Origin of the sequence: Amycolatopsis samaneae (genome assembly GCF_039541975.1) — a bacterium.
Classification (GTDB): domain Bacteria; phylum Actinomycetota; class Actinomycetes; order Mycobacteriales; family Pseudonocardiaceae; genus Amycolatopsis; species Amycolatopsis samaneae.
The window spans coordinates 1-55,981 of sequence record NZ_BAABHG010000012.1 but is presented as its reverse complement, the minus strand read 5'-3'; the positions used below and the strand labels follow the sequence as shown (position 1 = coordinate 55,981).

Annotated in this window: 53 protein-coding genes (1 of these 53 cut by a window edge); 20 read left to right on the top strand and 33 right to left on the bottom strand. The window is 70.5% G+C overall.

Features of this window, described 5'->3' with window-relative positions; genetic code table 11:
* Both ABD987_RS29235 and ABD987_RS29230 read right to left on the bottom strand, forming a co-directional pair.
* A protein-coding gene (locus ABD987_RS29235; protein WP_345400922.1) for a hypothetical protein crosses the window boundary here: on the bottom strand, positions 1-846 show its 5' portion. It extends 234 nt beyond the left edge of the window; the window shows 846 of its 1,080 coding nt (coding positions 1-846); the start codon lies at positions 844-846; the stop codon falls past the left edge of the window.
* A gap of 83 nt (positions 847-929) precedes the next feature.
* Positions 930-1,433 carry a winged helix-turn-helix transcriptional regulator gene (locus tag ABD987_RS29230; protein WP_345400919.1) on the bottom strand — a complete coding sequence of 168 codons (504 nt, stop codon included), beginning with the start codon at positions 1,431-1,433 and terminating at the stop codon, positions 930-932.
* Between the two features lie 79 nt (positions 1,434-1,512).
* Between ABD987_RS29230 and ABD987_RS29225 the strand changes: the two genes are divergently transcribed.
* Positions 1,513-1,935, top strand: coding sequence for a nuclear transport factor 2 family protein (locus ABD987_RS29225; protein ID WP_345400917.1), 423 nt, complete (start codon positions 1,513-1,515; stop codon positions 1,933-1,935).
* 13 nt (positions 1,936-1,948) lie between these two features.
* On the opposite strand, the gene ABD987_RS29220 is transcribed toward ABD987_RS29225, so the two are convergent.
* Complete coding sequence (locus ABD987_RS29220) at positions 1,949-3,058, bottom strand: NADH:flavin oxidoreductase (protein ID WP_345400914.1); 1,110 nt, start codon at positions 3,056-3,058, stop codon at positions 1,949-1,951.
* A gap of 97 nt (positions 3,059-3,155) precedes the next feature.
* On the opposite strand from ABD987_RS29220, the gene ABD987_RS29215 reads away from it, so the two are divergent.
* Entirely contained in the window at positions 3,156-3,530 is a 375-nt protein-coding gene (locus tag ABD987_RS29215) for a MerR family transcriptional regulator (RefSeq protein ID WP_345400911.1), read from the top strand.
* 38 nt (positions 3,531-3,568) lie between these two features.
* Here ABD987_RS29215 and ABD987_RS29210 read toward each other — a convergent pair whose 3' ends face one another.
* The 5 genes from ABD987_RS29210 to ABD987_RS29190 form a co-directional block, all read right to left on the bottom strand.
* Complete coding sequence (locus tag ABD987_RS29210; protein WP_345400908.1) at positions 3,569-4,699, bottom strand: methyltransferase domain-containing protein; 1,131 nt, start codon at positions 4,697-4,699, stop codon at positions 3,569-3,571.
* The gene (locus ABD987_RS29205) at positions 4,696-4,821 is read right to left on the bottom strand and encodes a hypothetical protein (RefSeq protein WP_345400905.1); all 126 of its coding nucleotides are present in this window, start codon (positions 4,819-4,821) and stop codon (positions 4,696-4,698) included. Before ABD987_RS29205 ends, ABD987_RS29210 begins: the two co-directional genes overlap by 4 nt.
* Before the next feature lie 69 nt (positions 4,822-4,890).
* Positions 4,891-5,904 carry a MerR family transcriptional regulator gene (locus ABD987_RS29200; RefSeq protein ID WP_345400902.1) on the bottom strand — a complete coding sequence of 338 codons (1,014 nt, stop codon included), beginning with the start codon at positions 5,902-5,904 and terminating at the stop codon, positions 4,891-4,893.
* Entirely contained in the window at positions 5,898-6,560 is a 663-nt protein-coding gene (locus ABD987_RS29195) for a HEAT repeat domain-containing protein (RefSeq protein WP_345400899.1), read from the bottom strand. The genes ABD987_RS29200 and ABD987_RS29195 overlap by 7 nt, the downstream gene beginning before the upstream one ends.
* A 181-nt stretch (positions 6,561-6,741) precedes the next feature.
* The gene (locus tag ABD987_RS29190) at positions 6,742-10,563 is read right to left on the bottom strand and encodes an nSTAND1 domain-containing NTPase (RefSeq protein WP_345400896.1); all 3,822 of its coding nucleotides are present in this window, start codon (positions 10,561-10,563) and stop codon (positions 6,742-6,744) included.
* 491 nt (positions 10,564-11,054) lie between these two features.
* Between ABD987_RS29190 and ABD987_RS29185 the strand changes: the two genes are divergently transcribed.
* The gene (locus ABD987_RS29185) at positions 11,055-11,999 is read left to right on the top strand and encodes an ArsR/SmtB family transcription factor (RefSeq protein WP_345400893.1); all 945 of its coding nucleotides are present in this window, start codon (positions 11,055-11,057) and stop codon (positions 11,997-11,999) included.
* Positions 12,000-12,039: 40 nt separating this feature from the next.
* Here ABD987_RS29185 and ABD987_RS29180 read toward each other — a convergent pair whose 3' ends face one another.
* Both ABD987_RS29180 and ABD987_RS29175 read right to left on the bottom strand, forming a co-directional pair.
* On the bottom strand, positions 12,040-12,423 hold the full coding sequence (locus ABD987_RS29180; protein WP_345400890.1) for a hypothetical protein: 384 nt from the start codon (positions 12,421-12,423) through the stop codon (positions 12,040-12,042).
* Between the two features lie 91 nt (positions 12,424-12,514).
* Positions 12,515-13,579 carry an LLM class flavin-dependent oxidoreductase gene (locus ABD987_RS29175; protein WP_345400887.1) on the bottom strand — a complete coding sequence of 355 codons (1,065 nt, stop codon included), beginning with the start codon at positions 13,577-13,579 and terminating at the stop codon, positions 12,515-12,517.
* Positions 13,580-13,874: 295 nt separating this feature from the next.
* Between ABD987_RS29175 and ABD987_RS29170 the strand changes: the two genes are divergently transcribed.
* Both ABD987_RS29170 and ABD987_RS29165 read left to right on the top strand, forming a co-directional pair.
* A complete protein-coding gene (locus tag ABD987_RS29170; RefSeq protein WP_345400884.1) occupies positions 13,875-14,501 on the top strand; it encodes a TetR/AcrR family transcriptional regulator in 627 nt (208 codons plus the stop codon).
* Positions 14,502-14,542: 41 nt separating this feature from the next.
* Positions 14,543-15,382, top strand: a complete 840-nt coding sequence (locus ABD987_RS29165; RefSeq protein ID WP_345400881.1) for an imine reductase family protein — start codon at positions 14,543-14,545, stop codon at positions 15,380-15,382.
* Positions 15,383-15,406: 24 nt separating this feature from the next.
* Here the strand turns inward: ABD987_RS29165 and ABD987_RS29160 are convergent, their stop codons facing one another.
* Positions 15,407-17,089 carry a hypothetical protein gene (locus ABD987_RS29160; RefSeq protein ID WP_345400878.1) on the bottom strand — a complete coding sequence of 561 codons (1,683 nt, stop codon included), beginning with the start codon at positions 17,087-17,089 and terminating at the stop codon, positions 15,407-15,409.
* A gap of 164 nt (positions 17,090-17,253) precedes the next feature.
* On the bottom strand, positions 17,254-17,691 hold the full coding sequence (locus ABD987_RS29155; RefSeq protein ID WP_345400875.1) for a hypothetical protein: 438 nt from the start codon (positions 17,689-17,691) through the stop codon (positions 17,254-17,256).
* 202 nt (positions 17,692-17,893) lie between these two features.
* Between ABD987_RS29155 and ABD987_RS29150 the strand changes: the two genes are divergently transcribed.
* Entirely contained in the window at positions 17,894-19,963 is a 2,070-nt protein-coding gene (locus ABD987_RS29150) for a glycoside hydrolase family 31 protein (protein WP_345400872.1), read from the top strand.
* 40 nt (positions 19,964-20,003) lie between these two features.
* On the opposite strand, the gene ABD987_RS29145 is transcribed toward ABD987_RS29150, so the two are convergent.
* From ABD987_RS29145 to ABD987_RS29125, 5 genes are all read right to left on the bottom strand, one after another.
* Entirely contained in the window at positions 20,004-21,149 is a 1,146-nt protein-coding gene (locus ABD987_RS29145) for a 4-hydroxybenzoate 3-monooxygenase (protein WP_345400869.1), read from the bottom strand.
* A 235-nt stretch (positions 21,150-21,384) separates the two neighbouring features.
* The gene (locus ABD987_RS29140) at positions 21,385-22,170 is read right to left on the bottom strand and encodes an AraC family transcriptional regulator (protein ID WP_345400866.1); all 786 of its coding nucleotides are present in this window, start codon (positions 22,168-22,170) and stop codon (positions 21,385-21,387) included.
* A gap of 11 nt (positions 22,171-22,181) precedes the next feature.
* A complete protein-coding gene (locus tag ABD987_RS29135; protein WP_345400863.1) occupies positions 22,182-24,395 on the bottom strand; it encodes an alpha-N-acetylglucosaminidase in 2,214 nt (737 codons plus the stop codon).
* 112 nt (positions 24,396-24,507) lie between these two features.
* Positions 24,508-25,251 (bottom strand): SDR family NAD(P)-dependent oxidoreductase, encoded by a 744-nt coding sequence (locus ABD987_RS29130; protein ID WP_345400860.1) that lies wholly within the window; start codon positions 25,249-25,251, stop codon positions 24,508-24,510.
* Between the two features lie 16 nt (positions 25,252-25,267).
* Positions 25,268-25,621: a hypothetical protein gene (locus tag ABD987_RS29125; RefSeq protein WP_345400857.1), complete on the bottom strand. Its 354-nt coding sequence runs from the start codon at positions 25,619-25,621 to the stop codon at positions 25,268-25,270.
* Between the two features lie 99 nt (positions 25,622-25,720).
* Between ABD987_RS29125 and ABD987_RS29120 the strand changes: the two genes are divergently transcribed.
* Entirely contained in the window at positions 25,721-26,077 is a 357-nt protein-coding gene (locus tag ABD987_RS29120; RefSeq protein ID WP_345400854.1) for an ArsR/SmtB family transcription factor, read from the top strand.
* Between the two features lie 19 nt (positions 26,078-26,096).
* Here ABD987_RS29120 and ABD987_RS29115 read toward each other — a convergent pair whose 3' ends face one another.
* The 3 genes from ABD987_RS29115 to ABD987_RS29105 all read right to left on the bottom strand — a co-directional run bounded on the left by ABD987_RS29115 (position 26,097) and on the right by ABD987_RS29105 (position 28,849).
* The gene (locus tag ABD987_RS29115; RefSeq protein WP_345400851.1) at positions 26,097-26,963 is read right to left on the bottom strand and encodes a hypothetical protein; all 867 of its coding nucleotides are present in this window, start codon (positions 26,961-26,963) and stop codon (positions 26,097-26,099) included.
* Positions 26,964-26,966: 3 nt separating this feature from the next.
* Complete coding sequence (locus ABD987_RS29110; RefSeq protein ID WP_345400844.1) at positions 26,967-28,361, bottom strand: amino acid permease; 1,395 nt, start codon at positions 28,359-28,361, stop codon at positions 26,967-26,969.
* 95 nt (positions 28,362-28,456) lie between these two features.
* The gene (locus tag ABD987_RS29105) at positions 28,457-28,849 is read right to left on the bottom strand and encodes a VOC family protein (RefSeq protein WP_345400841.1); all 393 of its coding nucleotides are present in this window, start codon (positions 28,847-28,849) and stop codon (positions 28,457-28,459) included.
* A 111-nt stretch (positions 28,850-28,960) separates the two neighbouring features.
* Between ABD987_RS29105 and ku the strand changes: the two genes are divergently transcribed.
* Positions 28,961-29,905 (top strand): non-homologous end joining protein Ku, encoded by a 945-nt coding sequence (gene ku / locus ABD987_RS29100; protein WP_345400838.1) that lies wholly within the window; start codon positions 28,961-28,963, stop codon positions 29,903-29,905.
* Here ku and ABD987_RS29095 read toward each other — a convergent pair.
* Genes ABD987_RS29095 through ABD987_RS29085 form a run of 3 tightly spaced genes read right to left on the bottom strand, consistent with a single transcriptional unit; the run spans position 29,892 to position 31,272 of the window.
* The gene (locus ABD987_RS29095; RefSeq protein ID WP_345400835.1) at positions 29,892-30,491 is read right to left on the bottom strand and encodes a DinB family protein; all 600 of its coding nucleotides are present in this window, start codon (positions 30,489-30,491) and stop codon (positions 29,892-29,894) included. The genes ku and ABD987_RS29095 overlap by 14 nt on opposite strands.
* Positions 30,492-30,529: 38 nt before the next feature.
* The gene (gene trxA, locus ABD987_RS29090; RefSeq protein ID WP_345400832.1) at positions 30,530-30,871 is read right to left on the bottom strand and encodes a thioredoxin; all 342 of its coding nucleotides are present in this window, start codon (positions 30,869-30,871) and stop codon (positions 30,530-30,532) included.
* Positions 30,871-31,272, bottom strand: coding sequence for a MerR family transcriptional regulator (locus ABD987_RS29085; protein WP_345400829.1), 402 nt, complete (start codon positions 31,270-31,272; stop codon positions 30,871-30,873). The genes trxA and ABD987_RS29085 overlap by 1 nt, the downstream gene beginning before the upstream one ends.
* Positions 31,273-31,378: 106 nt before the next feature.
* On the opposite strand from ABD987_RS29085, the gene fgd reads away from it, so the two are divergent.
* The 4 genes from fgd to ABD987_RS29065 all read left to right on the top strand — a co-directional run bounded on the left by fgd (position 31,379) and on the right by ABD987_RS29065 (position 35,400).
* Positions 31,379-32,383, top strand: coding sequence for a glucose-6-phosphate dehydrogenase (coenzyme-F420) (fgd, locus tag ABD987_RS29080; RefSeq protein WP_345400826.1), 1,005 nt, complete (start codon positions 31,379-31,381; stop codon positions 32,381-32,383).
* 369 nt (positions 32,384-32,752) lie between these two features.
* Positions 32,753-33,232: a hypothetical protein gene (locus ABD987_RS29075; protein WP_345400823.1), complete on the top strand. Its 480-nt coding sequence runs from the start codon at positions 32,753-32,755 to the stop codon at positions 33,230-33,232.
* Between the two features lie 107 nt (positions 33,233-33,339).
* Positions 33,340-34,206 (top strand): hypothetical protein, encoded by an 867-nt coding sequence (locus ABD987_RS29070; protein WP_345400820.1) that lies wholly within the window; start codon positions 33,340-33,342, stop codon positions 34,204-34,206.
* Positions 34,207-34,524: 318 nt separating this feature from the next.
* Positions 34,525-35,400 (top strand): serine hydrolase, encoded by an 876-nt coding sequence (locus ABD987_RS29065; protein WP_345400817.1) that lies wholly within the window; start codon positions 34,525-34,527, stop codon positions 35,398-35,400.
* On the opposite strand, the gene ABD987_RS29060 is transcribed toward ABD987_RS29065, so the two are convergent.
* The gene (locus ABD987_RS29060; RefSeq protein WP_345400814.1) at positions 35,397-36,752 is read right to left on the bottom strand and encodes a pyridoxal phosphate-dependent decarboxylase family protein; all 1,356 of its coding nucleotides are present in this window, start codon (positions 36,750-36,752) and stop codon (positions 35,397-35,399) included. The genes ABD987_RS29065 and ABD987_RS29060 overlap by 4 nt on opposite strands.
* Before the next feature lie 66 nt (positions 36,753-36,818).
* On the bottom strand, positions 36,819-38,027 hold the full coding sequence (locus ABD987_RS29055; RefSeq protein WP_345400811.1) for an FAD-dependent monooxygenase: 1,209 nt from the start codon (positions 38,025-38,027) through the stop codon (positions 36,819-36,821).
* A 74-nt stretch (positions 38,028-38,101) separates the two neighbouring features.
* Between ABD987_RS29055 and ABD987_RS29050 the strand changes: the two genes are divergently transcribed.
* Complete coding sequence (locus ABD987_RS29050; protein WP_345400808.1) at positions 38,102-38,635, top strand: TetR/AcrR family transcriptional regulator; 534 nt, start codon at positions 38,102-38,104, stop codon at positions 38,633-38,635.
* 1 nt (position 38,636) lies between these two features.
* Here the strand turns inward: ABD987_RS29050 and ABD987_RS29045 are convergent, their stop codons facing one another.
* The 6 genes from ABD987_RS29045 to ABD987_RS29020 form a co-directional block, all read right to left on the bottom strand.
* On the bottom strand, positions 38,637-40,463 hold the full coding sequence (locus ABD987_RS29045; RefSeq protein ID WP_345400805.1) for a glycoside hydrolase family 97 protein: 1,827 nt from the start codon (positions 40,461-40,463) through the stop codon (positions 38,637-38,639).
* A 216-nt stretch (positions 40,464-40,679) separates the two neighbouring features.
* The gene (locus ABD987_RS29040; protein WP_345400802.1) at positions 40,680-41,912 is read right to left on the bottom strand and encodes an RNA polymerase sigma factor; all 1,233 of its coding nucleotides are present in this window, start codon (positions 41,910-41,912) and stop codon (positions 40,680-40,682) included.
* Positions 41,909-42,271 carry a YciI family protein gene (locus ABD987_RS29035; protein ID WP_345400799.1) on the bottom strand — a complete coding sequence of 121 codons (363 nt, stop codon included), beginning with the start codon at positions 42,269-42,271 and terminating at the stop codon, positions 41,909-41,911. The genes ABD987_RS29040 and ABD987_RS29035 overlap by 4 nt, the downstream gene beginning before the upstream one ends.
* Positions 42,272-42,380: 109 nt before the next feature.
* Complete coding sequence (locus ABD987_RS29030) at positions 42,381-43,352, bottom strand: LLM class flavin-dependent oxidoreductase (RefSeq protein WP_378214370.1); 972 nt, start codon at positions 43,350-43,352, stop codon at positions 42,381-42,383.
* The gene (locus tag ABD987_RS29025) at positions 43,349-43,753 is read right to left on the bottom strand and encodes a hypothetical protein (protein ID WP_345400794.1); all 405 of its coding nucleotides are present in this window, start codon (positions 43,751-43,753) and stop codon (positions 43,349-43,351) included. The genes ABD987_RS29030 and ABD987_RS29025 overlap by 4 nt, the downstream gene beginning before the upstream one ends.
* Before the next feature lie 60 nt (positions 43,754-43,813).
* Complete coding sequence (locus tag ABD987_RS29020) at positions 43,814-44,377, bottom strand: ArsR/SmtB family transcription factor (protein WP_345400791.1); 564 nt, start codon at positions 44,375-44,377, stop codon at positions 43,814-43,816.
* A gap of 76 nt (positions 44,378-44,453) precedes the next feature.
* On the opposite strand from ABD987_RS29020, the gene ABD987_RS29015 reads away from it, so the two are divergent.
* Positions 44,454-45,674: an MFS transporter gene (locus tag ABD987_RS29015; RefSeq protein ID WP_345400788.1), complete on the top strand. Its 1,221-nt coding sequence runs from the start codon at positions 44,454-44,456 to the stop codon at positions 45,672-45,674.
* A gap of 17 nt (positions 45,675-45,691) precedes the next feature.
* Here the strand turns inward: ABD987_RS29015 and ABD987_RS29010 are convergent, their stop codons facing one another.
* On the bottom strand, positions 45,692-47,068 hold the full coding sequence (locus ABD987_RS29010; protein WP_345400785.1) for a serine hydrolase domain-containing protein: 1,377 nt from the start codon (positions 47,066-47,068) through the stop codon (positions 45,692-45,694).
* Between the two features lie 116 nt (positions 47,069-47,184).
* Between ABD987_RS29010 and ABD987_RS29005 the strand changes: the two genes are divergently transcribed.
* The 6 genes from ABD987_RS29005 (at position 47,185) to ABD987_RS28980 (ending at position 54,966) form a co-directional block, all read left to right on the top strand.
* Positions 47,185-47,910 (top strand): TetR/AcrR family transcriptional regulator, encoded by a 726-nt coding sequence (locus tag ABD987_RS29005; protein WP_345400782.1) that lies wholly within the window; start codon positions 47,185-47,187, stop codon positions 47,908-47,910.
* 62 nt (positions 47,911-47,972) lie between these two features.
* Positions 47,973-48,269, top strand: coding sequence for an ArsR/SmtB family transcription factor (locus ABD987_RS29000; protein ID WP_345400779.1), 297 nt, complete (start codon positions 47,973-47,975; stop codon positions 48,267-48,269).
* Complete coding sequence (locus tag ABD987_RS28995) at positions 48,266-48,655, top strand: VOC family protein (RefSeq protein WP_345400776.1); 390 nt, start codon at positions 48,266-48,268, stop codon at positions 48,653-48,655. The genes ABD987_RS29000 and ABD987_RS28995 overlap by 4 nt, the downstream gene beginning before the upstream one ends.
* A 216-nt stretch (positions 48,656-48,871) precedes the next feature.
* Positions 48,872-50,647: a serine/threonine-protein kinase gene (locus ABD987_RS28990; RefSeq protein WP_345400773.1), complete on the top strand. Its 1,776-nt coding sequence runs from the start codon at positions 48,872-48,874 to the stop codon at positions 50,645-50,647.
* An 87-nt stretch (positions 50,648-50,734) separates the two neighbouring features.
* The gene (locus tag ABD987_RS28985; RefSeq protein WP_345400770.1) at positions 50,735-52,699 is read left to right on the top strand and encodes a bifunctional copper resistance protein CopD/cytochrome c oxidase assembly protein; all 1,965 of its coding nucleotides are present in this window, start codon (positions 50,735-50,737) and stop codon (positions 52,697-52,699) included.
* 23 nt (positions 52,700-52,722) lie between these two features.
* Entirely contained in the window at positions 52,723-54,966 is a 2,244-nt protein-coding gene (locus ABD987_RS28980; protein ID WP_345400767.1) for a heavy metal translocating P-type ATPase, read from the top strand.
* Positions 54,967-55,227: 261 nt separating this feature from the next.
* Here the strand turns inward: ABD987_RS28980 and ABD987_RS28975 are convergent, their stop codons facing one another.
* Complete coding sequence (locus ABD987_RS28975) at positions 55,228-55,782, bottom strand: hypothetical protein (protein WP_345400764.1); 555 nt, start codon at positions 55,780-55,782, stop codon at positions 55,228-55,230.
* Positions 55,783-55,981: the final 199 nt, after the last annotated feature.

The following is a 55,981-nucleotide window of genomic DNA, read 5'->3' as shown; positions in this document are numbered from 1 at the left end:
GCCCGCGTCCATGTCGCGCGCTTCGACGACGTAGGCGATCACCCCGTTGCCGTGCCCGATGTCCTGGCCGGGACCGGTGGTTTCGCCCCACACGTCGCTCCACCAGTACGCGTCCGGGTCGGGGTGGCCGGGACCGAGCTGGGCGCGCAGGGAAGAGGGGTAGTTCGGCAGATGGTCGTCGATGTTGCGGGTGATCTCGGCGCAGGCGGCGGCGCGGTCCTGATCGGCGGTGAGCACCGAGACGTCCAGCGCGATCATCGCCCAGTGCGCGGCCATGTGCGTGCGTTCGCGGTAGACGTAGCTGTCGGCGCCACGGTTACGCCACTTGTCGACGATGTGGTTTTCGGTGAACTCCAACGTCCTGGCATAGGCGTCGCGCAGTTCGGCGGGCGCGGAGTCGAGGACGGGCCGCACCAGCCGCAGCACGCGCGTGACGTACCGCCAGGCATAGCTTTCGTAGAGCGGAGTCTCGTCACCGTCGTTGCCCGGCGACACCCAGCCGAGGTAGTCGTCGTGGAAAGTGCTGGTCCCCAACGAAGACGACGGCCGCGCCGAGGCGATCATGTTCTCCGTGAAGTGCAAAGCCTTGGCGGCGTAGGCCAGTTCGCCCGTCGCCTCGTACATGCTGCCCAGCTCGTCGATCGAGTACGCCAGCGGATAGAAGTCGGCGCTGTCCTCCGAACGGCTCAGCCGCTCGGACTCGATGTCGTTGTGGTCGGAATCGGCGTCGAACAGCTCGCGCCAGTGCGCCACCGGCCACACCGGGGGATCGGCAGCACCCCGCGCGACGCCGGGCGTCACGCACATCAGCACGAGGATCGCGGCCGTCAGTGCTCTCCATGCCACGGCGCCACGGTAGCGGCCCGGCCGAGATCATCGGGCTGGTAAAGGGAAATCCACTCGAACAGCCCTGCTCGGCCGGGTCCGGTTCAGCCCGCTTCGGTCGCGCGCAACGGCCGGGAGGCGACGACCGCGGTGCCGCGGACCGCGCGGGCGCCGGGGCCCGGCACGGGGGCGAGCGTTTCGGCGGTGACCGGTCGCGCACAGGTGGAGCACGCGACAGTGGGAACGCACTCGTGCCCGTCGTGCCGGAACAGCAGCGGTGGCCCGCCTTCCGGCGTGCGCCACCGATCGCCCCAGGCGGCCAGCGCGGCGAGCACCGGGATCAGGTCGTGGCCCGCGGGTTCCAGCCGGTAGCGGAAGCGATCGCCGCGGTCGCTGTAGGTCTCGCGGCGGATCAGGCCGTCCTCGACCAGCCCGGTCAGCCGCCGGGTGAGCAGGCTGCGGGAGATGCCGAGGTCGGCGACGAGCTCGTCGAAGGTGTCCACGCCCAGGTAGAGGTCACGCAGGATCAGCGGCGTCCACCACTGGCCCATGGCCTCCAGGCTGCGCGCGACCGAACAGGCGAAATTGGAGTAGTCGGTCCTGGGCACGGCTTCAGCGTACCAGGTGGGTTCTGTACGTGAACTCAGCTAGCATCTGAGTTCACGTACAGAACCCAAGGAGGCCGTGATGCCCTATCACTACGTCGTGACCCGGATCGTCCGCCGGACCTGGGACAGGGTGAACGCGGGCGACGTGGACGCGCCCGCGCGCCTGGCCGCCCCGGACGTGCGGTTCGCCGTCGCGGGCGACACCGTGCTGGGCGGGAGTTGGCGGGGACGCGACGCCCTGCGGGACTGGCTGCGGGCCTTCGCCGGGCGGTTCACGCGGTTGCACACCCGCGTCGAGGACGTCGCGGTCAGCGGCTGGCCGTGGCGCACCCGGGTCGCCGTCCGGCTGACGGTCGAGGGAACGCTGACCACCGGCGCCGGCTACCGCAACGACGCCACCCAGTGGCTGACCCTGCGCTGGGGCCGCCTGACCGACGACTGGGTCCTGGAGGACACCAAGGTCGTCGACGCGGGGCTGGGCGCCGGGCAACCGGCGTCGTGACCGGGCCCGGATCTCAGTGCAGGACGCCCAGTGCCGCCGGGGTGAAGGCCGTGATCTCCTCCTCGCGGCCGGAGAGGATCTTGGCGGCCCACGCGGGATCGGCGAGCAGGGAGCGGCCGACGGCGACCATGTCGAACTCGTCGGCCTCCATCCGGTCCAGGAGCGCGTCGATGCCGGTGCGGGCGGCGCCCGCGCCCGCCATGCTGGCGGTGAACTCGGTGTCGAGGCCGACCGATCCGACGGTGATGGCGGGTTTGCCGGACAGTTTCCGTGCCCAGCCCGCCAGGTTCAGCTCGGCGCCGTCGAAGGCGGGCTGCCAGTAGCGGCGGGTGGAGGCGTGGAACGCGTCCGCGCCCGCGTCGACGAGTTCGCCCAGCAGGACACCGAATTCCTCGGGGCTCTCGGCGATCCGGGCGGAGTAGTCGTTCATCTTCCACTGGGACAACCGCACGATGATCGGGAATCCGGGGGAGACCGCTTCGCGGACCGCGGCGACGACCTCGGCGGCGAACCGCGCGCGGGAGCGGAGGTCGCCGCCGTAGGCATCGGTCCGGCGGTTGGTGACCGGCCAGAGGAACTGGTCGATGAGGTAACCGTGGGCGCCGTGCAGTTCGACGCCGTCGAAGCCGAGACGTTCGGCGGTGGCGGCGGCCCCGGCGAACGCGCGGACGACGTCGTCGATGTCCTGGAGTGTCATCGGGTGTCCCGCCTTCGCGTCCTCGGCCAGCGGTATCCCGGACGGGCCGATGGCGGGCGCGTCGGGGTGGGGCGGATCCCCCGGCAGGCGGGCCATGCCCACGTGCTGGAGCTGCGGGACGATCAGGCCACCGGCCGCGTGGACGGCGGACACGACCCGGGCCCACGCCGCCGTCGCGGTCTCGCCGTACAGGTGGGAGACCAGCTCGTGCTGGCCCGCCGAGGGATGGCCGACGTAGGTGCCTTCGGTGGTGATCAGCCCGACACCGCCCGCCGCGCGCCGGGCGTAGTACGCGGCGACGTCCTCGCCGGGCACGCCGCCGGGCGAGTGGCCACGGGTCATCGGTGCCATCGCGATGCGGTTCGGGACGGTGAGCCCGCCGATCGTGAGCGGGCGGGACAGGATCTGGGCGGCGCGGGTGGTCATGGAATCGCTCTCCTTCGCAGGTTCTCCCGCCACGCTAGAATCTCACGTGAACGTCAGATTCAACGAAGTGTGGGCCGGGTCACCCTCGGGAGGTGCGATGCGGATCGGGGAACTCGCCGCGGCGGCGGGCGTGAGCGTGCGGGCGCTGCGGTACTACGAGGAGCAGGGGCTGCTGGCTTCGCGGCGCAGCGCGGGCGGGCACCGGCACTACCCGGAAAGCGCGGCGGACCAGGTCTGGCTGATCCAGCAGTTCTACGCCGCGGGCCTGTCCAGCAAGGCCATTCTCGCCATCATGCCGTGCATCGAGACGGGGGAGGTGACCCCGGAGGCGCTCGCGTTGCTCGTGGCCGAGCGCGATCGCATCGACCGGCAGGTCGAGGGCCTGGCGAGCGCCCGCGACCGGCTCGACACGATCATCACCACCGCCGGGACGCCCTCGTGCACCGGTCACCCCTACCGCCCGGCCGGATAAACCGTCGCGGCGCTCCGGGTGAGGTGCGGACAGTCCCGCTACTCCGTGGCCAGCTGAATCGACTGCCTTTCTGCTGAAACAGTCCATTCCCACGACTCGATGGCGGGCTTTCCTTTTCGTACCCACCATCGATATGCTGACTCTGTCTCATTCCATAACCGCCGAGGCCCGAACTGGCGGACAGTATGGGAATCCTCGTCCTCGGGTGCGACCGTGGCCCAGGAGCCGGATATCGGGTCGACCAGCCAGGCCACCCCGTGATCCCGTTCCTCGGTGGGCTTTTCCAGGTCGTAGCGGCACATGGGTACGGCGACACTGGCCGCCCATCGGGATGATTCATTCAGTAGCACAACAAACGGGTTTACGTCCGTTGTGGAACGATCTGCTTGCTCGTCGTCCCAGCGAAGTTTTCGATGGGACATCGATCGCACTCGTTGCGATCGCATTTCCATGAAGCCGACGCGCATTCCGACGGCTCGACCGCGCGCGACTCCGTCGTCGATCTCGAATTTCACCAGCGGGCCGGAGGAGAGGTCGGCCCGCATCGGCGCGAGGATGACGTTCGCGGATTTGACCCACCAAAACGGTAGTTGTCCGAGGTGGACACCGGCGGTCGCTATTATGCGGTCGAATCTCCGGCCGATCGGAAAGGTCGCGTCCTGAATTTCAACATCGACCCGAGAGTATCCGGCAGTTTCCAGGTTTCGTTTTGCTTCCTTGCCGATGTTTTCATCGATTTCGATACTGGTGACGTTGCCTTCCGGGCCGACCAGTTCTGAGATGAGCGCGGCATTGAAGCCGGTGCCGGTACCGATCTCCAGGACGGATTCCCCCGGTTGCGCGTCGAGTGCTCCGAGCATTCCGGCTACGGCGGACGGCATCGAGGCGGAGGAAGTGGGCCGGAAACCCACGTCGGGCCACGTGGGATCGCCGTCGTCGAACTGGGTCACGATCACTCGGTCGGAATAGACGAGCGATGACCATCTCTCGGGTTCCGTGGCCCGGTCCACCGGCTCGTAGCGACTGTCGTCGGTCTCTTGTGTCCAGACTCGATTCGGGACGAAGTACTCTCGTTTCACCGTCTCGAAGGCAGAGTAGCACTCGGCTGGGAGGTTTCCGGCCGAGCGCAACTCCGCGACCAGGTCACCAGGCCCGCTGGTGGAGTTCATTTGCGCTTACCGTACTCCGAAGGATCAATATCGTCGCTGCTCTTTCCCGGGTTCTTGTCGTCCTCTACGGAATGTTTGTTCGGCTTGTCCTCGGACTCGCTTTCGTCCCTGTCCTTGTCCATTTGCGCTCCTCCCGAGCCGGTCCATCTTACCGTGCATCGATGGTCGAAAACCCCACTGTGGCTGGGAATTCAGCCGGACGAGCGCTCGTCGAGCATTGCCGCGAGAGCCGAGGCGACGAGGGCGACGGCGTGGTCGTCGTCGCGGGCCAGCCGCCGCAGGGCGTCCCGCGCGAGCGTCCCCGGCAGCTCGGCGAGTGCCTGTGCCAGCCGGATCCGTACCGCGGCGTCGGCGGTGGGCGCGGTGAGTTCGCCGGTCAGCGCGCGCAGGATCCGATCCGCGTTTTCGGTGCGCTGTGCCAGCGTTCCCAGGGTTTCGGCCGCCTCGACGTCGCTCGTGCCCTCGACCACCATGCGCACGAGCGTGGGCACGGCCGCGGTCACGCCCCGCGCGCCCAGCGCCAGCGCGGCGTGCCGCCGCACCGTGGCGTCCGCGTCCCCGAGCGCGTCCGCGAGCAGCGCGGTCGCCTCCTCGCCGGGCATCCCGGCGAGCGCGAGCACCGCGCGCCGCCGGATTTCGGTGTCCGCCGAATCCAGACCGGACGCCACGCTCGCCACCCCTTCACCGCCCGCCCGCGCGAGGGCCCACCGCAGGGCACCGGCGACGTTCGGGTCGGCTTCGGCGAGGATCGCCCCGGCCAGCAGTTCGGCGGGCACCGGCACGTCCTCGGCCGGGGCCAGGACGGCCTGCTGACGCCGCGCGGCGTCGGGTGAGCCGAGCCCGTGCAGGAGCTCCACGATGCGCAGGACGTCCTCCCACGCCGAGGGCTCCGAGGCGTCGACGGTGCGGAGCCGGGCGAGGAGTTCCTGTTCCCGCTTCACCCGTTCCTCGGTCCGCCGGATGAGGTCAGTGACCAAAGTGGATGGTGCGAAGGCGGGATCCGCCAGCGCGCGCCCGATCTCGCGCAGCGACAGTCCCAGCGACCGCAGGCTTTCCACGTGGAAGATCCGGCGAATGTCCTCAGTGGAGTATTCGCGGTAGCCGCCGACCGTGCGGCCGGTGGGGCGCACCAGCCCGAGGGAGTCGTAGTGCCGGAGCATCCGGGTACTCACCCCCGAGCGGCGCGCCACCTCACCGATCAGCACGCGGTTTCCTCGGCCTGGTGCGAATCGAGCGCGGCGATCCGGTTCACCTCGTCGACCGCCGCGTCGAACCCGGACTCCGGGTCGCGGAGGAGCCGCAGCGTGGCGTGGGCGTGCGTACGCACCGCCGGGTCGGTGCTCGCCAGCCCGTGCCGCAGGGCGGCCTCGGTCACCTCGCCGAGCGCGACGAGTGCCCGGCTCAGGCTCCGCCGCACGGTCCGGTCGCCGCGCCCGAGCTGCCCGGCCAGCTCGGTGGCCAGCGCCGCGCGCTCCCCGGCGGGCACCAGGATCACGGCCGCCCGCCAGGCGCTGCGCGCGACCTCGTCGTCGGCGTCCCGCAGCAACGACCGGGTGATGGCGGGCCAGACGTCCCCGTCCCCGATCTTGGACAGGGTGTGCAGTGCCTGGCTCCTGGCCTGCGCGTGCTCGGACGTCAGCTCCGCGCGGAGCCGGGGCACCGTGACCGCCGCCGGGAGCCGGGTCAGCGCCCAGGTGAGCATGTCGCGCACGAAGAAGTCCGGCTCGATCGCGCACCGTGCCACGAGCTCCTCGGCGAAGCCGGGGTCGGCGCGCGTGCCCGCCGCCAGCGCCGCCTGGAGCCGCGTCGAGGAGTTTCCGCTGCCCAGCGCGTCGAGCAGGCGTGTGTCTGTCGGGTTCATGGTGACCACCTCCTGCGCCAAGGAAAGACCTTGTCACAGTGTCAAGGTCAAGCGCTGTCCGGATCGGTCTCCGCGCGATCACCGGGAGTGAGCTCGCCCCAGTCCAGGCGATCGGCGTCGACAACGCGGCCCGCCGCCGCGCGTCGGCCGGCGCCGCGGGCCGGGTGTCCACAACGGACGGTCAGCCCTCGATGTCCTGGCAGGGCGGCTGGTACGGGAGCTGCGGCAGGTGCTGGGCCCACTGTTGCGGGGTCAGCACGTCGTGTGTCGCGTCGCAGACGCGCCGGATGGCGTGGTCGACGTCGAGGTCGAGCAGGTGGACGAGGCCCTGCCCGTCCGCCGCGGTCAGCCGGCGGCCGTCGGGACTGAACGCGATGCCGTACCCGTTGGCGTCGAGCCCGGCCAGCGGTTGTCCCCGTGGTCCGGGTTTCGCGGGGTCTTCGACGTTCCACAGCCGGATGGTGTGATCCTTGCCCGCCGTGACGAGCGTGTGGCCGTCCGGGCTGAACGTCACCGAGGTGACCGCTTCGGTGTGCCCGGTGAGCGGGGCGCCCAGTACCTTCGGCGCGGCGGGATCGGTGACGTTCCACAGCCGGACGGTCCGGTCGTTGCCCCCGGCCGCGAGGGTGCGCCCGTCCGGGCTGAACGCGACGGCCCCGACCGCGCCGGTCCCGGCGGCCAGCCGGCTCCGCTCCCGAGGCCGGACCGGATCGGTGACGTCCCACAACCGGATGCTCTGATCGTCGGCCGCGGTGGCGAGCGTGCGCCCGTCGGGGCTGAACGTGATCGATTCCAGTCCCTTGCTGTGGCCCGCCACCCGCCCCAGCGCGCGTGGCCTGCCGGGATCGGTGACGTCCCACAGGCGGACGCTGGTGTCGTCGTCCCCGGTGGCCAGGAGGTGCCCGTCCGGGCTGAACGCCAGCACCGACTGGTACTTCGTGTCCAGGCCGAGAACGGGCCCGAGCGGTGCGGGGCGGCGCGGATCGGTGACGTTCCACAGCTGGACGATCTTCGCGTAACTGGAAGCGGCCAGCGTGTTCCCGTCGGGGCCGAACCGCACCGGGTTCGCGCAGTCACTACAGGCCTGGAGGTACCCCGGCGGCCCGGGGACCCGGCTCGACTGCACGGGACGCGCCGGATCGCGGGGATCCCAGAGCCGGATCGTGTCGTCACTGGTTTGCGTGGCGAGTTTGGTCCCGTCGCGGCTGAACGCCGCCGACCGCACGTCACTGGGATGGCCGATCAGCACCGAAGAGGGCAGCGACCACAACCGGACGACGCTGTCGTGGCTTCCGGTGGCGAGCGTGTTGCCGTCCGGGCTGAAACCGACGGCGAACAGCCCGCCGCCGCTGCCGGCGAGGACGCGGCTGGGCTGGGTCGCTTCGGCCGGGTCGGTGACGTTCCACAGCCGTGCCGTGCCGTCCGCGCTGCCGGTGGCCAGTAGCTGACCACCGGGCCGGAACGCCACCGACAGGATGGCCCCGCTGTGCCCGGTCAGGGGCGCGCTGAGCAGGGTGGGCGCGCCGGGGTCCGAGACGTTCCACAACCGCGCGGTCTTGTCCGAACTCCCGGAGGCGAGCGTGCGCCCGTCCGGGCTGAACGCCACCGAGTTCACCGAGCCCGTGTGGCCGGTGAGTGGCTGCCCGGTCCGGACCGGGGCGGCCGCGTCGCTGACGTTCCACAGCAGGATCGTGGTGTCGTCGCCGCCGGCGGCGAGCAGGTGGCTGTCCGGGCTGAACGCCAGCGAGCGGACCGGGCCGCTGTGCCCGGTGAGGGGAGGGGCGACGGGGGTGGCGTGCGCGGGGTCCGTGACGTTCCACATCCGCACGGTCCGGTCGTCGTTCGCGGTCGCCAGCAGGTTCCCGTCCGGGCTGAACGCCGCCAGGTGGACACTCCCGCCGTGGCTCTCGATCGGGGGACCGAGGAGGGTGGGGTGCCCGGGGTCGGTGACGTTCCACAGGCGGACGGTCCCGTCGTCCCCGGCGGTGGCCAGAGTGCGGCCGCCGGGACCGAACACCGCCGTGCTCACCCCGGCGGTGTGCCCGGTGAGGGGTGGCCCGAGCGGTCGCGGGCGCGCGAGGTCGTGGACGTCCCAGAGCCGGACGGTCCGGTCCTCGCCCGCGGTGGCCAGTGTGCGGCCGTCCGGGCTGAACGAGGTCCGGTACACGTTGCCGGTGTGCCCGGCCAGCGGCGCGGCCAGCGGAGCCTGCCCGATGGTGAGCAGCCGGGTGTAGAGGTCCTGGTCGTCCGGGCGCAGCCGGTGCGCCACCAGCACCAACTGCGCGGACAGCGACGGGTCGCTGTCCTGGAGCCGGTCCGCGACGGCCACCACCTGCCGGAACACCGCGTCGTCCCGTTGCCGGTAGGCCACGATCGCCGCGACCAGCGCGAACACCACGACCCCCGCGATCACGGAACGGCTGAGCCAGCGCCCACGCCGATGGTGCCGGAGGGAGGCGGCGAGGAAGTCACGGGCGAGCAGGGTCGGGGCCACCGGGTCCGGGGGATCGGCCAGCCGGCGCGCCGTTTCCAGCCGTGTTCCCCGGTACAACAGCGAGGAGTCCCGCTTTTCCCGGTGCCAGGCGCGGGCGTCGGATTCCAGTTGCTGACGCGCCAGGTTCGCGGCCCGGTCCTGGGTCAGCCAGTCGTGCAGCCGGGGCCAGCACCGGATGAGTGCCTCGTGCGCGATCTCGACGCTGTCGCCGTCGCGGATGACCAGGCGGGCCCGCACCAGGTGCTCCAGCACTTCGGGCACGTTCGGATCGTCGGTCTCCAGTTCGCCGCGGGCCACCCGGCGTTTGGTGTCTTCGGTGTCCTCGCCGAGCGCCGTCAACCGCAGCAGGAGCGCCTTGGCCACCTGGCGTTGCCGGTAGTCGAAGGCGAGGTAGGTGGATTCGGCGGTCTGCGCGAGCGCGTGCTGTATTCCCCCGGCGGCCTGGTATCCCGCGAGCGTGAGCCGGTTGCCGCGCCGCCGTCGCCAGGTTTCGACCATGGCGTGCGACACCAGCGGCAGCGCGCCGGTCTGGCCGGTGGCGTCGGCCATGACCGCGGCGACCAACGCTCCTTCGACCTGACAGGACGCGTTGGCCGCGGGCTGGACGATCGCCCGCCGAAGCTCGTCGGTCTTCATCGGGCCCACCAGGAACTGCGCGTCGGCCAGCGCGGCCGCCAGGTCCGGATGCCGGGCGCAGTGGGTGTAGAAGTCGGTCCGCACGCCGAGTACCACGCGCGTCCGGCTGGCCTTGGCCTTCGCGGCGTACAGCAGCATGGCGATGAACCGGTCTCGCTCCTCGCCGCCGCGGCACAGGGTGAAGACCTCCTCGAACTGGTCGACCACCAGCAGCAGGTCGACCTGGTCGTCGGCGTCGGCGAGATGCTGCCGCACCCGCAGGTGCAGACCCGCCGGATCGTTCTCCAGTTCGGAGTGCAGCGTGGCGACGGGTTCCCCGGTCAGCGCCGCGAGCTGAACGGCACATTCCTCGACCGGATGATCGCCGGGAGCCATCAGCACCGTCGGCGATCCGGGCGCCCGTCCGGCGGCCCGGTCACGGAACTCCGGTATCAACCCCGCTCGCAGCAGCGAGGACTTTCCGACACCGGACGCGCCGAACACCGCGAGGAAGCGGTGCCCGCGCACGCTCCTGGCCAGGTCGTCACCGAGCGATTCCCGGCCGAAGAACCGGTCGGCATCCCCGGGCTGGAACGCGGCGAGCCCCACATACGGTGACTCCTCGTGGTCGTCGTCCGCGTCCCCGGAGCGCTGGCCGGGTTCCGCGGCGAGGGCCGCCGCGATGTGGTGCCAGCGTCGCTCCCACACCGCGTCGTCGCCACCGCACGCGCGGACATATCCCAGGGTGACCGAAAGGGAGGGAAGCTTTTTTCCGCCGGCGGCGTCGGACAACGTACTGGCCGAATAGTGCGCCCGCTGCCCCAGTTCGCGATAGGTCGGGCTGCCCGCTTCCTTGCGCAGCAACCGCAAATCGGCCGCGAACTGCGACAACACCCCGCCATCGTGATCAAGTGGTTGTTCCTGGCGTGGCAGAGCCACCACCTCCCCCATCCGTCCCTCATTGTCCGAAGGCTGTTGTTCGCTGTCGAGGCCCCGGCGCCGAACAACACCGACGGACTACACAAGGTGGGGATTTCCGCGCCACGCAGGCCGTGCGGTACCACCATGTGCGAGAGAGGTGAGCTGTCATGTAGCCCAGCTGCCAAGGAACTACCACGCGTAGCGGAGCCGTCGGCCACGTCGGTGTGACGTCACCAAGGGGGTGGTGCGTCCGTTCGCCACGGACGCGCGAGGCGCGCCGTCGGATGGCCGCCGCTCGGCTACGCGAAGGAACATCGAATCGGGTCTGGCCGCGCACTCGGCGGATCATGCGGGAACGCGGGCAGGTTTGGTCATCGAAAAGGGTTACGGGGCCGGAACGGTTCCTGCCAATGGGGGAATGTGTGGTTTTACGTATCCATTTCACGGCCGAAGATCTTTGCCGGGTGCGCGTGGCGCGAACGGCGCATCCCACCTGGGAAGCCGCACTGAGCATCAACAGCCTGCAGGCTCCTGGCACCCCGGCACATCTGTGGCACTGGCGTGGCGGGCTGCGGGAGGCCGTCCGCCGGAGCCCTGACGGCTCTCGCAGGCTGAGTGCGGCTGCGGCCCTCGTGCCCGCCGCGGGGCGCTTCCCGGACTTCCTGACGCCGCCGGTCGGCGACTCGGACGTCGAGGCGCATTTCGCGGCCATTCTGTCGTTGCCCGCGGCGGACCTGCGCGACGATCTGCGCCGGACGTTCGCCCACCGCGGCGCCGTGCCGCGGTGGGCACGCCGGCTCTTCGCCGACGGCCGCACGGACGAAATCGTCGAACTGCTCCGCTGGTACCACGAACTGGCGGTCGGCCCGAGCTGGCCGGTCGTGCAGCGCCGGGTCGACGCCGAGCGGGCCCGGTACACCCAGCGACTGCTCGACGACGGCGTCGAGGGACTGTTCCGCCACCTCCACCCCTCGATCCGCTGGCGGAATCCGGTGCTGGAAGCCCGCTATCCGGTCGACCGCACCATCGTGCTGGCCGGTCGCGGCCTGACCGTGGTCCCGGCCCACTTCTGCTGGGGCGGGCCGGTCACCTTCCTGCACACCGAGCAGCCGACCCTGGTCTGCCCGGCCGGTGGCCTGACCTCCGTCATGGCCACCGAACCGGGCGAGTCCGTCCGGCGGCTGGCCGCGCTGATCGGGCGCACCAGGGCCCGGCTACTGGCCCAGGTGGTCGCCGCGGCGACCACCGGCGGCCTTGCCGCCGATCTGGGCATCAGCGCGGCCTCGGTCAGCCAGCACACCAAAGCCCTTCGGGAAGCCGGTCTGCTCACCACGACGCGGTCCGGTCCGGCGGTCCGGCACGTGCTCACCCCGCTCGGCCGCGCGGTGCTGGACGCGGGCCAGGGCTGACCACGACCGGCTTCCCTTCGGGGAAAGGAAAATCCGTTCGCTACGGCCGGTTCAGCGGGGAGACGTTGAAACTGAAGAACTCCTTGTGCGACACCGAGTGGGTGTTCGGGTCGTCGTTCGGCGGGAAGATCGCGTCGATGAACAGCCCGCCGCCGCAGTTGGGCTGGGAGAACAGGTTCAGCACCGAGTCCTTGGTGTGATTGGCCAGGTAGTTGGCCTTCTCACCGAGCACGCCGTGCACGGTGTAGCACTGCCGCGGCACCAGGTCGTGCACGGTGACCGGGACCGGCACGGACGGTGCCGACCACACGGCGCTGTCCCCGGACGGGCAGGCGCCCGCCACTCCGGCGGTGGCGGCCACCAGCGCGACGGACGCGCCCAAGGTGGACAGAACGCGGTAGGTGTTTCTGCGGTACGTGCTCATGTCGTGCTACCCCTCGTCTTTCGTCTTGATCCGCATACTTCCAGACCCCTGCCCCGTCCGCACCCAAAATGACTCAGCCCGATGGCGGCGCTCAGGTGAGGAGTTCGGCGAGCCGGGCCATCTCGGCGGGCGGGTCCACCACCGGCTGGACGAGGAGTTCGTCGATGCCCGCCCGTTCCAGGGTGGCGAGACGGGCGCGGAGGTCGTCGCGGGTGCCGATCATGGCGAGGGTGTGCATCAGCGAGGGCAGGACCAGATCCCGGTCTCGTGGTGCGATGCGGCCGAGATAGCCCGGGTAGAGCTTGGTGTGCCGGTCCGGTGCGGTGGCGGTGGTGCCACGCCGGTCGAGGAGCCGCCGCACCGCTTCGCGTTCCTCGGGGCCGAGCCGGTCGGCGAAGGCGGGTGTGTCGGCGGCCGTGTCGGCCGCGAAGGCCAGCAGCGAAAGGACGAGGTGGCCCGTCGCGTCCCGGGCCGCGTCGCCGTCGGGGTCCTCGCCCTCGGCGAGGACGTGCAGCGCGGTGACCAGGTAGGAGTCCGTGCGGGCGCCGGGGTCGTGGGGCGTGCCCGGGGCGGCGTGGCGGCGGGCGTGGTGCAGCGCCTGCCAGGCGGTGGGGTCCAGCAGGCCGAAGGAGACGAGACCGGTGCCGCGACGGCCGGCGACGGCGGCGGCCTTCGGGCCGAGCGCGGCCACGACGAACTCGATCGGGTCGGTCGTGTTCACGTGTGCCCCGGCGTGCAGGAACCGGATGTCGCGGACCCGATCGCCTTCGCGGTGTTCGGTCGATCCTCCGGCGCACAGATCCTGTAGCGCGGCGGTGAACCTCTCCAGCGTGGCCGCCGTGGTGGGCGGCATGCCCAGAGCGCGCCGGGCGGTGTTCCCGGTACCGACCCCGCAGACGATCCGGCCCGGTGCCAGTGCGTTGAGACTGGCGAACCCGCTCGCGGCGGCCGGGGCCGAGCGCAGTGCCGGGGAGGTCACGCCGATACCGAGCTTGATGCGCCGGGTGGCCTTCGCGCACAGGGCCAGTGCGACGAAGGGGTCGCCGTGGACCATCGGGGTGTCGTTGAGCCAAAAACTGTGCAGTCCCAGTTCCTCGGCCCGTGCGGCGAGGTCCTCCACACCCGGCTGCGCGGTGACCACGACGCCTGCGCGCATCCCCACCTCCACGGCAGTCGTCCGAGAGCGGACGACTTCGTCTTTGAGATTACGACATGAGCCGCGAAGGCTTACTTCTGTGGCGTCCGGCCGTCGGTGCCGGGCAGACCCATGTGCAGGGTCTCAATGAGGTCTTCTCGCGAGGGGTGTGTCGTGTCCTGAAGGGGCCTTTCGGGACGTTGAGCGTCTTCAAGGGAGCCTTCGGGACGCCCATGTGGGGTGAACGGGTTGCTACCCGCTGCCCGGCCGGTGAGGGGAAGCGTTGACGGGATGCGTTGGGCCGTAGCCTGGGGTGATGGGCGGCGAGATGGTGCCGGAGCGGCCGAGGACCGGCAGGATGAGCAGGTCGGAGCGGCGGACGCAGTTGGTGCGGACCGCCTTCGAGATTGTCCGGTTCGAGGGTGCCAACGCGCTGACGCTGGTCCGGCTGGCTGAGCGCGCAGGGGTGTCCCGGCCGGTCGTCTACGACCATTTCAGCAGCCGCGAGGGGCTGCTGATGGCGTTGTACCGGGACTACGACGAGCAGATCGTGCGGACTGTTCGTCAGGTGTCACAGGAGCAAGCCCGGTCGCTGGACGAATTGGTCTCGGCATTCGCCGCGGCGTATGTCGAAGGTGTGCTGGCCGCGGGTAGGGAGTGTGGCGAGGTGCAGGCCGCACTGCTTGGCAGTCCGGAGACCGGGCAGTTCCTGCGGCAGTCGCGGCGGTTCTACGTTGAGGAGTTCCGCACCGCGCTGGAGCCGTTCGTGTCGCTGTCCGCGGAGGCTGACCTGGCGCTGTTGACGGCGATCCTCGGGATAGTGGAATCGCTTGCCCGAGCGGCCGCCGAGGAGGAGTTCTCCGCCGCCCACGCGGTGGCAACGGCGACCAGCGCGGTTGTGGGTGTGCTGCGCGGAAACTCCCGACAGACGTTACCTACATAATGTAGCCTACATTGTGTAGGTAACGCTGAGAGGGAGTGCCGATGACATCGCAACTGCCCGCCATGCCGACGGTCGTGATCGGTGGGAACGTCCGAGCGCTCGCGCTGGCCGAGGTGCTGGACCCGGCCCTCGTGTGGTCCCCGACCGCGGCGGAAGCGATGATGTCCCTTCAAGAGACACTGGCCGAGCCGGCCCTCGTGGTGTTGTGCCTGGACGACTACGACGGCCTGACGGACATGCTCGACCGGCACGAAAAGCTCCTGGCCGGACAGGACATCGTCAACCTCACCTCCGGGACGAGCGCGGAGGCGCAGGAGGCGGCGGCCCGGTTCGCCGCGATGAGCGCGAAGTACCTCGACGGCGCGCTGATGGCCCACCCCGAACACGTCGGCAACGCGGAGACCGTGGTGGTCTACAGCGGCTCGGCCGAGGTCTTCCAGCGCAACGAAGGCGTGCTTGCCCGGTTGGGTGCGGCGACCTACCTCGGCCCGGACGCGGGCACCGCGGCGCTCTACGACGTGGCGATGCTGAATTTCGCCTGGGCGACGCTTGCCGGGTACCTGCAGACGGCCACAATCCTCAGCACCGCCGAGGTCCAAGCGGAATCGTTCACACCGATGCTCACCCGGTGGTTGAGCGGCACCGTCGTGGACGTCATCAAGGGCTACGCCACCCAGCTCGACCGCGGCGACTACCCGGGCGACGAGGAGTGGCTCGAACTGGACTATCCGCTGATGCGCCACCTCGTCCAGGTCAGCGAGGAGCGCGGATTGGACACGAGGTTGCCGCGACTGATCGAGTCCCTGACGGCAGAGGGAATCGCGGCCGGCTACGGCAAGAAAAGCTTCGCAAGCCTGACCAAGGTCATGCGCCACGGGTAGGCTTCTTGCGCCTTCCAATTGTGCTCAGTTGGTTTTCGAGGTGGGTAGATGCGCCCCGAGGTAGCCGACGTAGACGTGTCCGGTGTGGTCGGTGTCGTCGAGGAAGTGCAGCCGGGGCGCCGGGGGTTTGAAGCGCTCCAACGCGATGTGCGCGCCGAAGTACTCCCGTCCGGTGGGGTTGGTGTCCGGGCTGACGCGGAACGTGCGGGCCTGGCGGAGCCGTTCGTTGGTGGTCACGGTTTCCGATTCGGTCAGCGCGATGATGTTGGCGCTGATCAGCGAACCCGGCTGGCCGGTGCGGGCGAAGGCGAGCACGTCGCACAGTTCCGGGCCCGGCTCGCGGCCCGAGCGCCGGATCGTGGTGCGGGCGCGGGCGTACGCGTCGAGGGTGCGCAGCGCGTCCCAGGTCTTGCGTCGCCAGGCCGCCGCCTTCGGATGGTGGTCGAGAATCGTGGTCGGGCCGAGTTCGGCGGTGATGTCGAGGTTGGGCAGTGCCTGGGACGCGGTCGCGAACAGGTCCGCGAAACTGGGGAATTCGGCGGGTTCCTGGCTTTCGTGGCCGGCGTCCTCGATGACGGCGACCTCGCCGGTGGCCTGCGCGAGCGCGCCGGCGAGCAGGCCGTTGGCGCGGCGGAGGTCGTCCCGTTCGTGCTCGGCCTGTTCGAGCGCCTTCGCGTATCCGTCCACTGTGGACTGTAGCTGGGTGATCTGGTCGTGCAGCGCGTCGGGGTCGACGGCGGAGAGCTCGTCGAGGCGGCACCGCAGGCGCTTCGACTCGCTGGCGATGCGGGCGCGGTGGGCCTCCTCAGCGGCCGATCGCCTGCGCAGGATGGAAATGACGCCGCGGGCCTCGGCGAGTTCGCGTTCCACGCGGTGCAGTTTTTCGGCGAGCGCCGCGTCCGGCGGCGGGTCCGCCGGGGCGAACGGATCCGAGGACCACCATTCCCGCACCGAGGGCACCGCCGCCCAGTCCGCCGGGAGCGGACTCCGGCTCCTGGCCTGGATCTGCTGGGTGATGGCGAGGTCGAGCGCCTCCGGCGGGGGAGTCTCGGTCCTGATCATGTCGGCCAGCTCGTCGCAGGGCGGGACGTAGAGCCGGGCGCCGGTCGGCACGGCGCAGCCGAGCGGGAGGCAGCCGTTGAGCGAACGGCGGAACCGGTCGTCGACGTCGAAGACGTTCACCAGCCCCGGCCAGCCGTCCACCGGGATCGCGTTGTCGTCGCTGATGATCAGCAACGCCGTGGTCCGCGACGGCGAGACCATCGCCTCGGCGAGCAGGCAGGCGACGCGTTCGCAGTCCTCGCGCGGCCAGCCCCGCAGGCTCAGCGAAGGCCCGTCGATGGGGATCTCGTCGCGGCCGCTCGCGCCGAGTTCCTCCAGGCCGATCCGGTGCGCCGGTGCCTCGACGCCGGTGCGCCACGGCCGGGTGCAGGCGGCGGTGAGCAGCCAGGCGATCCGGTCCTCGCCGGCGGTGTAGCGCATCGAAAGTAATACCTGGACGGAGTAGCGCTTTTCGGTCTCTTCCCAAGAGAACCGCAGATCACAGCGCCGTTCACCGCCGTCGTCGGAACAGCCGGGGCCGACGATTTCGTACCCGGGCGATTCCCGTTCGCGCTGGCGGGAAACCAGCCTGTTGCGCAGGGAGTCGAGCGGGCGTTTCCCCTCGACGGGGATGAGGCCGTCGTGCCAGATCCGGTGCACCCCCACTGGGCAACTCCGTTCGCCGCGGTGCGTGGATGAACGGCACAGTATCGGATGTGAGTGGTGCGTGGAGTCCTTGACAGGGCGGCGAAATACCGGGAAACGCAGTCTTCACCCACGTAGGCGACGCGGGCGGGTGAAAATGTTACGCACCGAAGTGCGACGCGTTGTCAGCGGTGGAAATAGGAATCGTAGGTTCCCGCGGGGAGAAGTGCGTCCGGTCCGGTCCACGCCGACGGTGTCAGGGTGAACACCGCCGCGCCCGCGAGTGCGATCGCGACGGTGAGCAGGCCGAGGTAGAGCCCGAGCCGCGCCGCGTTCGACCCGTTCTGGAGCCGGGCGCCGGCGAAATACCCGAAAACGGTCGAGAGGACACCCGCCGGGATCATCGCGAACCACAGCGCGCCGAGCACGAGCACGAACACCTGGCTGATCCACGAGTAGGGCGGGACGGCCTGCATCTGGGCGCGGATGACCAGCCAGGCCACCCAGGTCGCCACCGTGAGGACCATCGCGACCGCACTGACGGAGACGGACGCGATCGCCAGTCCGTGGCGCGGCCGCGCGGTCGCAGGGGCGTCGTCGTGGTCGAGTTCCGGTGTGGACATCGGCTTGCGGTCCCCGTCCGTTCGTCGGCTGATCCACAGTGCACATCGTCGGCCGGGTCGTCGTCCGTTACCGGCGGGTCGGCGGAGCGGGCACTCGGCTGTCCGGCGGTCTGGACACCACGCAGGTCGTGAGCAATACTGTTCAGAAATTGAGGCTTTCGAACAGTATTGCTCATCCAGTCTGTGTGTAGCGGAGGCTCGAATGCGCTCACCCCGTCCCTGGATCAGCTGGTGCACCGCGGTGTCCACCGGTGCGCTGATGCTGGCCGTCCCGACCACCGCCGAGGCGGGGCCCGCCCCGGCCGTCACCGAAGCCGCGCACGCGGTCGAAGTGCACGTTCCGCGCAGTGCCACCGCACCCGGGTACACCGTGTCCGTTGCGAAGGACGATCTGCGGATCACGACCTCCCGCGCGGGCCGGACCGTGCTGCGCGGCAGCGGCGGCGACACCGGGACGCTCCGGTTCGCCGCCGGGGGCACCTGGCAGCACGCGACGAAGGTGACCGGCTGGTCGTGGCGCGAGGGCACGTTGCGGATCACTGCGGCCACCACCGCGCCGGGGACCACCGCCGAACTGCGGCTCACCCCGGACGCGGACCGGTACGCGCTGGCCTGGGACGTGCGCGGCGCGACCGCCGAACGGCTCGGGCTCACCTACGACCTCGGTTCCGCCGGGCACTGGTACGGCCACGGCGAGACGGCCACACCGCAGGGCGGCCCCGGGGTGGACCAGCCGTGGCCGTTGGAGCGCGGCACCGTGCGGGACAAGGCCTTCGGCCCCGCGTCGTACGCGATGATCGATCCGTTCTGGTACACCTCCTCCGCCGTCGGCCTGTGGGTCGACACCGGCGAGGTGATGGACGTCGGCCTCAACGACGGCGGCGACGGGCTGGGCCGGTTCGTCGTCCAGCACGGCGGTACCTACCGGGCGACGGTGTTCGTCGAGGACACCCCGCTGGAGGTGTACCGCGACTACGTCGGGATCGTCGGCAAGCCGGCGAAGAGCGACAGCACCTACCGTCAGTTCAGCGAACCGCTGTGGAATTCGTGGGCGCAGTTCTACACCAAGGTCGATCAGGCGAAACTGCTCGACTACGCGGAAAAGCTGCGCGCGAACGGCGAGCCGGGGCACACCATCCAGCTGGACGACAAATGGGAATCCCACTACGGGAACCTCACCTTCGACGCGAAGACGTTCCCCGATCCGAAGGCGATGTCGGACCGGATCCACGACCTCGGCTTCGACTTCGGGGTGTGGGTGACGTTGTGGGTCAACCTGGATTCGGCGAACTACCAGTACGCCGTCGACCACGGTTACCTGCTCGCCGACCGCGCCGATCCGGCGAAACCGTGCCGGGTGACCTGGTGGAACGGGGAGGCCGGGATCATCGACCTCGCCAATCCGGCCGCGAAGTCGTGGTACGAGAACAATCTCCGCCAGCTGATGGCGAAGTACCGGATCGACGGGTTCAAGTTCGACACCCGCTTCTTCGACGACCGGTGCGCGCCGAGCGGCGGGAAGCAGCGTTCGGACTACCAGCGCCTCGGCGCCGAGATGGCCGACCAGTTCGACCTGCAGGGCGCCGGGATCCGGGTGCACTGGACCCCGGAGGCGCACCGGAGCGGGATGACGATCCGCCAGGAGGACAAGGGGACCGGCTGGAACTCGGTCAAGGCCTCGGTGACCCAGAACCTCGCGATCTCCACCGTGGGCTACCCGTTCGTCGAGACCGACATGATCGGCGGCTCGCTCAGCGATCCGCCGCCGTCGAAGGAGGTGCTGATCCGCTGGGCGCAGTCGGCCGCGCTGATGCCGCTGATGTACTCCTCGACCTCACCGGTGGACACCTGGGACGTCACCACCGGCAAGCACGTGGTCTACGACCAGGAAACCATCGACCGTTACCGCGCGGCGGTGAAGACGCACCAGCGGCTGGCGCCCTACCTCTGGGACCAGGTCCAGTCCACGTTGAAGACCGGCGACCCGATCATGCGGCCGTTGTTCTTCGACTTCCCCGAGGACCAGCGAACCTACACCGTGGACGACGAGTGGATGCTGGGCCCCGCCGTGCTCGCGGCGCCCCAGCTCACCGCGGGCACCAGCCGGGACGTCGTCCTGCCGCGCGGGCTCTGGTTCGACGTCACGAAGAAGCGGATCGTCGGCGGTGGCACGACGTTGACCGGGTACGCGACGCCGCTGGGTGTCACGCCGGCCTTCGTCAACCTGCTCGCCCCCGGTGCGGACAAGGCGCTGCGCGCACTGTCCACATGAGAATGATCGCCCGCGCGGCCCGGCCGCGCGGGCGATCGGCCTACTCGATCATGCGGGCCAGCCGGGCGAGGGCGAGCTGCCTGCGGAACTCCCCGGTGCGGGAGGAATCCCCGGCGTCGTGCATGGCGTCGGTCATCTCGACCGCGTAGACCTGCGTGTTCCAGACGTGGCGCAGGCAGGTCTCGGAGTAGCTGTCGAGCAGGCTCGGGTCGTTCTTTTCGACCTGCTGGATCACGGCGCGCGCGAAGACGTCGGCGTCGTTGAGCGCGAGGCTCATCCCCTTCGCGCTCATCGGGGAAACGAGGTGCGCGGCGTCCCCGAGGAGATGGAGCCCGCCGTAGCGCATCGGGCTGTACACCACGCACCGGAGCGGCACGAGCTGCCGGTCGGTGATCCGGCCCGTGGCCGCCACCGGTGCGCCGAACCGCGCTCCCAGCTCACGCCAGACGCGCTCGTCCGGCCACTGGTCGAGGGTGTCGGTGAGCGGGCACTGCAGGTAGAACCGGCTCGCGTTGGGGCCGCGGGTGATCTGCGCGGCGAAACCGCGGGAGTGCACCGCCATCACCGCCAGGGGATCCGCCGGTACCTCCGCCAGTACGGCCAGCCAGGCGTACCCGAAATCGTGGGAGTGGCAGGTGAGGACGTCGGCGGGAATGGAGGCCCTGCTGACGCCGTGGTAACCGTCGCATCCGGCGACGAAGGCGCAGTCGATCACCCGCGCCGCGCCGTCGGCGTCCCGATAGCGGACCCGGGGGTGCTCGCCGTCGAGGTCTTCCAGGGAAACGTCACCGGCTTCGAAGCGAAGGTCGCCGCCGTCGCGAAGAAAGGTCTCGGTGAGATTCCGGACGAGGACCTGCTGCGGGCAGAAGACGCTTTGGCCGCCTTCGTCGTCGTACTGCGCGGGTTTCCAGCTCCGCTTTTCCCCCTCGATCAGCAGGGGCATTCCTTCCCGGTCGGTTGAATCGGTGGTAGGGCCGACGACGACCTCTTCGAGTCCCCACTCGCGGAACAGGCGTACTCCTCGGCTGTCGAGGGCACCGGCTCGCTGCCGCTGCGCGAGGTGTTCACGGCTGTGCTTTTCCACGATGACGCAGTCGATACCGCGGCGCAGCAGGAAATTGCCGAGGGCGAGCCCGGCGACTCCGGCGCCGATCACGACCACCGTGGTTTGTTCGTTTTCACTCATGTGTTTTCCGTACTTTTCGGAGAAAGGCGATGGGGGAACGGCCCGGTTGGTGCGCGGGCCGTCGATATCCACTGTGGCCCCGCCGAGGCCTGCCGCCCACCGGTAACCGGACAGCGAGTACGGGAAAGTCGCCAACCTGCGCCGCGGGCCGGGGCTGCCTCCCGTGGCGGGTGGGTGCTGAAGGACGCCTTCAGTGCATGGAGCGCACCGAAGGCGTCCTTCAGCACGCCCGGTGCTACTCGCTGTCGGAGCGCAGTTCGGCCTGGTAGCGGCCTGGGGTCTGGCCGACGACGGCGGTGAACGCCTCGATGAAACTCGTGGGATTGGACCACCCGCAGGCGATCGCGGTGTCGGTGACCGAGCGGCCGTCGGTGAGGTGGACCAGGGCGTGGTGGACGCGCAGGATGGTGCGCCAGCGGTGGAAGCTCATGCCCAGCTCGGCGTGGCACAGGCGGCTGAGGGTGCGTCCGCTCGCGCCCGCGGTCCGGCCCAGCTCGACCAGGGTGGCGGCCGTGGCGGGATCGGCGCGCAGGAGGTCGGTGACGGCCCGCAACCGGTCGTCGCGCGGTTCGGGCAGGTGCAGGGACCTCTCGGGGGCCTCGACGAGCTCGTCGATCACCACCGCGCGCAGCCGTTCGTGGGCGCCGGGGCGGGCCTCGCGCCGGGTGGTCAGCGCCAGGAGGGCCTCGCGCAGCAACGGACTCACCGCGAACACGCTCGGATGCGCCACGAGCGCGTCGCACAGGCCGGCCGGGATGACGACGAGGCGGGCGTCGGTCCGGCCGTAGAAACGGTGGGAGTGCCCGAATCCCGGCGGCGTCCAGGTCACCCGGCTGGCCGGCGCGACCCAGGTGCCCCGCTCGGTCGTGGTGGCCACGACACCGCGGGCCGCGTACACCAGCTGGCCGTCGGTATGGGAATGGACGTCCATGTGGTAGCCGTGGTCGAGCCAGCCCGCGCCGTGGGACACCTTCGGCGGGAACGTCGGCGGCGGCGTGACGGACGGGCTGGGGCGCGGCATCGACCGCCAGCCTACCGGCGCTGGCGCGGCGCCGTGGCCAGCTCCCCGGCGATCCGGGCCGCCGCGGTGTGGGAGTCGCCGTGCGGCCGGACCGCGTAGCGCTGGTGGCCGTGTGCCCACCCCTCGTCCAGCGCGAACCAGTCGATCGGCCGCGGCTCGCGGTGTTCGGCCAGCGCGGTGTCCAGTTCGGTGAAGTAGGTGCGCCAGCGGTGTGTGTAGAGGTCGCCGACGAGCCCGGCCCATTCGCGGTTGGCGTAGTCGTGCAGGCCCTCGGCGTCGCTGTCCCGCGTGCCCCACACAGTGAGGATCGAGCGGGCGTCGAACTCCAGAAGGTCCTTTTCGGACGGTGAGGAACCCGCCTTTCGTGCCGCGTCGAGCCAGCCGCCGAGCAGGAAGTGCTCGTCGGTGCCGAGCACCGAGTCCAGCAGGTCCATCCCGTGCAGCCAGGTCCCGGTCAGCGCCCCGAAGCGCGCGCGGTCCTTGGCGTCGTAGGCGGCCTTGATCCGCGGGAGCAGTGTGCGGCTCCGATTGGCCAGCACCTGACGCGCGACGTCGACCAGGTCGTACCGGTAGGCCGAACTTCGCCGCAGGGCAGGGGAAACCTGGAGCAGCTCGGTCAGCGCGCGCTCGAACCTCGCCGGGTCGTACCGGAGATGATCGGGACTCCAGGCCGCGGCGTGCGTGGTGGTCAGGCTCGGCCGGGCGCCGTAGAGGCCGTCCGCGGCCTCGCTCCAGTTGTCCGCCCGTGTCGTGCCGTACGCCGTTTCGCGGAGGATGTTCCACGCGGCCTTCGCGTGCGGATCCTCGCCGCCGTACCGGGATTCGGCGTACCGGTCGAACCAGGCCGCGAGGTCGACCGAGCCGGGCGTCCAGGCGAGGTCGGTGAGCAGCGTCATCGCGGCCGGGTTGTTGTCCGCGCCCTCGGGCATCACCGCGATACCGGACAGCCTGCTCCCCGGCTTGTCCCTCCACTGTGGATAGAGGCGGGCCCAGTCCGGCGTGTTGGCGCCGATCGCGGTGTGGCCGCCGAAGTTCCAGATGCTGCCGAAGGCGTACGGCGTGCCCTGCCAGTCCTTCTCCCGGTCGGTCACCGTCGGGTAGCGGTCGGACAGCCCGTCCACGATGAGCATGCGGCTCTTGTCGACGGCGCCGAGGATGTCCGGGCGTGGGTTGGTCTGCCAGCCGAGGATCGCCCAGATGGCGTCCGGATGCGCGGCCCGCAGCGCGTGCTGGACGGCCTTGGCCGCGTCGGGAACCGGCACGTCGCCGGGGTTGCCGCCCTCGTGCAGCAGGTCCATTTTGTACATCGACGAATCGCCGTACAACGCGCTTTGGTTGCGGTAGAAGGAAGCCGCGACCTTCGCGAAGCGTTCGTCCCGCGGATCTAGCCAGTCCGGCCTGCCGAACCCGCCCCAGGTGCCCTGGCCGACGACGTGCGCGCCGGGGTTGCGCTCGGTGAACCTCGGCGGCACGGTCCCGAAGTAGCCGGGGAACACCGGGGTCATGCCGAGTTCGCGCAGCCTGCCGACGATCCGCCTGGCCAGCTCGGTGCGCTGGTCGAGCAGGTGCTCGGAAACCGGTCCGGCGAACCCGGACATGTTCTGCAGCAGCCACCACGGCTGGTGCGCGGGGCCGGGGACCCACGCCCGCAGCTCGGTGTCGCCGTAGCCGAATTCGCGGAAGGTCCGCCGGTAGACCTCGTCCTGCCCGAGGTAGACCAGCACCTCGTTGATCCCGTGCAGGGCGAGGACGTCGATTTCCCTTTCCCAGTATGCCCAATCCGCGTACGGCCGGGTGTAGCCGTCGTTCGTGTCGTTGAACGCGAAGCGGTGCGGGACGTCGGCCTTCCGGACGATCGGCCGCTCGGGCGCGGGCAGCACGCGGGGCAGGTTCAGCTGCTGCCCGGTCCACGAGATGTCGGCCTTGACGACCTCGCGGAGGTAGGTGTGCACGCCGGTGAGCAGCACCGCCGGGCTGGTGCCCTCGACGAGGACGTGCCCGCGCCGTCCGGAGATCCGGTAGCCGTCGCCCCCGTTCTTCGGCACCGCGCGCAGGCGGATCTGCTCCTGCCTGCCCGGCAGCAGCCGGTCGAGCGCGCGGGCGGCGGGCCCGGTGTCAAATGCCTGCGGGCCGTCCGGCCCGGCGGACGCGGTGGTGACGGTACTCAGCAGCGTGGCGAGCACGGCGGCCACGAGGACCAGGCAACGGAGTCGCGAAGGGCGCATGGCTGGCTCCCGAGGGGAGGGGGATGAGCCGGAATGTGCTTTAGTGCTCGATTGGACGCCGAATCGCACATGATCGTACAGTTGGTCTACGCCAATATGTCAAGAGCGGCGGTCAGCGCATGAGGACACCGCCGTTGATGTCGTAGGTGGCGCCGGTGACGAAGCCCGCGGTGTCGCCGGCCAGGTAAGCGACGAGCCCGGCGATCTCGGCGGGCTCGGCGATGCGGCCGACCGGGATCTGGGCGGCGAGTTCGGCCTTCTTCGCCGCGCCGATGGTATTGACCATCGGGGTTTCCATCATGCCGGGCGCGACGGCGTTCACGGTCACCCCGTCGGCGGCCAGCTCGGCGGCGAAGTTGCGGGTCATGGCGATGAGCGCGGCCTTGGACACGCCGTAGTGCGCGCCGGTGGGGCGGGCTCGCTGGCCGGCCAGTGAGGCGATGTTCACGACCCGGCCGAATCCGCGTGCTCGCATGCCTTTGGCGACGGCGCGGGTGAGGAAGAAGGCGGCGCGGACGTTGACCGCGAACACCGCGTCCCATTCGGCGGGTTCGATCTCCCACAGTCCGCGCATCGGTGCCATGGCGGCGTTGTTGACGAGGATGTCGATCGGGCCGAGGCGTTCGGCGGCCTCGGTGTGGGCGGCGTCGAGCCGGTCGAGGTCGGCGAGGTCCGCGGTGATCGCGACCGCACGTGCGCCGAGGCGCGCGGCGGTGTCGTGGTTGGCCCGCGCGTCGCGGTCGAGCAGTGCCACCTGCGCGCCGTGGGAGTGCAGGGTTTCGGCGATGGCCGCGCCGAGGCCGCTGGCGGCCCCGGTGACCAGTGCGGTCCGGCCGGTCAGCTCGGGTGTGGACATGAGGTACTCCCGGAGGCTAGTGGGTGGCGAAGAACAGTTCGTGGCCGATGCGCGCGTCGATTTCGAGGTAGCGCCACAGCGGGAACTCGCCGACCCGCTCGGTACGCACGATCTCGCAGACGGTGCGCACGGCGGCCAGGTCGGGTGCGTCGGCGAGGACGTAGGAGATGGGTTCGCGCGCGCCGGTGCCGACCTGGAGGAGGTCCTCGTCGAGGGTGCCGAGCACGGTGACGCCGAAGCGCTCGCCGAGCCGGTCGAAGGCGGGCGGGATCGCCTTGAAGACCTGGGCCTGCTCGTCGGCGGGCGCGGCGTAGAACTCGCGGGTTACCCAGATGCGGAACAGGACACGCAGCTGATCGGAGGCGGACACGGCACTCCCTTCGTCGGCCGTCATGGAGTTGCCATGGCGGAATGGATAGAGAACAATCGAACTGTCGTGACAGTATCAAACAGTTAGAGAGTTCTCTAAATGGCATCGGACACAGGAGTGCGCCGCTCGGCCGCGGCGGACGCGGACCAGCCCGGGATCGACGGGATCAGGCTCGACGCCGTGTTGCAGGCGGCGGCCGATCCGATCCGCCGGTACATGCTCGCGGTGCTGGCCGAACGCGGCGAGGTGACGGCCGCGGAGATGGACCTGCCGGTGACCAGAGCCACCGGCAGCTACCACTGCCGGATCCTGCGGCAGGCGGGGTGGACGCACACCAGGGTGCGTGGCCGGGAGCGGTACCTGTCGCTGCGCCGGGAAGACCTCGACGAGGTGTACCCGGGCCTCGTGGACGCGGTACTCGCCGCCGAACGGGCCGAACGGGAACGACGGGCCTGAACGCCGTCGGGTCGGCGTCCTATGTGGACGGTGCGGCGCGCAGCTCGGTGACCAGCGCGCGCAGCCACCGCTCCCGGAACGCGGGCTCGGCGGTGAGCCGCCGGACGAGCAGCTCACGCGTGGTGCGCCTCCGACCCGCCTCGACCAGCGCGACGGCCTCGGCGAGTGCCTTCCGTGTCCGCGCGTCGTGCCGGGGCACACGAACGCTGTCGTCGGCCCAAGCCCACTGGCCGAACGAGGAGGTGAGCTTCTGCTGATGATTGCCCAGATAGCTCCACACGCCGGGGTCGAGGGAGATGTTCTGGATCGCGCTCGCGGGCAGCTCGCCGGTCCACGCCGCGTGGATCTGTTGCCAGCGGCGGGTGTTCGGGCTGGTCCGGTACTCGCAGGTGACGCCGAGGAACCGGACCTTGCGGCGGATGACGTTCCAGGCCGCGCGCTCGTCGTCGATCCAGTCGCGAAGCCATCGGTACAGCTGGGCGTACGTCGAACCGGACGAGACGAGATCGGCGAAAACCGTCGGCTCGGCACCACTCGCCATCGTGGCGGGGGAGACCCCGGCGGCCGCGAGGTTGGCACGCAGCTGCCGGAGGTCCCGCTCGTCGAACTCGCTCCACGCCCAGCGGGCGGTGGACAGCGGGAGCTGGTGGATCCGGCCGCGCCAGGAGGTTTCGCCGAGCGCGCCGCTGAGCAGGTCGAAGACGCTGTCCAGCGAGCGTCCGACGAAGTGGATCTCACCGCCTCCGCTGCGGGCGAGCACCTTCGCGGCACAGTCCGTCAGCTCGTCCAGGAACGGCAGCTCCGCCGAGGGGACGTCGTCGAGCAGCGTCCCGAGCTGGTCGGGGCGCACGAGATCCCAGCGGAAGGGGCGGTTCGGGCCGGACATCGGTCAGTGCGCGGCCGTGCGGAAGCGGCCGCGGACGAACGCGATCACCAGCACCGCCGCGGCCAGTGCGGCCGAGCTGAGCAGCTGGGAGCGCGAGCCGGCGTCGGTGAGCATGAGCACCGTCACCGCCGCCATCGCGGCGATCGCGATCCAGGTCAGCACCGGGAATCCCCACAGCCGCACCGGAAGCCCGTCCGGATGCTCCTGCAGCAGGGTGCGGCGCAGGCGCAGCTGCGAGGCGGCGACCATGATCCACACCAGCAGCAGGTTCGCGCCGACGGTGTTGAGCAGGTACAGGAAGATCGTGTCCGGCCACAGCAGGTTCAGCGCCACCGCCACGAACCCGAACGCCGCCGAGGCCAGCACCGCGGGCCGGGGGACGCCGCCGGGGCTGACCTTCGTCAGCAGGCGCGGCGCCTCGGCACGCTTGCCGAGCGAGAAGATCATCCGCGCGGCCCCGTAGAGGTTGGCGTTCAGCGCCGAGAGCAGCGCCAGCAGGATGACGACGTTCATCACCTGCCCGGCCGCGGGGATGCCGAGATGGTCGAGCACGGCGACGAAGGGGCTCTTGCCGACCTTGCTGTCGTTCCACGGCAGCAGGGTGACCACGACGATCATCGAACCGACGTAGAACGCCCCGATCCGCCACAGCGCGCTGCGCGCCGCCCGGCCGACGGCGCGGGCGGGATTGTCCGACTCCGCCGCCGCGATGGTGATGACCTCCAGGCCACCGAAGGCGAACACGACGGCCAGCAGCGCGCTCACCACGCCACTCCAGCCGTTCGGCAGCAGGCCGCCCTGACCGGTCAGGTTCGCCAGTCCCGGCGAGTCGGTGCCCGGCAGTACCCCGAGGATCGCCAGCACGCCGAGGACGAGGAACCCGACGATCACCACGACCTTGATCATCGCCAGCCAGAACTCGAACTCGCCGAAGTTCTTCACCGCGGTGAGGTTCACCGCGGTGAACAGCGTCATGACGATGAGTACGAGGGACCACTGCGGCAGCACCGGGATCCAGTCGTGCACGATGATCGCCGCGGCGGTGGACTCGACCGCGAGCACCACGACCAGCGTCGCCCAGTACAGCCAGCCGACCAGGAACCCGGCCCACGGCCCGAACGCGCGCTCGGCGTGTTCGGAGAAGGAACCGCTGGCAGGCATCGCCGCGGCCATCTCGGCCATCATGAACATGACGAGCAGCGCGAGCAGTCCGGCCAGCGCGAAGGACAGCACGATCCCCGGCCCGGCGAGCTTGATGCCCGCGCCCGAGCCGACGAACAGGCCCGAGCCGATGACCCCGCCCAGCGCGAGCATGGTGAGGTGCCGTTGACGCAGGCCGTGGGACAGACGGGACGTCGTGGACGCACCGGCGTCCTTGCCGGTGAGTTCGGAAGTCATCGACGGATGTCCTTTGGTGGTGGGGGACGGGCGAGCCGAGGCTAGCCGGATGCCCGCGCCGTGTCCGCCCCATTAAGTCGGGGATGAGGGCTCGGTCACACCTGCCCGGCGGGCGTGACCCACTCCACGAACTCGACGACGACGCCGTTGGGATCGGTGACCTGGAACAGGCGCTCGCCCCACTCCTCCTCGCGCAGCGGCAGGGTGATCTCCACGCCCTCGCCGGTCAGCCGCGCCAGTTCGGCGTCGAGATCCTCGACCACCAGCGCCACGATCGTCCCGGCCACGTGCTGGTCGCGGAACCCGGGCGGCAGGATTTCCAGCCCGCGCCGCAGGAACACGACGTTCGTCGCGGCGTCCTCCCGGCCGAGCGAGGTGAAGCCGTCGGCCGCCATCAGCTCCTGATAGCCGAGGTGGCGAGTGAAGAACTCGCTCGACGCGGCGACGTCGTCGACGGTGAGCGAGACGGTGCTGGACGTGACCTTCAAGCGGACCTCCGTGCGGATCGGCGATTAACTCTGTACAGCGTACAGGATTTTGCCGGGTTTGGCACGCGGATTCCGCGGTAACCCGGCCGGTGGAGCGTGAGGAGGTCGCCGATGGCGAGACCGATCTGGCGTGGGGCGCTTTCCTTCGGCCTGGTGACCGTCCCGGTCCAGCTGTTCAGCGCGATCGAGGACCACTCGGTGCGGTTCCGGCAGTTCGAGCGCGGGACGAGCGATCGCATCCGGTACCGCCGGGTGAACGAGCGCACCGGGAAGGAGGTGGCCTACGAGGACATCGTGAAAGGCTACGAAACCGGCGACGGCGAGTACGTCCTCGTCGAGCGGCAGGAACTGGACGAGATCGCGCCCGGCCGATCGAAGACCATCGACGTCGAGGCGTTCGTGGACCTGGGCGAGGTCGAGCCGATGATGTTCGACCGGACCTACTGGCTCGGGCCCGGCAAGGAGGAGTCCGACCGGGCCTACGTGCTGCTGCGCGACGCGTTGACCCGGAGTGGCAAGGCCGGGGTCGCGAAGTTCGTCATGCGTGGCCGCGAGTACCTCGCGCTCGTGCGGGCGGGGCCCGGCGACATCCTGCTGCTGGACACCCTGCACTTCGCCGCCGATCTGCGCGATCCCGCCGAGGATCTGCCGCGGCTGCCCGGCGCGGTGAAGACCAGGGCCAAGGAACTGGACATGGCCGTCGGCCTGATCGACGCGATGAGCGAGGACTGGCGCCCCGAGGAGTACCGCGACACCTACACCGAACGGGTCCGTGGACTGGTCGAGGCGAAGAAGGCCGGGGACACGGTGGTGCCCGGGGCCGAGCCCGGCGAGCCGACGAAGGTGGTCGACCTGTTCGAAGCGCTTTCACGCAGCGTGGAGAGCAGCCGCCGTCGCGGCACGAGTACGCGACGCAAGGGCAAGCGGGCGAAGGCGGGCCCGGAGCTTTCGGACCTGCCGAAGACCGATCTCGACCGGCTCGCCCGCGAACGCGGGATCAGGGGCCGGTCGAAGATGAATCGCGCCGATCTGGAGAAGGCGCTCAAGGCGTCGTGAGGCCACCCGCCTTCCTGGCCGCCTGCTCCAGTTCGGCCCGGTAGTTCTCCCACCACGTCCCGTCACCGGCCGGCAGATTGCCGGAGTCCGCCCGCAGGCCCGCGCTCCCGTCGATCAGCTCGCGGACGATGTCGGCGTGCCCCGCGTGCCGGTCGGTCTCGGCGATCATGTGCACCAGGATCCGGTGCAGGGTGACCTCGGCGCGTTCCTCGGGCCAGTGCGGCACGTGGCCGGTGGACTCCAGGGTGAGCGCGTCGATGGTGGCGTCCGAGTGCGCCTGCACCGCCCGGTAGAACCCGACGATGTCCGCACGGGACTCGTCGGCGGTGGCCCACATGTCGATGTTGGGCACCGTGTCGATGTCCGCCAGCCACGCCGGTGCCGCCGGGAACGGCCTGCCGAAGGTGTCGCCGAAGTACGCGATTTCGCAGCTCGCCACGTGTTTGAGAAGGCCGAGCAGGTTGGTGCCGGTCGGCGTCATCGGGCGGCGGATGTCGTACTCCGACGCACCGTCGAGCTTCCACACCAGTGCGTCGCGTGCTATCTGGAGATAGCGGTGCAGGTCCTGCTTCGGATCCGAGGTCATGCCGGAACGCTAACAGCGGGCACCGACAGAAACGGCGCTCAGGAGGTCAGGGCGGCGTCCAGTTCGGCCAGCAGCTTCGCCTTCGGCCGGGCGCCGACGAGCGAGCGGATCGGCGCACCGTCGCGGAAGAGCATCAGGGTGGGCAGCGACATCACCCGGTACTCCCGTGCGACGAGCGGGTTCTCGTCGGTGTTGAACTTGCGGACGAGCAGGTCGCCCGCGCGTTCGGCGGCGATCTCGGCGAGCACCGGGGCGATCATGTGACACGGCGGGCACCACTGCGCCCAGAAGTCCACCAGTACCGGCCTGTCCTGGCGGAGCACCTCGTGCTCGAAGGTGGCGTCGGTGACGACGACGAGATCGGTGGCGGGCGCGGACATCAGGACTCCTCAAGGGGGATCGACCGGGTCACCCGGCACGGATCGGGACGCCGTGCCATCGCCTCGGTCAGCTTCGTCACCAGACCGGCCCGTACGGCTTCGAGCCGTGCCAGGCAGGCGTCGACCTCCGCGAGCTTGCGCTCGTAGACCTCGACCGAATCGGCGCAGTCGTCCCCGGCTTCGTGCCCGGCACGCAGGCAGGCGACGAACGGCCTCGTGTCGTCGAGGCTGAGACCCGCGGCCTGCAGGCTCAGGATCTCGCCGACCAGCCGGACGTCCTCCTCGCCGTATTCGCGGTAGCCGTTCTCGAGGCGACGCGCGGTGAGCAGTCCCTGTGTCTCGTAGAACCGCAGCGCGCGCGTCGTGGTCCCCGCTCGCCGGGCGAGTTCACCGATTCGCATGTCCTCGACGGTAAACGTTGACGCTTACGGCAAGGCAAGCGTCGCCGGGTTGCGACTACGTTGGGTGGTGGAAGAGGGACGTTCTCAGGAAGTGGTGGTGGGCCGGATGGCTCTGAAGATCGGGTACAAGGCGTCGGCCGAACAGTTCGGCCCGCGGGAGCTGGTCGAGTACGCCGTGCTCGCCGAGCAGGTCGGGCTGGACAGCGTCATGGTGAGCGATCACTACCAGCCGTGGCGGCACACCGGTGGGCACGCCCCGTTCTCGCTGTCGTGGCTGTCCGCGGTGGGGGAGCGCACCTCGCGCGTCATCCTCGGCACCAGTGTGCTGACCGCGACGTTCCGGTACAACCCGGCGGTGATGGCGCAGGCCTTCGGCACGCTCGGCTGCCTCTACCCCGGCCGGGTCGTACTCGGCATCGGCAGCGGCGAGGCACTCAACGAGGTCGCCGTCGCGCGCATCGAATGGCCAGGGTTCAAGGAGCGGTTCGCCCGCCTGCGTGAGGCCGTCGAGCTGATGCGCACGCTGTGGCGCGAGGACCGCGTCACGTTCGAGGGCGAGTACTACCAGACCACCGACGCCACGGTGTACGACCGTCCCGAGGGCGGCGTGCCGATCTACATCGCGGCCGGTGGCCCGGTGATGGCGAAGTACGTCGGCAAGCAGGGCGACGGCTTCATCTGCACCAGCGGCAAGGGCATGGAGCTCTACACCGACAAGCTGCTGCCCGCCGTCGCCGAGGGCGCGGCGCAGAACGACCGGCAACTGTCCGATGTGGACAAGATGATCGAGATCAAGCTGTCCTACGACCCGGACCACGAGAAGGCGCTGGAGAACACCCGCTTCTGGGCGCCGCTTTCCCTGACACCGGAGCAGAAGCACGGGATCGAGGACCCGGCCGAGATGGAGCGGGCCGCCGACGCGCTGCCGATCGACCAGGTGGCGCGGCGCTGGATCGTCACCTCGGATCCGGCGGAGGCCGTCGAGCAGATCCGGCCGTACGTGGAGGCCGGGTTCGACCACCTGGTGTTCCACGGGCCGGGGCACGACCAGGAACGTTTCCTGAAGAGCTTCGCCGAGCAGGTGGTCCCGCGCCTGCGCGAACTCGGCTGACGCCGGTCCGTGAATGCCACATTGAGGGACTCAGAGTCCCTCAATGTGGCATTCACGGATCTCGGCCGAGGGGTGTGTCGTGTCCTGAAGGGGCCCTTCGGGCCGGGCAGACGCTCGGCCCCTGGTGTCCTCAGCGAGAAAGCCCAACGCACCGAACGCCGCATTGGGTGCGTCCAACGCACCGAACGCCACATTCGCTGCGTCCAACGCACCCAATGCCACATTGGGGCGCTCGACCCCGCGGATCACCTGCCGCTTGAGGGGGCGCCGAAGTGCCGTTGAGGCCACCTTACCGGCGTCAGACGCCGGTAAGGTGGCCTTAACGGCAGGCCGTGGCAGGTACCCCCGGGGAGTAGGTACGGTGGGGGCATGGTGCGTGGCGCGGCGGGGTCGGTCAGGGCGATCGCCCGGTCGCTGACGCTGTGCGCGCTGCTCGCCGGGGTGTTCCTCATGCACGGACTGCCCGCGCAGTCCTGTGCCGCCGGCGCGATGGCCGACCACTCCATCACCGGGCACGCCATGGCCGGGAACAGCCGGGCCGGGAACAGCGTGGCCGGACACGACGTGGCCCGCGCGATCCCGGCGTCTTCCCCAATGGGCGCGGCGAGCACCCCGGGCCAGGCGGGTCTGCCGAGCGCGGCGCCCGCGTCGGGGCACGGCGGCGTCTGTGTCTTGACCCCGCCGCCGCGCGGCTGGGCGGCGCTGGCGCTGCTCCTGCTGCTGGCCCTCGCGCTGCTGTGGGTGTCCTCGCCGCGAGGCGTGACACTCCGGTTCACGCGGCTGGCGCGGCACAGAGCGCCACCCCGCGCCCCGGATCTGCTGAACACCCTGTGTGTTTCCCGGACGTGACAGGTAGCGGCCTTCGCTGACCTGTTCACCTCGCACGCGTTCTTCGTGTGTCCTTTGTGGAAAGACACTTCGTGATGCCCGTTTTCTCTCGTCCCTCTTCCCGTTCGATGATCCTGCTCGCCGTCGTGACGGCGGCGGGCCTGCTCGCCACCGCCTGCTCCAGCGGCGACGGAATGTCCGGAATGGACCACGGCGGCCCTGCCAGTTCGGCCGCGCCCACGTCCGGGCACGACATGCCGGGCATGGCCATGCCCTCCGGTGACGGCCTCGCCGCCGAATCCGCCGGGTTCCGGTTCGCCCCCGAGACCACGACACTGCCCGCCACGCAACCGTCCGCCTTCCGCTTCCGGATCACCGGGGCCGGCGGTGCGGCGGTGACCGCGTTCGAACCGGAACAGACGAAGCTGATGCACTTCTACCTGATCCGGTCGGACCTCGGCGGCTTCCAGCACCTGCACCCGACGATGGCGCCCGACGGGACGTGGACGGCCGGGCTCGCGGCCGCCCAGCCCGGAAAATACCGCGCGTACGCGCAGTTCACCACGAAGGACGGCGCGGGCAAGGCCGTTCCGCTCGTGCTGAGCCAGCAGGTCACCGTGCCCGGTGACGCGCCGGACACGCCGTTGCCCGCGGCCTCGTCGACGACCACTGTGGACGGTTACACGCTGACATTGAGCGGGGACAAGCTCATGGCCGGGATGAGCCACGAGCTGACCGTCACGGTGGCGAAGGACGGCAAGCCGGTGACCGACCTCCAGCCCTATCTCGATACCTACGCGCACCTGACCGGCTTCCACGCCGGAGACCAGGCCTTCGCCCATCTGCACCCGCACGGCGAGGTCAAGGGGGAGCACGGCGGGCCGGAGCTGAAGTTCGAGGCGACGCTGCCGAAGGCCGGTGACTGGCGGCTGTTCGTGCAGTTCCGGACCGGCGGGGTGCTGCACACCGCCGCGGTGACCCTCGCCGTGAGCTGATCCGGGTCGGTCCGTGGGGGCCTCCTTGAGGGACCTAGAGTCCCTCGGGGAGGCCCCCACGGACCAACAGTGCCCTTGTGGACATCGTGGGGTGTCCGAAGAAGCAGTTCCGTTCCGCACGAAGTGGACCGCCCCTACCTGGCCGTACCCGCCGGCGGATCGGCCATCCGGCCGACCCGCGGGCCCTTTCCGGCCGGGTTCTCCACCGGCTGGCCACAATGCACCGGCTCTTCGGACGATGGCTCGCGAACTTCACGCTGAATAGCTTCGGATCCGTTCAGTTTCCGTCCAAGGTGGACTGTCGCCGGAGGAGTTCGGATGAAGGTGCTCGTGGGGGTCGCCGCGCTCGTCGTGGCGGGGGTTCTGGTCGCCGTGATCGTCCTGACCGGCGGGTCCGGTGGCGAGGACTGGCACAGCGGGTGCGCTTCGGCTCCGGCCGAGGTGGCGGGCAAGCACGCGAACGCCGTCGCCGAGGCCAGAAACGCGTTGCTGAGCAAGGGAAACGACCCGCTTCTCGAAATCGAGGTCGTCGACCTGGACGCGTGCGCGGTGGAGCTGAGCTGGAAGGCCGATCAGCCACAGCCCACCGCGTCGGTGGTGAAGCTGCTCATCGCGCTGGACCTGATCGACAGCTCCGGAGTGCCCTCGGGCAGCGAGGAGAAGGCCGTCCACACCATGCTCGCGGCCAGCGACGATCGCGTCGCCAGCAGCCTGTGGCAACAGCGCGGTGGGCCGGCGATCGTCGTGCGGCAGGCCAAGAGGCTGGGGCTCGCGCACACCTCGCCCCCGGCCGAGGCCGGTCAGTGGGGCTCCACCCAGATGTCGCCCGAGGACGTCGTCACGGTCTACCGGTACATCACCGCGCAGCTGCCCGAGGAGGAGCGCGAGTTTCTCACCGAGGCGTTGGAAAGCGCTCCCCGCAACGCCGCCGACGGCTTCGACCAGCACTTCGGGATTCCCCGCGCGTTTCCGGGCGCGGACTGGGCGGTCAAGCAGGGCTGGGGCCGTTCCGGGGGCCGCCGGGTGCTCAACACCACGGGCCTGGTCCGCACCGCGTCCCGGACCTTCGCCGTCGCGGTGATGGGCTCCTGGAACGAAAACGTCGACTGGACCACCGCGACCACGGCGCTCACCGCCGCCACCGGCGCGCTGAAGGGCTCACTCGTCTCGGGCGGCAACTGGAATCTCGGTTAACCCCGGGCGGCGAGCTTTTCGACGCGCCGGTGCAGCGTGTCGAGATAGTCCTCGGCCTCCGGTTTCATCAGCACGCTGCGCAGCACCCGCGCCCGGTCGGCGTCCGCGGCGAACCCGGGGTGGCGGCGCCCGAAGTCGGCCGCGCCGGTGGACAGCACGCTCAGGAACACCGGATCGTCCCGGTCGGTCATGCCCTCGCGCAGCACCCGGGCCGAAGCGGCGTCGACCGCGCTGAGCCGGGGCTCGGTGACCGGGAAGTAGCTCACGATGTCCAGCTCCGGCCGCTGGTAGAGCCACAGGTGTTCACTGTGCTCGATCAGCTCCGCCCAGCGCGCCGCCGCGCGCCTGCCCGCGGCCAGCACCGCGCCGAGCCCGTCGGCGGTCGGCGGGAACAACCGGAACGTCAGCCACAGCGCCGCCGCGGCCGCGCCCGGCCGGGAGCATTCGAGGCTGATCTCCCCCAGATGCAGTTCGTCGGAGGTGAAGTAGGTGTAGGGCGAGTCGTGCCGGTAGAACCGCCCGACCGCCGGATCGGCGAACAGCACCGCACCACAGCCGTAGGGCTGGAGGCCGTGCTTGTGCGGATCGACCACCACCGAATCGCAGCCCGCGATCGCCCGCCACGGCGCGGCGTCGAGCCCGTCCGTGCCCGCGAGCAGGGTGAAGAACCCGCCGTAGGCCGCGTCGACGTGCACCCGGACGCCGTGCTCGCGGCACAGGGCCACGACCTCGTGGATCGGGTCGACGACGCCGAGCCCGGTGGTGCCCGCGGTGACCACCACCGTCCCGACCGTGCCGCGGCCGAGCACCTCGCGCAGGGCGCCGGGATCCATCCGGCCCGCCGCGTCCACCGCGACCGCGGTGCCCTCGACGGCGAGCAGCCCGCACATCCTCGCGTGCGTGTAGTGGCTTTCCGCACTGAAGGCGACCCCGCGGCCCGGATGGATTTCCCTTGCCACGTAAAGGGCTTCGAGGTTGGCGATGGTCCCGCTGCTGGTGAGGTGGCCCAGGTGCGTGCCGAAGCCGAACATCGTGGCCAGCTCCGCGACGACCTCGCGTTCCATCCGCGCGGTCGCCGGTCCGCCGTCGAGGGCGTGGTTGTTCGGATTGACCAGCATCGCGGCGAGATACCCGGCGATCGCGGCCGGATGCGGCGGCTTGAGCATCTGCCCGGCGTAGCGCGGATGGAAGAACGGGTAGTTGTCCTCGAGCCGCTCGGCCAGCTCGTCCACAATGGACTCCAGCCGCGTCTGGTCGACGCGCAGCGCCTCGGCGACCCGGTACTCGCCGAACCGGGACGTCCAGCGGTCGTGGTTGTCCAGCACTCGCGTCAGCGCGCCACGCAGATCCATCGCTCTCCCCGTGTCGAGGCGAACCGGTCGTTCGGGGCCGAATATAACACGGGAAGAGCGCCTTTTTCAGGCGGAAATCAGGGCGGAGTAGTCCTTCACCTTCATCGACTCGTGCATGCGGAAGCCCTGCGTGTTCAGCCGTGCCAGCGCCTTGCCGATCCTCGAGGGCAGGGCGGACACGACCCGTGCGCCGGTGACCAGCCCCCACACCCCGAGCCGCGAGGCCGGGATCAGGGTCTTGGCCGCGGTCGCGGCGAACGCGCGGCTGGCCCGCACCAGTTCGGCCATTTCGCGTTCGTACGCGGCGAAAGCGCGGGTGTGGTCGCCGCGGGCCGCGGCGAGTTCCCCGGCCAGCACGTAGGCGCCCAGCACGGCGAGGCTGGTGCTGCCGCCGACGGCGGGGCCGGGACAGTAGCCCGCGTCGCCCACCAGCGTCACCCGCCCGCGCGACCAGGTGTCCATCCGCAGTTGCGTGATCGAGTCGAAGTAGAAGGCCGGGGTGTCCTCCAGTCGCCCCAGCCACGCGTCGACCTCGGTGTGCAGCCCGGTGAACGCCGCGCGCAGGAGTTCCTTCTGCCGTGCGACATCGCGGTGGTGGTAGTCGAGCGGCTCGCTGCGGAACAGGCACACCACCCGCGCGTCGCCGAGGTGCCGCGCGCCGTACATCCCGGCCATCCGCCCGGCGCCGAGGTGGTTGACGAACTCGCCGTCGAGGTTCCGGTCGTTGGGCACCGAAAGCACCGCGAGGTAGGCGCCGACGAACTCGCTGAACTCCGGCTCCTCGCCGAAGACGAGCCGCCGGACGTTCGAGTGCAGCCCGTCCGCGCCGACCACGATGTCGAACCGGCGTGGCGTGCCGTGGTCGAAGGTGACCTCGCCGTCGTCGGAGATCGACGTGATCGAATCGCCGAAGACGTACTCGACGTCGTCACGGGTGGCCTCGTAGTAGATCTCGCTCAGGTCGTCGCGCATGATCTCGAGGTGCCGATCCGAGGTCGCGCCGTAGATCTTCGTGAGATCCACCGACGTCGGCCGCGCGATCCCCTCGCGGTACACGGTCATCCGGTCGGTGCCGGTGGCCTTCGCTTCGAGCCGGGGCAGCACGCCCATCCGCTCGGAGATCTCCATGGCGGGCCGGAACAGATCGACCGCGTGTCCGCCCGTCTTGCGTAACTGGGGCGCGCGTTCCACGACGGTGACCGTGAACCCGTGGCGGGTGAGCCAGTAGGCCAGTACCGGTCCGGAGACGCTGGCGCCGGAGATGAGTACCTTCATGATTCCTCCTTACTTACCGGAAGGTAAGCGTAGCATGTGAACTGACCTTCCGGTAAGTAAGTTATTCTGGGTAGGTGGTGAAACCCTCCGGTACCAAGCAGCGCATCCAGGACGCCGCGCGCGAGCTCTTCACGAGCAAGGGCGTGCGCAACACCAGCCTGCAGGAGATCGCCGCCCGGCTCGGGATCACCAAGCCGGCGCTGTACTACCACTTCTCCTCCCGTGAGGAGCTGGTCCGCAGCATCGTGCAGCCGCTGATCGACGAGGGGGAGGCGTTCCTGCTCAGGCAGGAGGCGCTGGACGAGATCGCGCCGCGCGCGTTGTTCGAGGAGTACTTCGACTTCCACTACCGGCACCGTGAGCTGATCGTCCTGGTGATGAGCGAGCTGACGACGCTGTCCGAGCTCGGCCTGATCCGGATCGTGCTGGCCTGGCGGGAACGGCTCACCGTGCTGCTGACCGGCCCGGATCCCTCGCTGGCGCTGGCGGCCCGCGCGGTGATGGCGCTCGGCGGCCTCCAGGACTGCACCGTCCAGTTCCGCGACGCGCCGGAGGACGAACTGCGCGTGGCCGCGGTCGACGCGGCCTGCGCCGTGCTGGGCGGCTGAGCTACCGGCCGCAGCCCGCCACGCCGGGCGCGGGGTGACAGATCATCGTGACGAACCCGCCGTTCGCCTTGACCGGCAGGGTGATCCGGCTGTCCGGCTCGACGGGGAACGTGTCGCGCTCCAGTCCGCCGTCGCCGTCGCGCAGCAGTTCGGCCCGCCACGGGCCCGCGCCGAGGAAGTCCAGCGGCGCGGTCACCGTGGTCGCGGGACCGGCGTGGATGCCGCCGAGGAACCAGCGGGCGCCGGAGCGCCGCGCGAACACCGCGTCGTGGCCGGGCCGCCCGCTCAGCAGGCGGGTTTCGTCCCAGACCGTCGGGAGCTGATCGAGCGTCCGCAGCGCCTCGGGCCGCGCCTGGTAGTTCTCCGGTTTGTCCGCGGCGTGCTGCCAGCCGGATTCGTAGACGAAGAACGTCGCGACCTCGTGTGCCTCGGTGGTGTCCCGGTCGGACACGACGAACGCCGTCGGTGTGTAGTCCATGCTGCCGACCACGTTGCGGGTGAACGGGAACATCGTGTTGGTCGCCGCGCGGGTCCTGAACTGCTCGGCGCCGCGCACCGCCTCCATGCTCATCACGTGCGGCCAGGTCCGCTGGAGGCCACGGGGGATCGTCGCGCCGTGGAAGTTCACCATCAGCCGGTACCGCGCGGTGTCCGCGACCGTCTCGTCGTACCAGCGGAACCGCGCCTGGGTGTCGGAGTCCATGAAATCGATCTTGACCCCGGCCGCGCCCCACCGTTTCGCCCTGCCGAGGTTGATCGCCCGCTTCGCCGCAGTGTCCATAGTGGACCAGTGGTACCAGAGGAGCACGTCGACGCCGCGTGCCCGCGCATAGTCGATGACACCGGGCACCCAGGAGGGGTCCCAGCCCTCGTCGAGCAGTACGTACGGCCAGCCGTTGCGCGCGGCGAAGTCGATGAAGTCCTTCTGGCGCTTGGGGTCCTTCGGGCTGTCGTGCTCGGAGAGCCACGACCACGCCACCTTGCCCGGCCGGATCCAGGACGTGTCCGCCAGTTTCGCGGGCGGCGCCAGATCGTCGACGAGGGTGGATTCGGTCACCGCCGCGAGATCGCCGATGATCGCCACCCGCCACGGCGTCGGGCCTTCCGTGTGTACCTTGGCGTCGGCGAGCTTGATCCGGTACTCCCCGCCGCCGGTGTGCGTCAGCCGCGCGCCGGAGTACCGTCCGTCCACATCGGACTCGGTGAGCAGGGTGTAGGTACCGTCCGCCTCGAACAGCGACGGGAATCCGTAGTCGCCACGCGGCGCCCCCGCGGTGGTGCTCTCGAACCGGACGCCCTCGTAGTTCGGGGTGTAGGGCAGCAGCCACGCGGCCGCCGCCGGGGGCGGGGCGAAGGCGGACGTCTCGCCGGTCACCCGCACCCGGCCCGCGCCGGGCAGGTGATAGCGGTAGGCGACGCCGTCGGCCGCGGCGCGGACCACGACGTCGAGCCGGACGCCGTCCTCGTTCTCGAACGACAGCGTCGACTCCGCCGAGCGCGCGTGCCGGTGCAGGCGCTTGCCGGTGGTCATCGGGTACCACTCGTCGATCTTCCGGTCCGTGCGGCCGAGGAACCGCAGGCCGTGGCTGAGGTCGGCGGCCGTGGTCCGGATCCCCAGCGGCGCCGGGGCGAGGACCGGCCGTCCGCCGCGCGTGGCCGCGAACCGCAGGCCGCCGTCGGCGGCGCGGGAGACCTCGGCGGTCACGTCACCGGTGAGGCTGACCGTCCAGTGGTCCGTGGCGGAGGCGATGGTCGCGGTCAGGAGCGTGGCGGTGAGCGGGAGTGGCAGGAGCGCCGCCAGTGCGAGCAGGAACCGCCGGATCGCCACGGATTCTCCTTGTCCAGGGGGGAGACGGTCATCGTGCGGGAACGGTGTGTGCTCGGTCAATCGCACATCGGAGTGGCCGGGAGCGGCGTTTTCCCGGTCACCGGTACGGCGCGGATTCCGAGCGCGCGCTGCTGCGCCGTCGACGGCCCGTGGGGGCCTCCCTGAGGGAGCCAGAGTCCCTCAGGGAGGCCCCCACGGACCGCTGAGGGAAAGGGGTCAGCTCAGCCGGGCGGCGCGGGCTTCGAGATGGCGCCGCTCGGCGAGACTGGTCGTGATCCGCGCGGCTAGCCGGTAGCTTTCCAGCGCGCCCTCGATGTCGCCCGCCTTCTCTCGCAGGTGGGCCCGGACCGCGTGCAGCCGGTGGTGCCCGGAAATCCGGTCGTCTTCGTCCAAAGTGGACAGCAGCTCGAGCCCGGCCGCCGGGCCCCGCGTCTCGGCGAGCGCGACCGCGCGGTTGAGCGTCACCATCGGGTTGGGCGCGATCCGTTCGAGGATCTTGTACAGCGTGTGGACCTGGTGCCAGTCGGTGTCCTCGGCCTTCTCCGCGCTCGCGTGCGTCGCGGCGATCGCCGCCTGGAGCAGGTAAGGGCCCAGCGACGCGTGTTTCATGAGGTCGCCGATCAGCGCCGTTCCTTCGGCGAGCAGGCGGGCGTCCCAGCGGGTGCGGTCCTGCTCGGCCAGCGGGATCAGCTCGCCGGACGGGCCGGTGCGGGCGGCGCGGCGGGAGTCGGTCAGCAGCATCAGCGCGAGCAGCCCGGCGACCTCGGTGTCCGCGGGCAGCAGCCGCCGGACAAGGCGGGTCAGCCGGATGGCCTCCTGGGCGAGGTCGGCGCGGTGCAGGGTCTCCCCGGAGGACGCCGTGTAGCCCTCGTTGAAGATCAGGTAGAGGACCTGCAGGACGACGGCGAGACGTGCTTCGCGTTCGTCGGCCGCGGGCAGGGCGAACGTGCTGCCCGCGGCCTTGATGTTCTTCTTCGCCCTGCTGATGCGCGCGGCCATGGTGGCCTCGGGGACCAGGAAGGCGTGCGCGATCTCGGCGGTGGTGAGACCGCCGACGGCGCGCAGGGTGAGCGCGGTCTGGGACGCCGGGGTCAGCGTCGGGTGACAGCAGAGGAAGAGCAGGATCAACGTGTCGTCGGCGTCGGGGACGGCGTCCTCGGGGGCGCCGGTGTGCAGCGGGAGTGCCTGCGCGGTGGCGGTGTCCTCCCGCTGCCTGCGCGAGTGGTCCTTGCGGACCTGGTCGATCAGCCGCCGGGAGCCGACGGCGATCAGCCAGCCGCGCGGGTTGGCGGGCACGCCCTCGGCCGGCCACTGCGTCGCCGCGGCGAGCACCGCCTCCTGGACGGCGTCCTCGCACTCCTCGAACTGGCCGTAGCGGCGGGTGAGCACGCCGAGGACCTGCGGCGCCAGCTCGCGCAGCAGATCCTCGACCGCGGGTTCGACGTTCACAGATCCTGCCCGGCGGCGTGCATGACCGGACGGACCTCGACCCCCGCGACGCGCGCTTCGGGGATCCGGGCCGCCAGCTCGATCGCGCGGTCCCGGTCGTCGCAGTCGACGAGGTAGTAGCCGGAGAGGAACTCCGCGGCCGGGCGATAGGGGCCGTCGGCGACGACGGCCAGCCCGTCCCGGACCCGGACCACGGCGCTGCGTGACGGGTCGGCCAGCTCGTGGGCCAGGATCATTTCGCCGGACTCGGCGACCTCGTCCGCGAACTCTCCCTTGTCCTCCCGCATCGCGGCCCGCTCGGCCTCGGGCAGCGCTTCCCAGGCGGCGGGGTCCATGTGCGTGCTCAGCAGGAACTTCATCTCGACTCCCTGTGGTGACGGCCCGTGGCGGGCGCCTTCACCACTGGGTCGTGGCCGGCCGCGCCCGCTCGACATGCCGTCGCCGGAAATCTTGACACAGTTCGGGGGACTAGCGGAGTTCGGCGGCGATCGCCCCCGCCGCGGCGATGCCGTCCTCTTCGGGCTCGTCCGGCAGCGGCAGCAGGACCACCGAATCGCTCCCGGCCTCGTGCAGGTCCCGGACCCGCGCGGCGCAGCGGGCGAGGTCCCCGGACACGGTGAGGTGGTCGATCCACTCCGGCCGCAGCCGCTTCGCCAGCTCGTCCGTGCCGACGCCTTCGTCGACGAGCGCGAGGAGTTCCGCCCCGAAGGGCAGCGGCCGCAGATGCGCGGCGGTGCTGGGTTTGAGGCAGGCGGCCAGGGTTTTCCGGACGCGGTCCCGCGCGCGCCCGGCGTCCTCGTCCAGGGCGAGCCAGTTGTACGTGACGACCGTGTGCGGGCCGGGGGCGTTGATCGCGGCGCGGGCCGCGCGGACGTACTCCGGGGCGGCGGGCTCGGCGAGCACCGTGCCGTCGGCCGCCGCGCCGGAGACCGCGAGCGACTTCGGCCCGCGGACCCCGGCGAGCACCGGCGGCACGACCGAGGGCGGATAGTCCAGCTCCACCTCGTCGAGCCGGACGTACCGGCCCGCCACGGAAACCCGCTCACCCGCGAGCAGCCGCCGGATCGCGGTCAGCGTCTCCTCCAGCGCCGTCAGCGGGGACGCGGGGTAGGCGCCGATCTGCCGCATCCAGGCGGGGACGCCGTGGCCGATCCCGGCGATCAGCCTTCCCGGGTGCAGTGCGGCGAGCGTGGCGAGTTCCATCGCGGCGATGGCCGGGTTGCGCGCGACCGCGGGCAGCACACCGACGCCGACCGGGATCGTCCCGGTCGCGGCCAGTACGGTCGCCGCGGTGGCGACGCCGCCCGCGTAGAAGCAGTCTTCGACCACCCAGACCTCGTCGAGACCGGCCTGTTCCGCTTGACGTGCCAGTTCCGTCAGCCGTACCGGGGGCACTTCGCGGGAAATCCGGACGCCGACGCGTGCGGTGGTGGTCATCAGCCGTTCTCCTTCTGCTGTGCGGCGAGTGTGGGGAATACCCTGGCGAACGAGGCGAGGCTCTTGAACTCCTCACCGTTCAGCACCCGCCAGGCGACGCTGAAGGGCATCGCGGTCATGCCGTCGATCGACACGACGTAGGCGCCGCTCGTGTTCTCGTACTCGATCCATTGTCCACTGTAGACACGGACGAGGACCTCGCCGGTGTAGGCGCCGACGAGCTTCCACCACAGCTCCAGCCGCTCCCCGGCGAGCGGCCCGTCGGCGAGCAACTCGGCGCACACGGCGTCCAGCTCGGCGAGGCTCCGCACGGTCCAGTCGAGCTCGCGGTTGTGCTGCTGCGCCACCACCGTGACGCATTCGGAGGCGAGGCCGCGAAGGGCCTCGCTGGGCACTGTGGTCATGACCGGTGATCCTGCCAGCGCGCCCGCTGCGCGGCCATCGGATTTCCTTGCCGTGAAGGGCTATTCGGCAAGCCGGTGCAGGATGAACAGGCCGTTCACCGCGGGCCGGTCGAGGCGCTGGTCGTCGGTTGCGACGTATTCGTCGAGGACTTCGAGGATGCGACGGTCCAGCTCGGCGACCTCGTCGGGGGACAGGTGCAGCAGAAACCGTTCGTAGCTCTGGACGGCTGCCGGGCCCGCCTCTTCCAGTTCTTCCTGGAAGGCCGCCACCGGGGCGAACCGGGTCTCGGCGTCGAACTCGTTCAGCGGGCCGTCCAGCCACCACGTCTTCCCGACCGCGCGGTAGGGCTTTTCCAGGGCGCCGCTTTCCCCGGTGCGGACCGGCGCCTGCTCCAGTAGTCCCGCGCCCACCAGCTGCCGGACGTGGTAGAGCACAGTCCCCGGGTCGCGATCGAGGCGATCGGCGAGCTGTTTGTTCGTCAGCTCCTTCTGCTGGCACAGGCGCAGAATCCGCAGGCGCAGCGGATGGCCTGCCGCCTTCGCCTCCTTCGCTGTCGCCGGGCGGCGCCGGGGCCGCCCGGGGAACTCGGCCTCCGGCGAGGGGTCGGTCGCCTGATCGTTCATGGGGGCCACGTTAGCCCAGTGGTGGGCGTTCGACATATCGATGGACTTTTCTCCATCGATGTGTGATTCTCCATGGATGGGTGAAGCGGGGGTACGTCCGGCACGGCCGGGCTTGGGTGGGGACTATTGGCGGTTGTGGGCCTCGGCGGGTTTGTCGAGCCTGGCCGACGGCGTGGTCAAGCATGCGCTGCCGCTGGTGGCGATCGTTTTCACCAGGTCACCGGCCCTGATCGCGGGAGTGTCGTTGGCCTTCACGCTGCCGTGGCTGGTGTGCGCGCTGCCCGTCGGTGCGCTGGTCGACCGGCTCGACCGGCGCCGCGCGATGCTGGTGGCCCACGTCGGCCGGGCGGCGTTGCTCGCCGGTCTCGTCCTAGCGCTGGCGTTCGATCTCGGTTCGATCTGGGTGCTGTACGTCGTCGCCGTCTGCGTCGGTGTCGCCGAGACGGTCTACGACACCGCGGCACAGTCGATCATGCCGCAGGTGGTCGGACGCGAGTACCTCGCGCGAGCCAACGGCCGCCTGTACGGGATCGAGCTGACGGCCAACGAACTCGTCGGTCCGCCGCTGGCCGGATTCCTCGTGGCGATCGGCGCGCTGGTCGCGTTCGGGGCGCCGGTGGCGTTGTGGGCGGTCGCGATCGCCGGGCTGCTGCTGCTTCGTGGCGGGTTCCGGATCCACCGGGAGCAGCGGTCCACACTGCGCGCCGATATCGCCGAAGGGCTAAGGTTTCTTTGGCGGCAACGGATTCTACGTGCCTTCGCGATCATGGTCGGGGTGTTCAACTTCGCCACCGGCGCGGTGTGGGCCGTGCTCGTGCTCTATGCGGTCGGACCGGACTCCGCGATGAAGCTGTCCACGCCGGGCTTCGGGTTCCTGATGGCGGCGGTCGCCATGGGGAGCGGGGTGGGCTCGCTGCTCGCGGAACGCGCCGAGCGGGTGCTCGGCCGGGCGCGTTCGCTCGCCGTGGCGTTCGGCTGCGCCGCTGTGCTGCTGGGGATTCCCGCGCTCACCGCGCATCCGCTCGTCGTCGGCACTGCCTTCTTCGTCGGTGGCGCGGGAATCGTCGTCGCGAACGTCGTCATGGTTTCGCTGCGTCAGCGGATCACGCCCGATCGGCTGCTCGGACGGCTCAACAGCGCGCACCGGCTCGTCGCCTGGGGAACGAAGCCGCTGGGCGCGCTCGTCGGCGGGTTCCTGGCGCAGCTGTGCGGGCTGTCCGCGGTGTTCGTGACCATGAGCGTGCTCGTGCTCGCCCTGACCGTCGGCACGCGGGTGGTGACCGACGAGTCCACCTGACCGTCCACAGTGGCCGTTCAGGAGACCTTGGGGGCGGCCCGCATGCCGATGTAGACGCAGCCGGTGCCGTCGGTCAGTGTCGAGAACACCACCGGCATCCAGTCCTCGCTGAACGCGCCGCCGCCCGCGACGGCGAACACCGTGTCCGAGATCGGCACGAGAGTTTCCTCGATGGGCGGCGAAAGGTCCTTCATGCCGTCGACGAACTCGTACACCAGGTGCGGGGCACCGTCGCGTTCGGACACGGTGATGACGACGCCTTCCCGCCGGTAGGTGCCGGCGATCGGGGTGAGGTCCACCTGGGGCGGCTCGGGTGCGGGACCGAAGTCCGCGGGCATCGTGACCCCGGCGAGTTCGCCGAGCAGTTCGCGGAAAAGGGCCGCGTAGAGCCGCCGCGCGCCGCCGCCGTTGGTCAGCAGAACCACCGCCACCCCGGCCGACGGGACCACCCGCAGGTAGCCGTATTGCCCGATCGTCGCGCCGTCGTGGCCGAAGCCCGGGACGCCGTCCCAGTCGTACAGCGTCCAGCCCAGGCCCCAGCCGTCGGAGCTGACCGTCCACTTGTCCGGGGTGTCGGTCTCGCGGCGCTGCATGGCTTCGACGGTTTCCGTTGCCAGCAAACGGGTTCCGTCCGACGCGATGCCACCGTCGAGGTGCGTCTTCGCGACCCGGAGGACGTCCGCGGCGGTGGCGCACAGGACACCGCCGTAGGGGCCCGCCGAGCGGGGCAGGGGATTCCACTGCGGCGCCGGGTCGGGCTCGGTGCCGGGCTCGCCGGAATGCCCCATCGCGGCGCGGAAGCGCAGGACGTCCTCCGGCAGGGTCACCGTGTGCGTGAGCCCGAGCGGGGCGCACAGCCGTTCCTGGAGCGCGGCGTCCCAGGTCTGCCCGGTCAGCACCTCGACGATGCGGCCGAGCACGTTGTAGCCGACGCTGCTGTACGAGATCGCGGTACCGGGCGGGCAGTCCAGCGGGACGTCCTTCGCGGCCTCGACGTAGCGGGCCAGGCAGTCGTCGCCGCGCCCGGTGTCATGGGTGAAGTCGCAGGTGAGGCCGCTCGTGTGGGACAGCAACTGCCGCGTCGTGATCGTTCGTGACGCCTCGGGGTCGGCGACGGTGAACTCCGGCAGCACGTCCCGGACGGGCGCGTCCAGGTCCAGCTCGCCCGCTTCGGCCAGCTGCATCACCAGCGTGGCGGTGTGGATCTTGGTGATCGAGCCGACCTGGAACACCGAGTCGGTCGTCGTCTCGACGCCGGTGCCGCGGTGCAGGACGCCGCTGGCCAGTTCGTGGATCTCGCCGTCGGCGAGGACGGCCAGTGACGCGCCGGGGACGTGATGGGCGGCGCGCAACAGGTCGAGCCGGGTCTGCCAGTGAGCGCGGTCGAAGGTCATCGGAAGCTCCTTGCGTACGGTGTTCTCGTCTTGCGCACACTGTACGCACGAGGATGGGTGTGCGCAACTGCGCACGGTGTGCGCTAGCCTGGCCGGAGGCGGAACGAGGAGGTCAGATGCCGGAAAAGCAGCCGATTCCTTCGGCGTGGACGCGGCCGAAGCGGCACCGGGAGCAGCCGGCGCTCAGCCGGGAGCACATCGTGTCCGAGGCGGTGAAACTCCTGGACGCCGAAGGCATCGACGCGCTGAGCATGCGCCGGCTCGGCGCTCGGCTCGGGGCGGGCGCCACGTCGCTCTACCGGCACGTGGCCAATCGGGACGAGCTGATCGAGCTGGTCGTGGACGAGGTCTACGGCGAAATCGAGGTGCCCGGTCCCGAGGATCTGGAGAGCTGGCGGGTCGCGGTGATCGTCTGCGCGCACGGCGCCAGAGCGGCGATCCTGCGGCACCCCTGGCTGGTTTCCGTGCTCGGCCAGGCCGGGCTGGCCTACCTCGGGCCGAACGTGCTGCGTCTCAACGACCGGATGCTCGCCCTCTTCGAGGCGGCGGGCTTCGGCACCCGCGAGGCCGATCAGGCCCTCGGCACGGTCATGGCCTACGTCATCGGGATCGGGATCAGCGAGGCGGCGACGCTGACGATGCTCGGCAGGAGCGGTCAGGACGAACGGGAGTGGCAGGACCGGCTGCGGCCGGCCGCGGAGGAGGCCGCGCGGGACTATCCGCGACTGCTGGACCAGTTCGCCGAGCACGCGCGCGAGGATCCGCGGAAGATCCGGGACGACGATTTCGCCTACGGGCTCGAACGCATTCTCGACGGCTTGGAGAACCGCCCCGCCTCGTAGTTGCCCCACGGGCGGGTGAGTCCGGTTGACAGGCAAGTGGCGGCTTGCCTATAACGGGGGATGTGGACGCGGACCCCGATCTGTTCAAGGCCATCGGCGACGCGACGCGGCGCATCATCCTGGACGAACTGACCGAAAGGGACGGTCAGACGTTGTTCGAGCTCTGCGGAAGGCTGACGATGAAGCACGGTCTGGCGTCCTCACGCCAGGCCATTTCGCAGCATCTCGCCGTGCTCGAACAGGCCGGGCTGGTGCGTGCCAGGCGGCAAGGCCGCTACAAGTTCCACCATCTCGACACGAGCCCGCTGCGCTCGATCGTCGAGCGGTGGCCCATCGACCGAGAGGCACCGAACCCATGATCCGGATCAACATCACCAGCGTGTTCGTCGACGACCAGGCCAAGGCGCTCGCCTTCTACACCGAAAAACTGGGATTCCAGAAGAAAACCGACGTGCCCGCCGGCAGCGCCCGCTGGCTCACCGTGGTTTCGGCCGCCAATCCGGACGGCGTCGAGCTGCTGCTGGAGCCGGACGGCCACCCGGCGGCGGGCCCGTTCAAGAAGGCGCTGGTCGCCGACGGCATCCCGTTCACCCAGTTCGCCGTGGACGACGTGTACGCCGAGGTCGAGCGGCTCAAGGGGCTGGGCGTCGAGTTCACCCAGGAGGCGACCGACATGGGCCCGGTGGTCACCGCCGTCTTCGACGACACCTGCGGCAACCTGATCCAGCTCGCCGCCATGAAGTAGCCCGCGCCCCGCCCTTCCCGGCGGATCGGTGCCCAGCCTCCGAACGGCCCGTACCGGCAGCGGACCTGACGTTCGCCCACATGGAGTCTTTGCCCGGTGGGACACCGGCAGAAACCCGCCGCTGCTCTAAGGTGAAGGCTGCTGCCACCGCACCTCGGCACCCCAGGGGTGTAAAAGGTGCCCGATCGCACTCGGGCGCGGTGTCGGGGAGGGAACGTGCGTGCTGGTGAGCTGGTCGGTGCTCGTTACCGGCTGGAGAAGAAAATCGGTTCGGGCGGGATGGGCGTGGTCTGGCGCGCCGTCGACGAGAAGCTGGGCCGCGTGGTCGCGCTCAAACGCGCGCTGGCCGCGGACAACGCGCAGGATTCCTGGCGTGCCAGGCAAATACGGCGTGAAGCGAAAATCGTGGCACTGCTCAATCATCCGAATGTGGTGACCCTGCACGATCTGGTGGACCACGACGGTGAGCTGTGGCTGGTGATGGAATACCTTCCCACCCGGAGCTTGGCCGAAATCGGTACCCTGCCCGCGGAACAGGTGGCACGTATCGGCGCGCAACTCGCCGGCGCGCTGGAGGCGGTGCACGCCGCGGGCGTGGTACACCGGGACGTCAAGCCAAGCAATGTGCTCGTGACCGAGGACGGCCGGGCCAAGCTGACCGATTTCGGGATCTCACGGGCGAACTACGGCGACACGACTTTGGCGCACAGCGTCGAGATCGCCGGAACACCGGGCTATCTCGCCCCCGAGGTGGCCGACGGGGCGGACGCCACCTCGGCCTCGGATGTCTTCTCACTGGGTGCCACGCTCTTCACCGCACTCGAAGGCGTTTCCCCGGTCGGCAGCGCGGGCAACCCGCTGGTTCTGGTACGCCGTGCGGCGAACGGCGAGATCGCCACCCCGCACCGGGGCGGGGAGTTGTCCGCGGTGCTGTCCGCGTTGCTGCGCCGCAAGCCGTCCAGGCGACCCGACGCCGCGCGAGCCAGGCAGCTGCTCGAAGAAATCGTCGCTCGCCCGCGAAACCACGATCGGCCGATATCGGCCTCCACGATCGCGGCCGCGGTGATCACCGTGGTGGTGCTGGGAAGCGCGGCGGGTTCCGCTCCTCCACGGCCCGCCGGTCCTGGCGCGCGTTCGCGCCCGGAGGCGTTGTTCACCATCGGCGAACCCCGGACCGCGGATCCGTGCGCGCTGACCAGCACGGCCGAGCTGGCCCGCTTCGGTGACACCGAGCCGGACAACGGCTACGGAAACTTCAATCAGTGCCACGTGTTCGTGCGCACCCGCGCCGGAGCCACCGTTGACGTCATAGCGCAGCTGGACCCGTCGACGACGAAACGCCAGTATCCGGGGAAAACCGAAGAACACGGCGCGCTCACGATCGTCCGCCACCAGCCCACCGACATCGAATGCAGCCGGACGATCCTGCTCGCCGACAGGACCCACGTCGTGCTCAGGGCACAGGTGCGGGACCACGCGGCCGCGGACCTGTGCCCGATGGCGGACGCGGCGACGACGAGCGCGATGGCCGTCCTCGTCCGGGGAGTCTTCCCCCGGCGGACGACCCCGTTCGCCGACACGTCGCTGGCGCAGCTGGACGCCTGCGCGCTGGTGGACCCCGGCACGCTCGGCCGGTTCCCCGGCGTCGACGCGCTGCGTCCCGAAATCGGTTTCGGCGGATGGGAATGTCGCTGGCGAAGCACGACCATTTCGGCCACGCTCCTGGTCATCTTCAAGCGAAGCCCGCCGCTGACCGCGGAGGACGGCCGTCCCACCCGCTTCGGCGGCCGGGAAGCCTACGTCAAACCGGGCGGCTACGGGGTTCGTTCGTGCGTTGCCCGGATAGTCCATCGCGAGTACTCGGGCCTCGGCACGAGGTCGAGATTCGAACTGCTGGAGGTCGTGATCCTCAGCCCGCTACCGCCCGAAGAACTGTGCCGGATGGTGAACGGTATCGCCGGCCCCATCGCCGCCAATCTGCCACCCGCCTAGCGGTCCGAGCGATCCACGCCCGGGTGAGCGCCGTCACCCCGGCGATCTTCCGGGAACTCGAAGCGCCCGGCAGCCGACATCTGGAGGGTGCGGACAACCGAATCCTCCCCGGCACCGCCGCGCCGGTACCCCGCCGTGCTCCTGCCCGCGGTCTGGCTGGCGGGCCTCGCCGTCGTCCTGCTCGTGGTGGCGCTCGCCGGGAACGTCTACGCCCTGCTCGGGGACAGCGACCCCGGCGCGCTGACGGCGTTCGGCTTCGGGACGGTCCGGTTCGCGGCGGACGCCGCCGGTGCCGTCACCGCCGGATCGCTGGTGTTCGCGGCCTTCGTGGCGCCGGGACAACGGGGCGGATTCCTGGCGGCGGAGGCGTTCGGCGCGGTGCGCCTGGCGGCGTGGGCCGCGTCCGGCTGGGTGGCGGTGGCGTTGCTCGCGGTGCCGTTCTCCGCCGCGGACGTCTCCGGTCAGCCGGTGCGGCGGATGCTCGACCCCGGCGTCCTCCTGTCCACTGTGGACGCCGCGGAGGAGCCGAAGGCGTGGCTGTGCGTGCTGGCCGCCGCGCTCGTGGTGTCGTTGCTGTGCTGGTTCACGCTCCGCTGGACCACGGTGGTGCTCGGGGTCGTCGTGGCGCTGGCCGGGCTGCTTCCGCCGGTGGTGGCCGGGCACGCGTCGGTCGGCGCCGGGCACGACTTCGCCACCAACGCCCTGCTCTGGCACGTTCCGGCGGCGAGCGTCTGGGCCGGATCGCTGGTCGCGCTGCTCGCCTGCCTCCGGCGTGCGAAACGGGCGAATCGGCCCGACGCGCTGATTCTCCGCCGCTACCACCGGCTTTCGCTGCTCTGCTTCGTCGTGGCCGGCCTGTCCGGCGCGGTCGCCGGGCTGGTCATCGCCCGCCCCGCCGGGCTGTGGAGCGGATACGGGCTGCTGCTGGGCATCGACGTCGTGCTGCTCGCCCTGCTCGGGCTGCCGGTCTTCCTGCTGCGGCGACGCGCCGCGGCACGGCCGGGCCGGATCCTGCTCACCGAACTCCTGCTGCTCGCCATCGCGACGGGCACTTCGGCGGGGCTGACCCATCTGGTGCCGCCCTCGTTCCTGGCGAATCCGGCCACGGTGCAGGAAAACCTGCTCGGCTACAACCTCGACGAACCCCCGTCCGCGGCCGGGTTGCTCTTCGGCTGGCGGTTCGACCTGCTTTTCGGGGTCGCCGCGATCATCGCGATCGTCGCGTATCTCCTGGGCGTCCGCAGGCTGCGCCGCCGCGGGGACGACTGGCCGATCCAGCGCGTCATTTCCTGGTGCGCGGGCTGGATCGTGGTGCTGATCGCGACCTCGTCCGGGCTCGGGCCGTACGCCTCGGGCGCCTTCAGCACGCACATGATCACGCACATGACGCTGAACATGCTGGCCCCGGTGCTGCTCGTGCTCGGCGGCCCGGCCACCCTCGCGCTGCGGGCGCTCCCGGCGGCGGGGAAGGACACGCCGCCCGGCCCGCGTGAATGGCTTGTCGCGCTGCTGCATTCCCGGGTGGCGCGGATCGTCGGGAATCCCGCGCTCGCGGCGGTGGTGTTCGTCGGCTCGTTCTACGCGCTGTACTTCACCGATCTGTTCGGCGAGGCGATGCGGTACCACTGGGCGCACCAGCTGATGAACCTGCACTTCGTTCTCGCCGGGTACACGTTCTTCTGGCTCGTCATCGGCGTCGACCGACCGCCGCGCCCGCTGCCGCACCTGGCCAGGCTCGGCATGCTCTTCGCGGTCATGCCGTTCCACGCGTTCTTCGGCGTGATCCTGATGAACAAGCAGGTCGTGATCGCCGAAACGTTCTACCGCTATCTTTCCCTTCCCTGGGCCGGAGATCTGCTCACCGATCAGCGGCTCGGCGGAGGGATCGCCTGGGCCACCGGGGAAATCCCGATGGTGATCGTGGTGGTCGCGCTGCTCGCGCAGTGGGCCCGCGCCGACGAACGCGAAGCCAAACGCATCGATCGCTCCGGCGAAGACGATTTCGCCGCCTACAACGCCATGCTCGCCGAACTCGCCGACCAGCGACGCTGAAACCCCACGGAGTCACCGAAAAGATGACCACGACGACGACCACCGCGACGACCCCGGTCCGCACGGTCGAGCTGACCGTGTCCGGCATGACCTGTGCCGCCTGCTCGGCCCGGGTGGAACGCACGCTCAACAAGCTCGACGGCGTCCGCGCCTCGGTCAACTACGCCACCGAGCGCGCCACCGTCCAGGCGCCGGGGGACGTGGCCGACGACGTCCTGCTCGGCCGGATCCGCAAGGCCGGGTACGAGGCGAGGCTCCGGGGCGAGGACGACGCCGACCTCGGCACGGCCAGGGTCGCGGACCTGCGGCGGAGGCTCGTCGTGGCCGCCGTGCTGGCCATCCCGCTCGGCAACCTGTCCATCACGCTCGCGCTGGTGCCCTCGCTGCGGTTCCCCGGCTGGCAGCTGCTGTGCCTCGCGCTCGCGTTCCCGGTGGTGTTCTGGTCCGCGCTGCCCTTCCACCGCGCGGCGCTGCGGAACCTGCGGCATCGATCGTCCAGTATGGACACTCTGGTTTCGCTCGGCGTGCTCGCGTCGTTCGCCTGGTCCGCATGGGCGACGGTGTTCGGCGGGCACGAGGCGGGCTACTGGATCGGCTTCGGCCCCACCGCGGCCGGGGCGGACGCGATCTACCTCGACGTCGCCGCGGGCGTGACCACCTTCCTGCTCGCCGGTCGCTACTTCGAGAGCCGTTCGCGGCGCAGTGCCGCCGGGCTGCTCGCCGCGCTGGACGCGCTCGCCGCCAAGGACGTCCGCGTGCTGCGTGACGGCGTCGAGCATCTGGTCCCGATCGGCGAACTCGCCGTCGAGGATCTCTTCGTGGTCAAGCCGGGGGAGTCCGTCGCCGCCGACGGCGTCGTCGACAGTGGACTGTCCACAGTGGATGTCAGCGCGGTGACCGGTGAACCGGTGCCCGCCGAGGTCGGGCCGGGCGACCGCGTGATCGGCGCCGGGATCAACCGCGACGGACGCCTTGTCGTCCGGGCGACCGCGGTCGGCGCGCACACCCAGCTCGCGCAGATGACCGCGCTCGCCGAGCGCGCGCAGGCCCGCAAGGCCAACGTGCAGCGCCTCGTCGACCGGATCTGCGCGGTGTTCGTCCCGGTCGTGCTCGGCCTGGCCGCGCTCACCCTCGCGGGCTGGCTGCTGACCGGGCAGCCGGTGCGGGACGCGTTCACCGCCGCGGTGTCGGTGCTCATCATCGCCTGCCCCTGCGCGCTCGGCCTGGCGACGCCGACCGCGTTGATGGCCGGGGTCGGCCGGGGCGCCCAGCTCGGCATCCTGATCAAGGGGCCGGACGCGCTGGAGGCGAGCCGTTCGGTCGACACCGTGGTGCTGGACAAGACGGGCACGGTCACCACCGGCCGGATGACGGTCACCGGGCACTACCCCGCGGACGGCTTCACCTCGGGCGAGCTGCTGCGATGGGCCGGCGCGGTGGAGGCGGGTTCCGAGCACGCGATCGCGACGGCCGTCGTCACCGCGGCGAAGGCCGAGCTGCCGGACCTGCCCGAGGTCACGGACTTCACCGCGCTGCCGGGACTCGGCGCGCAGGGAATCGTCGAGGGCCGCGAGATCAGGATCGGCAGCCCGCGGCTGTTCCCCGACGTGCCGGAGGACGTCGGGGAACAGCTCGCCGCCGCCGAGGGCGAAGGGGCGACGGCGGTCCTCGTCGCGGTGGGCGGCCGGATCGCCGGGCTGCTGATCGTCCGCGACGTCGTCAAGCCGTCCGCGAAGGCCGCGGTGGCCGCGCTGCACGAACTCGGTCTGCGGACGGTCCTGCTGACCGGGGACAACGAAACCGCGGCCCGGGTCGTCGCGGCCGAGATCGGCGTGACCGACGTCCGCGCCGGGGTGCTCCCGGCGGAGAAGGCCGAAGCCGTCGAGGCGCTGCGTGCCCAGGGCGCGCGGGTCGCGATGGTCGGCGACGGCATCAACGACGGCCCCGCGCTCGCGACCGCCGACCTCGGCATGGCGATGGCCAGGGGCAGCGACATCGCGCTGCGCTCGGCCGACGTCGTGCTGGTGCGTGACGACCTGCGTGTCGTGCCCGACGCGATCCGGCTGGCGAACCGGACGCTGCGGGTCATCCGCGGCAACCTGGTGTGGGCCTTCGGCTACAACGTCGCGGCGATTCCGCTGGCCGCGCTCGGCTTGCTGAACCCGCTCATCGCGGGCGCGGCGATGTCGCTGTCCTCGGTGCTGGTGGTCTCGAACAGCCTGCGCCTGCGCTCCTTCGAGGGAAGCCAGGTGAGCGCAGGTCTCTGAAGGCCACCTTCAGGGACTTAGAGTCTCTGAAGGTGGCCTTCAGAGACCAGGGCGCTCGAAGCCAGTGGGACCGGTCGGGAAGCCCGGTGGTCATGCGCCCCAATGTGGCGTTCGGTGCGTCCAACGCACCGAACGCCACATTCGCTGCGTCCAACGCACCCAATGCCACATTGGGGCGCTCGACCTCGCGGAGAGGGGCCGGGCTGGGAAAAGTGCCTCTGAAGGCCACCTTCAGGGACCTGAAGTCCCTCAAGGTGGCCTTCAGAGGCCGGCGACAACTGTGGTGACGGTGTCGGCGATGGTCTCGGCGGTCAGGGCCTGCGCCGGGTCGCACCAGCAGTGCCAGCTGAGTTCACCGCTGTCGGCGAGGCGGGCCTCACCGCGGGACGGCCGGGTCGGGTCGGACACGGCCAGCTCGACGTAGACGCGCCAGGCCACCGAGTCCTCGCTCACGACCAGGCGCACCGTCAGGCCGAGGGCGTGCAGCGCGGCGCCGACCGTGCGGCGCGGGGTGTCCTGCGGCACCGGGGAAAAATCCAGCCCGGCGAGGTCCTCCGCGCCGATCAGCAGCAGGAGCGTCCGGATGACGCGGACCGGGTCCTCGCGCTGGGCCGGGGGCAGCCGGAAGGCCCACATCACCTGCCCGCAGGCGTCGGCGTAGAGCTCGCCCTCGGTGCCGGGCAGACGTAGCCAGTGCTCCTCCTCGACCGTCGACGGGATTCCCCGTTCCGCGAGCCGGTCCGCGACAATCCGGGCGACGGGGCGGTCGTCGACGTCCCCGGCGGTGCCGGTGGCCTGGGTCAAGGTGGCGGGCATGGGTGATTCTCCTTTGTTTTTCCCGAACGCGGGCCCTTTCGGTTCCGCGCTGTCCACTCTCGCCGCGCCGGGCTAGTGTCCTGCGCCAGGAATCCGGTCAAGATATGAGGTGAGGCGGTCGAGGATCTCGTCGGCGTCTTTGGTCCACACGAATGGTGCGGGATTCTCGTTCCAGGTCGTGATCCAGTCGCGGATGTCG

Excerpts from the sequence above, each read along its gene's own strand:
- ABD987_RS29010 (WP_345400785.1), bottom strand. The coding sequence starts at position 47,068 with ATGACCTTCGACCGCGCTCACTGGCAGACCCGGCTCGACCTGTTGCGC.
- ABD987_RS29220 (WP_345400914.1), bottom strand. The coding sequence starts at position 3,058 with ATGACCACCCGCGCCGCCCAGATCCTGTCCCGCCCGCTCACGATCGGC.
- ABD987_RS29015 (WP_345400788.1), top strand. The coding sequence starts at position 44,454 with ATGGGTGAAGCGGGGGTACGTCCGGCACGGCCGGGCTTGGGTGGGGAC.
- ABD987_RS29135 (WP_345400863.1), bottom strand. The coding sequence starts at position 24,395 with ATGCGCCCTTCGCGACTCCGTTGCCTGGTCCTCGTGGCCGCCGTGCTC.
- ABD987_RS29020 (WP_345400791.1), bottom strand. The coding sequence starts at position 44,377 with ATGAACGATCAGGCGACCGACCCCTCGCCGGAGGCCGAGTTCCCCGGG.
- ABD987_RS29140 (WP_345400866.1), bottom strand. The coding sequence starts at position 22,170 with ATGCCGCGCCCCAGCCCGTCCGTCACGCCGCCGCCGACGTTCCCGCCG.
- ABD987_RS29205 (WP_345400905.1), bottom strand. The coding sequence starts at position 4,821 with ATGGACAAGGACAGGGACGAAAGCGAGTCCGAGGACAAGCCGAACAAA.
- ABD987_RS29065 (WP_345400817.1), top strand. The coding sequence starts at position 34,525 with ATGAAGGTGCTCGTGGGGGTCGCCGCGCTCGTCGTGGCGGGGGTTCTG.
- ABD987_RS29005 (WP_345400782.1), top strand. The coding sequence starts at position 47,185 with ATGCCGGAAAAGCAGCCGATTCCTTCGGCGTGGACGCGGCCGAAGCGG.
- ABD987_RS29210 (WP_345400908.1), bottom strand. The coding sequence starts at position 4,699 with ATGAACTCCACCAGCGGGCCTGGTGACCTGGTCGCGGAGTTGCGCTCG.
- trxA (WP_345400832.1), bottom strand. The coding sequence starts at position 30,871 with ATGTCCGCGCCCGCCACCGATCTCGTCGTCGTCACCGACGCCACCTTC.
- ABD987_RS29215 (WP_345400911.1), top strand. The coding sequence starts at position 3,156 with ATGCGGATCGGGGAACTCGCCGCGGCGGCGGGCGTGAGCGTGCGGGCG.
- ABD987_RS29095 (WP_345400835.1), bottom strand. The coding sequence starts at position 30,491 with ATGACCTCGGATCCGAAGCAGGACCTGCACCGCTATCTCCAGATAGCA.
- ku (WP_345400838.1), top strand. The coding sequence starts at position 28,961 with ATGGCGAGACCGATCTGGCGTGGGGCGCTTTCCTTCGGCCTGGTGACC.
- ABD987_RS29075 (WP_345400823.1), top strand. The coding sequence starts at position 32,753 with ATGGTGCGTGGCGCGGCGGGGTCGGTCAGGGCGATCGCCCGGTCGCTG.
- ABD987_RS29115 (WP_345400851.1), bottom strand. The coding sequence starts at position 26,963 with ATGTCCGGCCCGAACCGCCCCTTCCGCTGGGATCTCGTGCGCCCCGAC.
- ABD987_RS28975 (WP_345400764.1), bottom strand. The coding sequence starts at position 55,782 with ATGCCCGCCACCTTGACCCAGGCCACCGGCACCGCCGGGGACGTCGAC.
- ABD987_RS29165 (WP_345400881.1), top strand. The coding sequence starts at position 14,543 with ATGACATCGCAACTGCCCGCCATGCCGACGGTCGTGATCGGTGGGAAC.
- ABD987_RS29150 (WP_345400872.1), top strand. The coding sequence starts at position 17,894 with ATGCGCTCACCCCGTCCCTGGATCAGCTGGTGCACCGCGGTGTCCACC.
- ABD987_RS29175 (WP_345400887.1), bottom strand. The coding sequence starts at position 13,579 with ATGCGCGCAGGCGTCGTGGTCACCGCGCAGCCGGGTGTGGAGGACCTC.
- ABD987_RS29070 (WP_345400820.1), top strand. The coding sequence starts at position 33,340 with ATGATCCTGCTCGCCGTCGTGACGGCGGCGGGCCTGCTCGCCACCGCC.
- ABD987_RS29055 (WP_345400811.1), bottom strand. The coding sequence starts at position 38,027 with ATGAAGGTACTCATCTCCGGCGCCAGCGTCTCCGGACCGGTACTGGCC.
- ABD987_RS29120 (WP_345400854.1), top strand. The coding sequence starts at position 25,721 with ATGGCATCGGACACAGGAGTGCGCCGCTCGGCCGCGGCGGACGCGGAC.
- fgd (WP_345400826.1), top strand. The coding sequence starts at position 31,379 with ATGGCTCTGAAGATCGGGTACAAGGCGTCGGCCGAACAGTTCGGCCCG.
- ABD987_RS29130 (WP_345400860.1), bottom strand. The coding sequence starts at position 25,251 with ATGTCCACACCCGAGCTGACCGGCCGGACCGCACTGGTCACCGGGGCC.
- ABD987_RS29225 (WP_345400917.1), top strand. The coding sequence starts at position 1,513 with ATGCCCTATCACTACGTCGTGACCCGGATCGTCCGCCGGACCTGGGAC.
- ABD987_RS29060 (WP_345400814.1), bottom strand. The coding sequence starts at position 36,752 with ATGGATCTGCGTGGCGCGCTGACGCGAGTGCTGGACAACCACGACCGC.
- ABD987_RS29035 (WP_345400799.1), bottom strand. The coding sequence starts at position 42,271 with ATGAAGTTCCTGCTGAGCACGCACATGGACCCCGCCGCCTGGGAAGCG.
- ABD987_RS29110 (WP_345400844.1), bottom strand. The coding sequence starts at position 28,361 with ATGACTTCCGAACTCACCGGCAAGGACGCCGGTGCGTCCACGACGTCC.
- ABD987_RS29170 (WP_345400884.1), top strand. The coding sequence starts at position 13,875 with ATGGGCGGCGAGATGGTGCCGGAGCGGCCGAGGACCGGCAGGATGAGC.
- ABD987_RS29180 (WP_345400890.1), bottom strand. The coding sequence starts at position 12,423 with ATGAGCACGTACCGCAGAAACACCTACCGCGTTCTGTCCACCTTGGGC.
- ABD987_RS29155 (WP_345400875.1), bottom strand. The coding sequence starts at position 17,691 with ATGTCCACACCGGAACTCGACCACGACGACGCCCCTGCGACCGCGCGG.
- ABD987_RS29025 (WP_345400794.1), bottom strand. The coding sequence starts at position 43,753 with ATGACCACAGTGCCCAGCGAGGCCCTTCGCGGCCTCGCCTCCGAATGC.
- ABD987_RS29195 (WP_345400899.1), bottom strand. The coding sequence starts at position 6,560 with ATGAACCCGACAGACACACGCCTGCTCGACGCGCTGGGCAGCGGAAAC.
- ABD987_RS29145 (WP_345400869.1), bottom strand. The coding sequence starts at position 21,149 with ATGAGTGAAAACGAACAAACCACGGTGGTCGTGATCGGCGCCGGAGTC.
- ABD987_RS28995 (WP_345400776.1), top strand. The coding sequence starts at position 48,266 with ATGATCCGGATCAACATCACCAGCGTGTTCGTCGACGACCAGGCCAAG.
- ABD987_RS29085 (WP_345400829.1), bottom strand. The coding sequence starts at position 31,272 with ATGCGAATCGGTGAACTCGCCCGGCGAGCGGGGACCACGACGCGCGCG.
- ABD987_RS28980 (WP_345400767.1), top strand. The coding sequence starts at position 52,723 with ATGACCACGACGACGACCACCGCGACGACCCCGGTCCGCACGGTCGAG.